Origin of the sequence: Burkholderia sp. WP42, assembly GCF_000745665.1 — a bacterium.
In the GTDB taxonomy this organism is placed as follows: Bacteria; Pseudomonadota; Gammaproteobacteria; order Burkholderiales; family Burkholderiaceae; genus Burkholderia; species Burkholderia vietnamiensis.
Map to the genome: position 1 here is coordinate 54,107 of NZ_JQJT01000027.1, position 57,671 is coordinate 111,777.

The following is a 57,671-nucleotide window of genomic DNA, read 5'->3' on the forward strand; positions in this document are numbered from 1 at the left end:
CACGTGTGCAGCGATGGCTATGCTTCCGTCGATCTGAAGCGACCGCCATTGTTCACGTCGATCGTTACGGATTGATGGCAGCTGGACGGCGCAGGACGAGAGACGGTGTGTCAGCGAGAGATCGCGGCCGGGTTGGCGCGCGCGTGCGGATCGCGATGGCGCCGGCCGCCGCCGTGTCGCAATTCGTGATGGACGAGCCGCCGCACCGGCGGCCCGGCGATGCGCGTGCCGCTGCGCGCTGGGCCGCGTCGGCGTCGGCGGCTATCGGTTCGGGTTCGCGGCGAACGTGTCGCAGGCGCTCACCTGACCCGACTCCATCCCGCGCCGCAGCCAGTACACGCGCTGCTCGCTGGTGCCGTGCGTGAAGCTCTCCGGCACGACGTAGCCCTGGCTCTGCTGCTGCAGCCGGTCGTCGCCGATCGCGGCGGCCGCCTTCAGCCCCTGCTCGAAATCGCCGGGCTCCATCAGGTGCTGGTTCGCGCGCTGCGCGTTGTTCGCCCACACGCCCGCGAAGCAGTCGGCCTGCAGTTCCATCCGCACCGACAGCGCGTTCGCGCGCGTCTGGCTCGAACGCCGGCGCGCGGCATCGACCTTGTCCGAAATGCCGAGCAGGTTCTGCACGTGATGGCCGACTTCGTGGGCGATCACGTAGGCCTGCGCAAAATCGCCGCCCGCACCGAAGCGCTTGCGCAATTCGTCATAGAAGCCGAGGTCGATGTACACCTTGCGGTCGGCCGGACAATAGAACGGGCCCATCGCGGTCTGGCCGGTGCCGCACGCGGTCGGCGTCGAATTCGTGAACATCACCAGCTTCGGCGGCTCGTATTGCGCATGCAGCTGCGTGCTGAACACACCCGTCCACGTGCGCTCGATATTTCCGAGCACCTTGCGCGTGAACAACGCGCCCGCATCGTTCGCCGGCGCGCCCTGATGCTGCGTGGGCGCCGGCTGCGTCTGCTGCTCGCGGCCCTGCAACGCCGACGCGCCTTGCAGCACGACGCGCGGATCGATCCCGAAGAAATACGATACGGCCAGCGCGACCACGATCGTGCCGATGCCGATCGTCGCGCGCCCGCCGCCGAAGCCGCCGCCGCGTCGATCCTCGACGTTCACGCTTTCTCTTTCGTCGTCCAGCCTCATTGCTGGCTCCTCCCTGTCTTGTCGAATCCGTGCCGTTCGCGCAACGGGCAGTGCGCCGCCGTTGCACGAGGCTTCGGCGCACGCGATGCAGGTGCATCGGCTGTGAGTTGGCGGCAGCGGCGCTGTCGGCGGTTGCGCGCTGTGCGGCGCGCCGCCGGGTGTTGGCGATGGCGTCTGCACTGGCCTTGGCACCGGCCTTCGCGCTATTTTGCCGGGGCTTTTACGACTTGTCGCAAAAATACGGAGGATAGAGCGATTCGGTGCAGGACATCGTCAGCCTTTGCAAAATGGCGCGTCTGGCCGCCGGTCAGGCCGGCAGCGGCAGCCCGCTTGGATCGTGCGGGCGATCGCATTCATCCTTTCCGCGGATGCCGGCGTACGACCGCGCCGCGTACGGTGACGAGGCAAGGCATCTTTGCGGAGCAACGCATGAGCTATGTGCGTCCCCGCATGATTGCGGTCACCGGCGCGGGTGCCGGCATCGGCGCTGCGCGTGTTCGCCGCTTCGCCGCGAGGGGCGACCGCGTCGTTCGTAGCCGGTGCGCCGCGCGTCGCCGATGGCGGCGCATGGATCGTGGACGTGTCGACGCTCGCGTTCGAATACGCCTACCGCACCTGGATGCGCGCCGCGCGTTCGGTCGGCGCGGGGTGGCAGCTGTTCACGGGGTGCGTGGGGTTCGTTATGTCCGTTCGCTCGATCGGTTCGCTCGGTGCCGCACGTTCGTCTGTTCTCCGTATTCGGCGCCTTCCTCGCGTGGCCTCCGACCGCCGCCTCCGTTCACGACAAGCAGCCGAGCCCCGCCAGCGTCGTCTCCACCGCTGTGTCGAGCGGCGTCAGTGGTTCGCGCCCCAGCACCGCGGTCAGCCGCGCGTTCTCCATCCGCAGCGGTTCGCGCCACAGATACCGCATCTCGAGCATCTCGCGCATCGTCGTGACGAATGGCGCCGCGGCCCATACGAGCCACCAGGGGAACTGCCGGATCGTCGGCCGCAACCCGTGCCGCTGCGCCACGCGACGGACGGCCTGCGCCAGCTGCATGCCGTCCGCGTCCCAGTGGCCGCCGAGATGGAAACGCGCGAATGGCTCCAGCGCATCGCGCCGCTCGAGCAGTTCGACCATCGTGCGCGCGACATCCGGCAGGTATGCCCATTGATGGCCGACGCCCGGCCGCCCCGGGACGCTGATCGCCGTGACCGGACGCCCCGCCTTCACCATGCCCTGCCCGAACCAGTTGTTGCCCGCGCGGGGACCGAAAAAATCGCCGGCCCGCACGACGATCGTGCGCACGCGGTTCGCCGTCGCCGCCTGCAACCGCCGCTCCATCTCGACGCGGATCGCGCCCTTGCGCGTCACCGGCCGCTGCGGCGCGTCCTCGTGCAGCAGCGCAAACGCGTCCGGACCGAAGTTGTAGACCGTACCGGGCAGCACGATCGTCGCCTGCTCGCGGGTGGCCGCCGCGATCGTGTTGTCGAGCATCGGCAGCACCTGCGTCGACCAGTTCCGGTAACCGGGCGGGTTCACCGCGTGCACCAGCACGCTGCAGCCGCGTGCCGCACGAAGCACCGCGTCGCGGTCGAGCGCGTCGCCGCGCACCCATCCGATGCCGTCGCGCTCCACGCTCGCGGCGTCGAGACTGCGGCTCAACGCGCGCACCTGCCAGCCGGCATCGCGCAATTGCCGCGCGACCTCGCCGCCGATTCCGCCGCTCGCGCCAAGCACGAGTACCTGCCGTTGTGTCCCCGCTGCGCCTGCCGTCATGACCGCCCTCCGTGATCGAACCGTTGTCGGTCGCCATTCTCGGCCGGAGCGGGCTAATAATGAATTGCTGAGCCTGAGCGATCGGCTATACATTTATGCATGACCACCGATCTGAACTGGGAACGCTACCGCACCTTCCTCGCCGTGCTGACGGAAGGGTCGCTGTCGGGCGCGGCGCGCGCGCTCGGCATCACGCAGCCGACGGCCGGGCGTCACGTCGCGGCGCTCGAGGCCGCATTCGGCCAGACCTTGTTCACGCGATCGCCGTCGGGGCTTCTCCCGACCGAGGCGGCCGTGGCGCTGCGCGGTCACGCGGAGGCGCTGCGCAGTGCGGCCGCCGCGTTCGAGCGCGCGGCCGCGAGCCACGGCGCCGGCGTGCGCGGGATCGTCCGCATTTCGGCGAGCGACGTGATCGCGGTCGAAGTGCTGCCGCCGATGCTCGCGCAATTGCACCGCGACCATCCGGGGCTCGTGATCGAACTGGTCTCGACTGACCGCATCCAGGACGTGCTGAACCGCGAAGCCGATATTGCGGTGCGCATGGCGCCGCCCGCGCAGGACGCGCTCGTCGCGCGGCGCATCGGCGCGATCGAGGTCGCGCTGCATGCGCGCGACGACTATCTCGCGCGCAACGGCGCGCCGTCGACGGTCGATGAGCTCGCGCGTCACGCGCTGATCGGTTTCGATACGGTGACGCCGTTCATTCGCGCGGCCGGCCGCGCGATGCCGCAGTGGAAGCGCGACGCGTTCGCGCTGCGCACCGACAGCAATCTCGCGCAACTGGCGATGATCCGTGCGGGGTACGGGATCGGTTTCTGTCAGAGCGCGCTCGCCAGGCGCGATGCGCGGCTCGTTCGCGTGCTGCCGGATACGCCCGCGCTCGCGTTGGAGACCTGGGTGGTCATGCACGAGGATCTGCGCACGAGCCCGCGCTGTCGCGTCGTGTTCGACGCGCTCGCGAACGGGCTGCGCGGGTATGCCGAGGGGGGCGGCGAGTAGAGTTCTTCGATGCTGCGGTACGCGTGAATGGCTGGGCGGGTGGTGCGATGCGTGCGGCGGGCGACGGAGCGGCTATTTGCGATGTGGGGCTGCGGGTGTTGATGTCGAGGGATTGGGCTGCGGGCGCCGCTTCGACTACTCCGGTTGCTCCGGTTGCTCCGGTTGCTCCGGTTGCTCCGGTTGCTCCGGTTGCTCCGGTTGCTCCGGTTGCTTCGGTTGCTTCGGTTGCTTCGGCCGCTTCGACCGCTTCGACCGCTTCGACCGCTTCGACCGCTCCGGCTGCTCCGGCTGCTCCGGCCGCTTCGACCGCTCCGGCTGCTTCGACCGCTCCGGCTGCTTCGACCGCTCCGGCTGCTTCGACCGCTCCGGCTGCTTCGACCGCTTCAGCTTGGCAAGCAGCACATCGCGATACACGTCGAGCGCGGCGACGCCCTCACCCGCCCCGACGTCACATCAGCAGTTGTCGCGACAGCACCTCACGCGCCTGCGTCACCGTCTCGCGTTCGCCGGGCATCGGCGGCGTCAGAGAAAAGACCGCGTCGGGCAGCGCCGGCAGCCGGTATTTCGCCCCGAGCCGCACGAGGCCTTCGCCGATCGAAGACGCGCACAGGCAGCCGACGCCCAGCCCGGCCGCGAGCAACGACTGCAGCCCGGCGACGCCCGACGCGCTGTGCACGAGCCCGTACGGCACCTGCTGTTCATCGAGCGAGCGCACGGCGATCTGATGCATCATGCAGTCGTCCGGCAGCAGCACGAGCGGCAGCGGCTGCGGAAGCTGTTCGGCCAGCGCCGGCGCCGCGACCCACGACAGCGGCTCGCGCCGCAACACCCAGCGCGTATCGGCCGACGCAGGCCGGAACGGCCCGCGCGACAGGTGCATCACGACGCCGAGATCGATCTGCCCGCGCGCATGGGCCGCTTCGATGTCCATGCTCTTCATTGCGCTCACGTGCAGCCTCAGCTGCGGGTAGCATTCGCGCAATCGCGCGAGCAGGCCCGCCACTTCGTGCGTGCGGTAGTAGTCGGTGATCGCGACGCGCAACTCGCCCTTGATCGCCTGACCGCGCACCTCGTCGAACGCCGCCTCGTTCAACGCGACGATGCGCCGCGCATGTTGCAGCAGACGCGCGCCGGCCGGCGTCGGCTCGACGCCGCGCTTGCTGCGTACGAACAACGACATGCCGGCGCGCGATTCGAGCTTGCGCACCTGCTCGCTGACCGTCGACTGCGACAAGTGCAGCAACGGCGCGGCCGCACTCAGACTGCCGGCGTCCGCGACCGCCGCGAACGTGCGCAACTGATCCAGATCGAAACCTCGCATCACGTACCCCATCCATCGAATAACCCGATGGATGCTACCACCAATTCACGCTTTTCCGAACCATGGACGATGGTCAGAATGTCGGTCAACCGCCGCGTCGCTCCATTTCGGCACCACCCGACATGCCGCGCGGCCCTCATTCTTTCGGACTTTCGTTCATGACCGACAACACACTCGCCCGTTGCGCCGCAGCCCCGGCCGGGACTGCGGCCGCAGCACCGGCACGCAGCCATCACGGCTGGGCTCTCGTCGTGCTGCTGATCGGCGCCATCCTGCCGCCGCTCGACTACTTCATCGTCAATCTCGCACTGCCGGCCATCCGCGACGGCATCGGCGCGCGGCCGGCCGAGCTGCAACTCGTCGTGTCGGCGTATGCATGCGCGAACGCGGTCGTGCAGATCACGGGCGGGCGCCTCGGCGACCTGTACGGCCGCAAGCGGATGTTCATGACCGGGATGGCGGGCTTCGTCGTGGCGTCCGCGCTGTGCGGGCTGGCCGACAGCGGCGCGGTGCTGGTCGGCGGTCGCGTGTTGCAGGGGCTGTTCGCGGCGATCCTCGCGCCGCAGGTACTCGCGACGATCCGCAGCGTGTTCAGCCCGCACGAGCAGGTGCGCGTGATGGGCTTCTACGGTTTCGTGTTCGGGCTTGCGGCCGTGATCGGTCAGCTCGGCGGCGGCGTGCTGATCGCGCTGCATCCGTTCGGTCTCGGCTGGCGCGCGATCTTCCTGGTCAATGTGCCGATCGGGATCCTCGCGCTGCTCGGCAGTTGGCGCTTCATTCCCGAAAGCAGGCCGCCGCGCGGCCAGCGCATCGACGTCCCCGGCACGGCGCTGCTGTCGCTGTTCCTGCTGATGCTCGTCTATCCGCTCACGCATGGGCGCGAAGCCGGCTGGCCGCTGTGGATGGTCGCGTGCGTGGCCGGCGCGGTGCCGATGCTCGGCGCGCTGCTCGCGGTCGAAACGCGCCAGCTCGCCGGTGGACGCGACCCGTTGCTCGACGTGCGGCTGCTGCGCAATCCGGTCATCGCGCTCGGCCTCACGCTCGCGTTCCTGTTCTACATGCTCAGCGCGTTTTTCCTGAGTTACGGCATTTATCTGCAGGGATGCCTGAACTGGTCGGCGCTGCAGTCTGGGCTCGCGATCCTGCCGCTCGGCGTCGGCTTCCTGGCAAGCCCGTTGCTGATGCCGCGGCTCGTCGGCAGGTTCGGCGGCCATCGCGTACTCACGCTGGGCTTCGCGATGCTCGCGGCCGGCGTCGCGACGGCCGCCGCGCTGGCCAGCGAACACGCGCCCGGGCCGGGCTTTCATGCGGGGATCGCCGCGATCGGCATCGGGCAAGGCCTCGTACTGCCTTCGGTCGTGCGGATCGTGCTCGCGGAAGTCGACGCCGCGCGCGCCGGCGTCGCGTCCGGCATGGTGACGGCGATGCTGCAGATCGGTGCGGCGGTCGGCGCGGCGGCGCTCGGTGGCCTGTTCTTCGCGCGGCTCGGCGCGCGACCGGCGCCGCCCGCCTACGTGCACGCGTTCAGCGCGACGATGTGGGCGCTGACGGCAGTGTTCCTCGCGTGCGTCGTGTTGTCGGCAGCATTGGGGCCGCTGCAGCGGCGGACGCAGGCGCGCGCGTGACGGTCAGCGGCGCAGCATCGCCGGCCGCGACATGACGAACGCGGTGCACGAGCGAGCCGTTGCGAGCGGCCCGCTCACGATTGCGGCTTGGGCGGCGCGTGACGCGCTTCCCATTCGGCGAGCTCGGCGCGATAGCGCGCAAGCGCTTCGTCGTACAGGTCGAAGACGCACGGCGAGCAGCCGCTGTTGCAGCAGTCTTCCAGTTCAGGTTGTTCGGGCGGGATGGGACGCGGATCGTCGGCGGGCGCATCCGCAGCGTCAGGCTTGGTCACGGCTTCGGTCGGTTGATGTCGAACGCGGAGTATAAGGCGATGGCCGGCTGCACGCAGGCTCACGCATGCACGCAGCGTCTCGCCGGCACATCGGCCGGCAGGCGTCGCGCGCGGTGGCGCGTGCGCTTACGCCTGCCGTGATGCCGAAGCCGAATGCGCTCGCGTGTCGCGTCGCTACGCGACCCGCCCGCTCACCGGGATCGATGCGCCGGTGAGCGCCTGCGCGTCGTCCGACAGCAGAAAGCCGATCGTCGCCGCGAGCTGTTCGGGCCGCACCCAGCGCGAGAAGTCCGCATCCGGCATGTCGGCGCGGTTCGGCGGCGTGTCGATGATGCTCGGCAGCAGCGCGTTCACCGTGACGCCGCGATCGAGCAGTTCCGCGGCCAGCGCCTCGGTGAGCCGCGCGACGCCAGCCTTCGCGGCCGCGTATGCGCCCATTCCGGCGCCGGCCTTCGACGCGGCGCCCGCGCCGATGTTGACGATGCGGCCGGCGCCGCTCGCGATCAGATACGGCAGCGCGGCCTTCGACGCGTTCAACGCCGTCTTCACGTTCAGGTCGTACATGCGGTCCCAGGTGGCTGCATCGCCGTCGGCGATCGTCTGCCACACGAACGCGCCGGCGATGTTCAGCAGCGCGTCGACCTTGCCGAATTCGCGATTGACCGTTTCCAGCGCACGCACGGCGGCCTGCGGATCGACGAGATCGATGCCGCCGATGCGCAGCGCGTCGGCCGGTATGTCGGGCAATGCCTGTGGCTCGGGCGCCAGGCCGCGGCCGATCAGCGCGACGCGGGCGCCGCGCCCGCCGAGCCATGCGGCCGTGGCGACGCCCAGATGGCCGAATCCGCCGGTGATCGCAACGGCCTTGCCTTGCAGGTCGTGTTCCATCGATATGTTCTCCTTGGTCTATGCGAGTTGAATGATGCCTGTCGAATGATGCGCGGTGCGCGATCGATGCAGGCGCTACGCGCGATCCGGCGCGTAGCTGAGGACCGCCGGGCGGCCTCGACACCTCCGCGCGATCGGGCAGCCACGTCGGCGCACGCACCGAGCCGCTCGGCATGCGGGCATAATGCGCGAAGCCGCTGCGCCGCACGGCGCACCGCGGCCGCGTCGGGCGCGAGAGCGCCGCGTCCGGCCCGCACGGCACCACTCCAACCTCACGCGCCCATTCCATGCAAGTACTCGTCGTCGGCACCGGCAAACTGGCCGCCGAACTGCTCGCGTCGCACCGACTCGATCCCGCCGCCTGTGACGTGATCGCGTGGCCGCAGCGCACGCGCCCCGATACCCGCGCGATCGTCGTGCATGCGGGCTCGGGCCGCGAGCTGCCCGCCGTGATCGCCTTCTGCGATGCAACCGGCTCGCCGCTCGTCGAGCTGTCCACCGGCTCCGCGCTCGAAACCGGATCGTACGACTTCCCCGTCGTGCTGTGCCCGAACACCAACATCCTGATGCTGAAGTTCATGAGCATGCTCGACACCAGCGGCCATCTGTTTCGCGACTGCCGCATCAGCGTGACGGAGTCGCATCAGGCGAGCAAGACGTCCGTGCCCGGCACCGCGGTCGGCATCGCCCGGTCGCTCGGCGTGCCGGCGCATGATATCCGCTCGGTGCGCGACCCCGACGCGCAACGCGATGTCCTGCAGATTCCGGACGATCAGCTCGGCCGCCATGCATTCCATCGGGTCCGAATCGACGATGGCGCGTGCAGCCTCCAGTTCGAATCGCGCGTGTACGGCGCGTCGCCCTACGCGGACGGCGTGTCGCGAATCGTCGAGGCGGTGCGGCAGCACGCGCTCGAGCGGCGCCGGTACTCGGTCGTCGAGTTCATCCACAACGGCTGGCTGTAGCTGGGGCGGCGGGCGCGTCCGTGCGCTGTCGGCCGAGGCGACGGCGACGGCGGATCGATCGCGCGCAATCGCAGCCATCGCGGCGCGTCGGCATCGATTGGAGTGTGCCGGTCACCGATGTCCACACGTCGTTCGCAACGTCGATCACGACGCTCACGGAGGTCGCGCGCTCGGTGGGATCGACGTAGTCGACGAAGTACTGGTCCTCAAGCGGCCGCGTGACGCGGCACGGCGCGCGTCCGCCTGCGTCGCTCGCCGTGTCGCGCCATTGCAGCGCGCCGGCTTCGAACGTATTGGCGCGCCACACGTCCCGCGCGTCGGCAAGGGCCATGGCTGCCCGACGAGTGAGCGCACGGGCGCGAGTACGTTCGCGTGTGGCGCGAAGACTTCCGCGAGCGCGCCGACCTGAAGGAATACCGGGTGCCGTCGTAGCAATTGCTTTCTCCCGCACAGCTTCCGGCCCGGCGGGCCGTCTACGCTGCTCATGTGTACATGGTGCACGTTGCGTGTGCCGCGCGGTATCGGCCGAACGGATGAGGGACGCGCGATACGGGAACGCGCTAAAGTGCATTTGATCCGCGTCGCGGCGGAGCGAGGAGCGAGGAGCGAGGAGCGAGCATGCACCGTGTCACGCATTACCGACGAACCGACGAAGGCATCGAGGCGATCAGCCTTGATTCCGATCGCTCGTTTCCGCGGCACGCACACGACGAATTCGGCGTCGGCGTGATCGTCAGCGGCGCACACAGGTCGTGGAGCGGCCGCGGGCAGGTCGACGCTCTGGCCGGCGACGCAATCATGGTGAATCCCGGTGAGATGCACGACGGCATGCCGATCGATGCGGGCACCGGTCGCCGCTGGCGAATGCTGTACCTCGCGCCCGCACTGGTTGCCGGCATAGCGGCGGAAGAAGGCATCGGCGGTGTGGAACTCGCGAACCCGGCCGTGCGCGACGAGCAGCTCGTAGCCGCGTTCGCTCGGCTGCATGCGCGGGTCGTCGCGGGCAACGCGCCGCCTCTCGCACGCGACGAAGCGCTCGTGATGCTGGTGGCCGCGCTGCTCGCGCGGCATTCGAATCGCACGCTGCGGGCTGCGTGCGTCGCGCCGGCGATCCGCGCCGCGCGGGAACGGCTCGACGCGGCGCCAGCCGAACCGGCATCGCTTGCGGAACTGGCCGGGCTCGGCGGCGTGAGCCGCTTCCAGTTGTTGCGCGGGTTCACGCGCGAGCTGGGCGTCACGCCGCACGCGTATCTGATGCAGTCGCGCACGCGGCTCGCGCGTGCGCTGCTTGCGAGCGGCCGGCCGATCGCGGATGCCGCGGCCGAAGCCGGCTTCGCCGACCAGAGTCATCTGACGCGCGCGTTCGCGCGCCAGTTCGGGATCACGCCGGGGCGATTCCTGCAGGCGGGATGACGCTCCGCGCGATAGCGCGGGCGGTGCTGGCGATGCGTCGGTAGCAATGATCGCCGCCGAGCGGTGATGGCGGTAGCGGCAGTACTCACGATCGCTGTCGCTGTCGTAGCCGAAATAGCAATCGCAGTCGAAGCCGAAGCCGAAGCCCCAGTCGAAGCCAAAGTCGAATTCCCAGTTGTAGCGCAGCGGCAGTCGTAGTCGCAATCGCAATCACGGTCACGGTCCCGATCGCAGTCACGCCCGGCACACGATAATCACCCTCCCCGCACGACCACACCACCCGCCGCCCCTCACCGCCCGGAACCCCCCCGCAATTTCATTCAAGACGGCCGCATCGTCACCCGCGATGATGCGCCGCATGAACACACGACTGATCGGCTATCTCTATCTCACCGCCGCGATGGCGGGCGTCGGCAGCACCGTCATCGCGAGCCGCATCGCGGCCGGCGGCCTGCCGCCGTTCACCGCCACCGCGCTGCGCTTCCTGATCGCAACGCCGTTGCTGCTCGCGCTGATGCGCATCCAGCGCGCACGATGGCCGCGCGTGTCGACACGCGACGCGATCCTGCTGGTCGTCCAGGCGGCGGCCGGCGGCGTCGGCTACACGGTGCTGCTGATCGGCGGCACGAAACTGTCGTCGCCGATCGATGCGGGCGTGATGCTCGGCACGCTGCCGGCGATGTCGACCCTGATCGCGGCCGTCGTGCTGCGCGAGCGCCAGACGCCGCGCGACTGGTGCGCGGCCGCGCTCGCCACCGCCGGCGTGCTGACCGTCACGTTCGCGCCGGGTCACGCCATGCCGTCGCTGCGCACGCTCGCCGGCAACGCGCTGGTGCTGGCCGCCGTCGCATGCGAAGCCGTGTTCATCCTGCTGAACCGGCGGCTGTCGACGCCGCTGTCGCCGCTCGCGCTGTCTGCCGCGATGTCGGGGCTCGGCTTCGTGCTCGCCCTCGTGCCGGCCGCGTTCGAATGGCATGCGCTGGCGAGCGGCTGGACGCTCGGCGCCGTCGGCGCGATCGCGTATTACGCGCTGGTGCCGACCGTGCTCGGCTACGTGTGCTGGTACGCGGGTTCGGCGCGCACGAGCGGCACCGAAGCGGCGCTGTTCACCGCCGTCGCGCCGGTCTCGGCCGTGCTGTTCGCGGTGGCGCTGTTCGGTGAGACGCTCGGCGGCACGCAGCTACTCGGCGTTGCACTCGTCGTCGCGGCGATGCTCGTAGGCGCGACGCGGCGGCGTGATGCGACGACGCATCGACCGGCGGCGCAGGCGGACGCCTCCGCATCGCAGATCGCCGAGTGATGCGGTCCGCTGCGCATCCCGCGTGACCGGCCAACGGTAACGATTGTAGGAATGTGTCGGCGCGCGGCAAAACCGTTGCACCGCGTCGCGCAAGATGCAATATTCGCGTGGCTTGGCCATTCGACCACCACCGAACGCATACGCATCGCCATGAACAAGAAGGAAGCCAAAACACGCATCGCGGCGCTGTTGTCCGCGGGCGCGAGGAAAGCCGACGTGCTCGCCGAGCTGGCGGGCCACGGCCTCAAGGAACAGTTGCTCGCGCGCCTGATCGCGTCGCGCCCCGATCCCGAGCTGTGTCGGAGAAACCGCGTGCACACGCGCATCCTGGTCGGGCTGGGCGTCGCGCAGCTATTGATCAGCGTCGCGCTCGCCTACGTGTTCGCCGCCGGTGGGCTCGGCATCGGCGCGACGCTGCTGTTCGGCGCGCTGACCGTGTCGTTGTCGCTGCTGTTCATCTGGGGCTTCGCGACTCACCGCGTCGGCGCGTATCACGCGTTCATCGTTCTGTCGCTCCTGCAACTGCCGAAAACCATCGCCGCGCTCGGTCGCGATCCGTCCGCCGCCCTGCCGAGCCTCGCCGTCACCGTGATCCTGGTCGGCTACGTGTGGTTCGTCCGGAACCGGATGTTCCCCGACTTCGGCTGGTTTTCGCCGCGCAAGATCGACGGCCGCTACGCCTTCGTCGAAAGCGCCTGACGCCGCGTTCGGCGTGACGCGGCCTCTATCGCGGGCCGCAAAAAAACACCGGCCCGCCCCGCGACGGCGGGACGGGCCGGTGTGTTCCGCGCAAGCCGGAACCGTTCGGCTTACTTCGCCTTCTCAGCCGTGTCGCTGATCGCCTGGCCGCCCTTCGAAATGTCCTGCCCCATGCCGGCAACGGTATTGCAACCGGCGAGCGCGGCGGTCACCACCAGCAGCATTGCAGCAATCGTACGCGTCATTCTCATTCTCCTTCGAGTCAACAAGCCCGACCGGGCAGATCGTGTCAGGCGGCGCGTCCCGCGGCATGCGGCATGCGGAACACGGGGCCTGAACGGATTATACGGAGACGCCCGCCGCGCGCCAGTGCACGCAGCGTCGCGGCCGCGCAGATTTTGCTTGACTTCGCCGTCGCCCGAACTAATATACGCATCGCGTATATTTTCCACCAGGGTGCCGCCGATGACCGTTCCCCAGCAAGCCTTCCTGCGCGACGCGATGCGCCGCCTCAACATGACGCGCGAAGCGTTCGCGAGCCGCATCGGCGTGAGCCGCCGTGCGCTCGATACGTGGCTGCTGCCCGACGATTCGCAGGAATCGCGCGGCATGCCCGAGATCGTCGAGCGCTTCGTCTCGGAAATCGTCGGGCGCGCAGGCCCGGATGGCGAAGACTATACGCAAAGCGTAGACAAGCAAGGCCTCGCGAAGCAGTTCCTGTTCGAAGGCAAGCCGCAGTTGATCTCGGTGGACCAATTCTCGCGCGACTCGGTGGAGGCGCTGTTCCGCGTCGCCGACGTGATGCAGCCCATCGCGCGGCGCCACAAGATTTCGCGCGTGCTCGAGGGCGCGGTGCTCGGCAACCTGTTCTTCGAAGCGAGCACCCGCACGCGCGTGTCGTTCGGGGCGGCGTTCTGCCGGCTCGGCGGCTCGGTGTGCGACACCACCGGCTTCACGTTCTCGTCGATGGCCAAGGGCGAATCGATCTACGACACGAGCCGCGTGATGGCCGGCTACGTCGACGCCCTCGTGATCCGCCACCCGGAGAAGGGCTCGGTGGCCGAATTCGCGCGCGCGACCAACCTGCCGGTGATCAACGGCGGCGACGGCCCCGGCGAGCACCCGAGCCAGGCGCTGCTCGACCTTTACACGATCCAGCGCGAATTCTCGCGCCTGGGCAAGATCGTCGACGGCGCGCATATCGCGCTCGTCGGCGACCTGAAATACGGCCGCACCGTCCATTCGCTCGTCAAGCTGCTGGCGCTGTATCGCGGGCTGAAGTTCACGCTGGTGTCGCCGCCGACGCTCGAGATGCCCGCGTACATCATCGATCAGATCACGACGAACGGTCACGTGATCGAGCAGACCAACGACCTCGCGGCCGGACTGCGCGGCGCGGACGTCGTCTACGCGACGCGGATCCAGAAGGAGCGCTTCACCGACGAATCGTTCGAAGGCTACACGCCGGAATTCCAGATCAACCAGGCGCTCGTCGACTCCGTATGCAAGCCCGACACGCTGATCATGCACCCGCTGCCGCGCGACAGCCGGCCCGGCGCGAACGACCTGTCCGTCGACCTGAACCGCGATCCGCGCCTCGCAATCTTCCGCCAGACCGACAACGGCATCCCCGTGCGAATGGCGATCTTCGCGGTGCTGCTCGGCGTCGAGAATCTGGTTCAGCACTCGATGCGCGACGCGACGTGGCGCCCGCCTGCGTATCTCGGGCCGGAGGACGCGGTGTTCCACGGGATCGATTGACGCGCAGCGGCGCCGCGCGGCCGGATTCGTTCGCATCCGGCCGCGAACGCCGATGCCGGCAGCGCGAGCACGCGCGTCGCGGCGCATGTCGCCGGTCGCCGGTCGCACTCGCCAGCCGCCAGCCGCCAGCCGCACAACTATCGTCACGATCATCGGTAACGCGAGCGGCGTCCGCGCCTACGCGGCGATGCACGGCTCAGCACGTGCAACCCGCTGCGCTCGACGCGACCATGCACGAACGCAACCGCTCGCCGACATTCTTTCCGCCACCCATCCGCCTGCGTCGGTAACATCGGCACTTGCCGATCGCCGACCGCTCCCGCACAATCGGCCCACCTGCCCTCCTCTCCCCGCGCCGATGTCCTATGCGTCACTCGCCACCGGCGTCCTGCTCGCCGGCGGTCTTGGTCAACGCTTCGATCCAACGGGGCTGCACAGCAAGCTGCTCGCACGGCTGCCCAACGGCACGCCGGTCGCGGTCGCCGCTGCGCGGCACCTTGCGGCGGCGACGGCGGACGTCGTCGCCGTCGTGCGTCCCGGCGCCGAAAAACTCGCGATGTTGCTGAACGAAGCCGGCTGCCAGGTCGTCTACGCACCCGACGCGATGCGCGGCATGGGCGCGAGCCTCGCAGCCGGCGTGCGCGCGGCGCCGGACGCGACCGGCTGGCTCGTCGCGCTCGCCGACATGCCGTGGATCGCCGCATCCACCTACGAAGCCGTCACGCGCGCGCTAGATGCCGATCGCGCATCGATCGTCGCGCCGATGCATCGTGGCGTGCGCGGTCATCCGGTCGGCTTTGCTCTGCACCATTACGATGCGCTCGCCGCGCTCGACGGCGATACGGGCGCCCGCGCGCTGTTCGCCAGCGCGCCGGTGCAGCTGCTCGACGTCGACGATCCGGGCATCGTGCGCGACGTCGATACGCCGGCCGATCTGCGCTGACGTCGACGCGCGCCGCCAGCGCAAGGTCCGAGATTCGGTGCGATATCAACCGCCGAGCGAATATCGCAGGCAATCGCACTGCAAACGCGTGCCCGATTGCCTATAACGAAGACGAGGCGCGCTCACCGCGCCGTCCGCTTCCCCTGTCACGCATTGCGCGAGCTCTCCATGGATCACACTACCCCGATGCCCGAGCCCCCGGCCGACCCGAACCGCGATCCGGAAGACGACCCGTTGTCGCCGCCGGCGCCCGGCCACCCTCACGAGAATCCGCAACAACCGGACGGGCCGCCGAGCAAGGATCCGGTTTAGCCGACGGTTGCGCACGCATCGCGCATCGTGTGACCCGCAACAGCCATTAAGCGGCCGCGCTTTCCCGCGCGACGCGCGCCTCGTAAGGCTTCAGATGGTTGTACGCGATGCGCAACAGCGACAGTGCATCCGCCGCATGCGGGTCGCGGCGCGCGAGCAGATCGCCGAGCACGTGATCGGCTTCGACGCGCGCGCGGTTCTCGACGTCGCGCAGCATCGATGCGGTCAGCGGCGACGGCGTCAGCACCATTCGCTGCATCCGCTCGATCGCGGCCGGCTCCGGGCGATAACCGTTGTGCGCGGCAATCGCGCTGCACTCGTCGAGCATGGCCTCGAGCAGGCGGCGCCCGTCCGGCGCGGCGAGAATATCGCCGACCGAACCGCGAAACAACGACGTGCTCGCGGCCAGGGTCGCGAGGAACACCCACTTGTCCCACATCCGCGCGACGATGTCGTCGCTGAGCGTCGCGTCGAAGCCCGCGCCGCCGAGCACGTCGGCCACCGCGCGCACGCGTGCCGATTCGCCGCCGCCCAGTTCGCCGAACGACAGGCCGTGCGTGTCGTTCAGATGTACGATCCGCTGCTCGCGATCGAGCGTCGCCGCGATCACGCACAGTCCGCCCAGCACCCGCTCCGCGCCGAACCGCTCGCGCAGCACGTCGAGATGACGCATCCCGTTGAGCATCGGCAGAATCAACGTCGACGGCCCGACGAACGGCGCGAACGACGCGATCGCGTCGTCGAGGCTGTACGCCTTGCAGCTGAGCAGCACCAGATCGAACGGCGCGGCCGCGTCGCCGGTGCGTAACGTCTGCACATTGGCGAGCGTCAGGTCGCCGCGCGGGCTGCGAATCATCAGACCATCGCGCGCGAGCGCCGCCGCGCGACCTTCGCGCACCAGGAACGTCACGTCGCGCGCGGCCGCCGCGAGGCGTCCGCCGAAATATCCGCCGACCGCGCCGGCCCCTACCACCAGAATCCGCATCGCTGCCTCCTTTCGCCTCGTTCAATGCCGCCACGCGGGCCGCTCGCCGGCCCGGCGCATGGCCGCAATCGTCAGACAGTATAGCCACACAACCTATGCATATGCAGGGATGACCGCAGGCCGGCATGCGACGTTCGCAAGACATCTAAGGGATTTCCCGCCTACGGGAACGGTCGCGTCGAGCCGACAAACAAGTAAACCAGAAGTAAACCGCTAGGCCGTCCCGGCGCGCCTGCTTGACCGACCGACCTGATACCCATGCGCACCCTTTCCCTGAACCAGAAACTCGCTTCGATGATCGTCATCCTGTGGCTCGGCCTGCTCATGATCGCCGGGATCGGCGCGTGGCAGACGCGCACGTCGATGACGGCAGACCGCCGCGACCAGTTGTCCACGCTGGTTGCGCAGGCAACCAACGTCGCCGATCACTTCTACAAGCTGTCGCAGCAGAACGCGCTGTCCGAAGCCGACGCGAAACAGAAGGCGCTCGAAGCGATCGCCGCGATGCGCTACGGCACCGACGGCTACATCTCGATCAACGACTCGAAGCCGGCGATCGTCATGCATCCGATCAAGACGGAGCTCAACGGCAAGGACGTGTCGAACTTCACCGACCCGGACGGCAAGCATCTGTTCATCGAGATCGTGAAGGCCGGCAACGCGGACGGCGGCAAGGGCTTCGTCGAATACATGTGGCCGAAGCCGGGCGCCGACAAGCCGCAGGCCAAGACCAGCGCGGTGCAGCGCTTCGCGCCGTGGGACTGGTATCTGGTGACGGGCATGTACATGGACGACGTCTATGCGGCGGTGCTCGCGAGCGTCGGCCGCTGGCTCGTGATGACGGCCGTGCTCGGCGCGGCCGCGACCGTCGTGATGGTGCTGGTGCTGAAGAGCGTGCGTGCGAACCTCGGCGGCGAACTCGAGACTGCGCTCGACGCCGCGCAGCGCATCGCCCAGGGCGACCTCACCACGCGCGTGACGGTGAAGCAGGACGATCGCGGCAGCCTGCTGCACGCGCTGCATTCGATGCAGAGCGGCCTGATCGACATGGTGTCGCGGGTGCGGGCCGGCACCGAGAACATCAACGTCGGCGCGAGCGAGATCGCATCGGGCAACACCGACCTGTCGCAGCGCACCGAGGAGCAGGCGGCCGCCCTCGTGCAGACCGCATCGAGCATGGACGAGATGACCGCCAACGTGAAACAGAACGCGGACAGCGCGGCGCAGGCCGCAACGCTGGCAGGCCAGGCCGCGCAGGTCGCGACGCGCGGCAGCGAGGTGGTCGACGACGTCGTGCGCACGATGAACGAGATCACGGCCCGCTCGCACAAGATCGGCGACATCATCGGCGTGATCGACGGGATCGCGTTCCAGACCAACATCCTCGCGCTGAACGCGGCCGTCGAAGCGGCGCGCGCGGGCGAACAGGGCCGCGGCTTCGCGGTGGTCGCGGCCGAGGTGCGCTCGCTCGCGCAACGCTCGGCCACGGCGGCGAAGGAAATCAAGTCGCTGATCGTGTCGTCGAACGAAACGGTCGAGCACGGCGCGACGCTCGTCACGCACGCCGGCGAAACGATGACCGAGATCGTGCAGTCGGTGCGCCGCGTCAACGAAATCCTCGACGAGATCAGCCACGCGTCGCGCGAGCAAAGCGCCGGGATCGAACAGGTCAACCGCGCCGTGGGCGAGATGGATCAGGTCACGCAGCAGAACGCGGCGCTCGTCGAGCAGGCGGCCGCTGCCGCGCATTCGCTGCGCGACCAGGCCGAGGCGCTGCGCGACGCGGTCACGCGGTTCTCGTTGCCGGCATGACGGGCTGATACCGGCCTGATACCGGCGCGCTTGCGGCGCGCTGCTGCACCCGGCGCGCTCGCGTCGGGTGGCTGGCCGGGGCTCACATTCGGTTGCGTGCGGTGTCGATGCGACGACGCACGCACGTGCGCTTCATAGGCGCGAACGCCCCCTTGCGCGGCGACGATCGCGCGGCGAACTGGCGTCTCGTGTCGCGGCCGGTTACGCAATTGCCCGGCCGTCCCCGCGGGGCGCACGTCGATCGAAGATGTATCGGCCGCGGCCGTTCAGATCCCTTCGTCCGTTTAGCCCGCTCGGCGCATTCGGCCCACTCCGCTCATTCACCCTTCCCACCGATCGGCGTTCACGGCCGATCGCATACCGCCCCACCGCGCGACCTTGCCGCCATCGACATCGCGCATACGCGTCGGCATCGTCATTCGCGCTGCATCACCGATACCGCACCCGCGCCGCGCAGCCGCCCTGCAGCCTGTCCGCCGCCGAAGCCGAGTGCGGCCGCCCGTTGAATCAGCTCGACATCGTTGTTCACGCCGAGCTTCTTCATCGCGCTGATCTTTTGCGCACTGACCGTCTGCTTGCCCTTGTTCAGCCGCTGCGCGATCGTCTTGATCGGCATGCCGTCGAGATACAGGCGGATCACCTCGATTTCGCGCGTCGACAGCTTGACGGGCGGCCCGTCCTGTTCGGCAATCGCATCGAGCGCGCTGCGCACGAGCGGCGACACATAGCGTCCGCCGCTGTAGGTCGAATGGATCGCCGTGACGATGTGGCCGACATCGTCGAACTTGCTGACGAGACTCGGACAGCCCTGCGCGACGATCGAGCGCAGGATCACCGGGCTCTCGCTGCCGACCAGCGCGACCGTCCCGACGCCCGGGCGCATGCGCCGCAACCATGCGAGCAGCGCCAGACAGTCCATCGGCGGGCCGCCGCGGATCGAATAGTCAACCAGCGCGATATCGCAGTCGACATCGGCCAGCGCCGCGACCATGTCGGACGGGCTCCGGTAGGCGCCGACGAGCTCGATCGCGCACGCGTCGCCGGCGATATGCTCGACGCCGGCCAGCGTCAGCGGCCAGTCGTACGCGAAAACGGTGCGAATGTTGAATTTCCCCATGCGTGGTTCCTGAAGGTCGCGTGGCCGCGCGACGCGACACGTCGCGACGCGGCCGGTTGGGCGGTGACTCCGCGGGCGGGATATTTTTATCCCGCCGTCATTCTATGAAACGGCGCGCGGCCGGGATATCGGACGCGGTATAGATGGGCGTCCAGGGACGTAATACGAGTTTGATATTTCGATCGTCGTACGCGATCGCGGACGCGCGCATCGTCCGGACGGCCGACGTTGCGGGCCGTGCGGGCCGCGCCGCCTGCCGGCGCGGTAAAATTGCGGCCCAGCATGCCATTCCGGACGACCGGCCGACGGCAGCGCACGCCCGGCCGTGCGCCACCGGCCGGCCCCCTGCTTCTTCCATGACCGAATCCGATCTGCACTCCGACGACACCACCATCCACGAAGACGGCCTCTGGCGCGACAACGGCTGGACGGCCCGCATCATCAAGAACGAGGACGACGACGGCTGGGCCGTCGAAATGATCAAGGACGGCGAGGCCGAGCCCGCACTCGTCGGCCCGTGGACGATGGGCCGCGACAAGAAGAACCCGAAGCCGATGGATGCGAACGCGTTCCGCACGCTAGTGAAAACCGCGACCGAAGTGCTGATGCGTCACGAGCAGCAGCGCCGCGCGATGCTGCACAAGGAAGTGACCGTGCAGCGCGACGACGGCATCGAGGTGTCGGTGACGCTCGACATCGTGCCGGACGAGTTCGAGCCGTATGCCGAACTGAAGGCGTTCGACCCGTACGGCGAACTGCTGGCCGACGCGAAGGTGTCGGCGGGATTCAAGCTCAACAAGGCCAGCGCCGCACGCTGGATCGAATCGGATTTCGAGCGCCCGGCTTAGGGCCTGTTCACGCCGATAACGGGCTTGCGCTGGCCCCACGAACGCGTTCTTCCGAACAGGCCCTAACGCGGTCCGCTGCGCGTGCACGCCGCGTCACCCATGCAAGCCGTGCGTGGTCATCAGCCGGTACAGCGTGGCGCGCGACACGCCGAGCTGCGCCGCGACGTCGGCATGCTGCTGGCGACGGTTCCGCAGCAGCATCTCCTCGATCGTACGGCGCTCCGCCTGCCGGCGCGCCTCCACGAGCGTCGGCGGGCGGCGCAACCGGTACTGGCTCAACTCGAGATCGTCGGCCGAGATCAGCGGGCCGTTCGTCATCACGACCGCGAAGCGGATCCGGTTGATCAGCTCGCGCACGTTGCCCGGCCATGCATAGTCGTGAATCGCCTCGATCGCGCACGGCATGAAGCCGCGAATCCGGTGCGGGCTGTCGCCGCGATAGCGCTGCAGCACGTGATCGGCGAGCAGCATGATGTCGCGACCGCGCGCACGCAGCGGCGGCTCGTCGATACGCAGCACGCACAGGCGGTAATACAGATCGGCGCGAAAGCGCCCGGCCCGCATCGCCGCCTCGAGATCGACGTGCGTCGCGGACACGATCCGCACGTCCACCGGCACCGACGCGTGCGCGCCGAGCCGCTCGATCGTGCCTTCCTGCAGAAAGCGCAGCAGGCTCGCCTGGCTCTCGAACGGCATGTCGCCGATTTCATCGAGAAACAGCGTGCCGCCGTGCGCGGCCTCGATCCGGCCGATCTTGCGCTGGTGCGCGCCCGTGAACGCGCCGCGCTCGTGGCCGAACAGTTCGGCCTGCAGCAGCGTCGGCGGAATGGCCGCGCAGTTCACCGCGACGAACGGCGCGTCGGCGCGCGACGAATGCCGGTGGATCGCGCGGGCGGTCAACTCCTTGCCCGTCCCGGATTCGCCAGCGATGAACACCGCAGCGTCGGTGTTCGCCACCTTGCGGATGGTCGAGAACAGGCGCCGCATCGCGTCGCATGCGCCGATCATCGTGTCGCAGGGCGGCATCGCGAGCGCGGCCGGATCGGCGTGCGCGAGCTTCAGCATCCCGTACGCATGGCCGGCGAGATAGCCGATCGTCTTGCAGCCCGCGGCGCGCGACGCGAAGCCGAAACAGCACTGGCGGATCAGGCGCGCGAGCGCGACATCGCGCAGCAGCGCGTCGTCGGCGAGCGCGACCCAGCCGACGTGCGGGTCGCGCAGCAGCGCCTCGAACGCGGCCGCGTCACGCGCCGCGTCACGCATATTGAACGCGGTGAAGTCGACGATTCCCGCATGCAGGCGGTTCGCCTTCACGAGGTTGAGTGCGTCCGCAACGGACTTGGCGCGCGAGACGTCCCAGCCGCGCGACGCGAGACAGTCGACGAGCGCGGCGTCCGGATACGGCGACACGTAGACGAGCGGGCGCGACGGCGCGGCATGATGGCGCGACGCCGCGACCGGCGGCGGCATGCACGCGATCCGCTCGGTTTCGGGATGGCTCGACAGTCTGATCCGGCAGCATTGATTCACGATGGCCTCGTCACATGGCGTTGTCGGTCGGAGCGGGGCGCGCGACATGGCGCGCGGCCTGCCGGTCCGATCGGGAAAATGACGTTATCGGCAGAACACGACACGCCGCATATAGATCTGCGGTTCGACGACGGGCCGCGCGGACCGGTCCAGCTCGTCGCGATAGCGGCGGTAGGTCTTGCCGTCCACGGTCACGTCGCCGGCGCGCGCCGTCTCGATCGCGGCCAGCGCGTGGCTTTGCCAGTCGTCGACGCGCGCCGATGCCGACAGACTCGATGCACCGGCGATCGTCTGCGTGACCGTGCTGCCGTCGGCCCAGGGCTGCGTCTGCATGTCGTCCGCGTGCTGCATCGCGCCGACCGTCTTGCCGGTCGGCGTCGGGCCGCTCTGCGCGACGAACGGCGCGGCGCGGCCGTACACCGGCGATTGCCATGAAGGCGCGTGGCCTTCCTCGGGCACCATGTAGATCGTCTGCGGATCGCCGACCATCATCATCGGCACGCATGCGGTGTTGTCGGGGCGGCCGAGCGTCGTCAGCGACTGCTGGATGCTCGCGGCGTTCGCGACGCTCTGTTCGTTCAGGATCACGAACACCGCCGGATTCTGAAACAGCGACTGCGCGGCGGCGTGTGCGCCGACCAGCAGCAGAACGATCGAAAGGAACCTCATGATCCGCGCCTCCTGTCCCCTCGACAGGCAAAAAGAGGTGTTGGCCTCGGGGTAGAACCAACACCCGTCAAAGCTGTCGCGCGCATCGCGCAACCGGTTGCGGCGCTTGCCGTGCAGGCGGCATACCAGTTGCATCGAAGCGCGCTGCCGGTCACGACGACGTGCTCGTCGAGACGACGGTCGGCGCGGGCGCGAGCGGCGCCGACGGGGCGGCGTGCTGGTCGATCGCCGGCGTGGCTGTCGCGGGCACGTCCGCGGCTGGCACGGCTGCGGATTCGACCACGGCCGTTGCGTCGGCAGCGCTCGGGGCCGTCGCCGCCACGGGCTGGGCGGCTTCGGCGGCAGGCATGGCCGAGGCGATCGGCGCTTGCGGCGCTTGCGGCGCGTGGTCGACTGCGTTGGCGTCGGCCGTCGGCATGGCCGGTGCGCCGGTGTCGGTCGCGGCCGGCGTGCGCGCTGACGCGTTGGCGGCGAGCGACGGGGCGGGGTCTGCGGGCTTGTCGGCGACCATCGGGGCCTTGTCGGCGGCGGTCGCCGCGGGTTCGGTGGTCTTTTCCGCAATCGTCGACGCAGGCTCCGGTGCCTTGTCCGCAACCGTCGGGACGGGTGCCGACGCATTTTCCGCAATCACTGGTGCAGGCGTCGAGGCCTTTTCCGCAATCACCGACGCAGGCTCCGATGCCTTTTCCGCAACCACTGGTGCAGGCGTCGATGCCTTGTCTGCACTCGTCGACGCGGGCTCCGGTGCCTTTTCCGCAACCGTCGGGACGGGTGCCGGTGCCTGTTCCGCAACCACTTGTGCGGGCTTCGACGCCTCCTGGGCAACCATCGGTGCAGGCTTCGAAACCTTCTCCGCAATCACCGACGCAGGCGCGGGCACCTTATCCCCCGCGACCGGTGCCGGTGCAGGCCGTGACACGTTGTCCGCAACCGTCGCGGCACTCGGCGACACGGCAGCGGTCGCTGCAGCGGGCACCGCGCTCATCGCAGCCGACGCCGCGGCCACGCCCGGCACGACCGCGACCGCCTGCGCACCATTCCCCGCAGCCGCCTGCGCCGCACCCGGCATCGCCGCCGCAGCCGGCGCGCCGATCGGCGCTCCCGCGACGAACGCCCCCGCCTGCCCAGCATTCCCCGCCACCGCCCGCATCTGCACAGGCGCCGGCCCAGCCGCATCGAGCGGCGGCAGCCCCATCCGGTTGCGCACGAGCGGATCGCGGTACTTCAAGTCGTCGGCGACGGTCGCATCGGCGGCAGGCGCGACGTTCGAGCGCGCGAGCGGCGCGGTCGTGCCCGGACACAGGTGGCCGGTCGCCTCGACCGCGCGGCGGTTCGCGTCGCTCTGGCACAGCAGCGCCAGCGCGACGTCGGTCAAGCCCATCGCGCGAAATTCGCGCGCATCGAGCCGTCGCACGCACGCCTGATCCACCAGCGTCGTGCCGCCGGTCGCGCCGAACCCCGGGAACGACACGCCGACGCTCACCGAGCCCATGCAGGTATCGGACAACGTGGTCGTCAGCCCGGGCGCCTGGATCGCCGGGTTCGTCTTGATCGTCTGCGTGCCCGAGTAGTTGACGTTCTCCGCCACCTGCGTGTTGTACGGGCTCGAGCCCGGCGCGCCGGCCGCGAGCGAGCTCGCGCTCTGCGGCGTCACGGTCGAGCCGCCGCTCGTCGACGAAGGCAGCGTCAAGTTGACCTGCACGCTCGAATTGCCGCTGCCGCGCACGCCGCTCGTGCTGCCGCTCGTCGCATTGCCGCCGCGCGAGCTCGTCACGTTGGTATTCATGCTCGAGCCGCCGCCCTGGCCGATGGCCGTCGACGACGTCGAGGACTGCGCGCTTGAAGTCGAGTCGGCGGTCTGCGCATGGGCGCCGATCGTGGCCAGCGCGAACATCGCCGCACTGGCCGCCCTGATCTTGCTGCTGTTCATTTTGATCTCCGGACGAGGTTGGACCGCCCACCCAGGCAACCGCATCAATCCCGTTGCGTTCCTGCCGCTTTGCCTGTTTCCCCGAACTGCTTCCAGCCGCTGCCCAACTGCGACCACGAACCGCCCGGCATGCCCTGCGATGGCGGGGCCGCGGGCGCGCCGGCGGCATTGCCCGGCGACAGCGTGTGTTGCGGTGACGGTTTGGTTGTCTGCTCAGTGTTACTTGACGTCTGTACGTTCGATTGCACGTCGTCGGTCGCGCGGTCGGCGGCATACGCCGTCAGCGACGTGAGCATCACGACGGCGGCAATCAGGTTCTGCTTCATGCCAGCTCCTTACGGTGACGACAACGGCGCAACAGAGACCAGCGTCACCGGGAAACTGGTCCCTTCCACCCGAATCAGGGCGTGCCGGCCGTCGCGCCGGAGCTGCCCTGACTGCCGCCCGACGCCGACGGCGATCCGGCCGGCCCGGTACTCCAGACGGTCGACGTGTTGTAGTGGTTCGAGCCCGCGATCGTCGACGATCCGCCGAAGCCGGCCAGCCCGCTCGCACCCGCGTTCGCGATGCCGGCGTCGTTGCCGCCGCTCGCCGTGTAGTGGTTCGCGCCGAGCACGATCGTGGCGGTCACGCCGCCCGACAACGCATTCGCGTTCTCGGTCGTATTGGCGGTGCCGCCGAACGAGCCCGCGGCGCCGATCCCGCCGCCAGCCGCGAACGCGCCGCCGTTGGTGCCCCACCCGCCGGCCGTCGACGTCGAGTCGTGGTACGCGGACGCCGTGCCGGTCGAGCCCGCAGGCGTCACCGTGCTTCCGGCGCTCGCGCCTGCGACCGAAGTCGTGTTGCTCGTATAGCTGCCGGTGCCGACCAGCACCGAACCCGAGACGCCCGACGCCACGGACTGAGTCTGGTTGAAGGTCGTCGTGCCGGCGGCCGCTGCGGCCGACGACAGCACGGCGAGCGCGGTCGCTAAAAAGACGTTGGCTTTCATAGCAATTCCTTGCGATGACGAAGGTCGGTGGCCGGATCGCCGGGCCGCCCCGTGCGGGGCGATTCCCGGCGTCCGCGCCACCATTCGATGACGAGCGCTGCGCGCGGCGGCTTAGTAGTGGCGGAACGTCCAGGCGCTGGAGCCTGCGTTCGCGCCGCTCAGCCCGCCGGACTGCGAGCCGCCGAAGCCGAAGCCGCCCACCGTCGACGTGTTGGTGTGATCGGTGTACGACACCGCCGCGCTGGTGCCGCCGCCGGCCATCGCGCCGGCCGCGCCGAGTGCCGCACCCGAATCGGTGGCGGTGAAGTGACCGAAGCCGGTCACCCCCGCCATCGTCTGGCCGCCGCTCGACGAACTGCTGCTCGACTGGGTGCCGCTCGCTGCGAACGCTGCACCCGAAACCGCCATCACTGCTGCTGCAATCAGAAGCTTCTTCATGGTCGACTCCAAAACGGCGTGGACGGAACAAGCGCAGGAAGCTGCACGCCTTCAGCCTGCCTGCGTCGAGCAATCCCTGAACACAAGGACCGCCATTCAATCGGCAACGAGCGTTTCTCCGATCGCAATTCGGCTCATTGCCTAAATCCCATTCGCTGTTTTATTGGCCCTGCGATTCATCGTTTTGAATACCGGCTTGCGCACCGGTGAAGTCACCGGAATAAACCGAGTCTCGAACCCGGAAAACGAATGCATCGTTCCGTATCGTTCGTCGTGCGTCGTTCGATATCGGGCGGCGCCGCGCGCCGGCATGCGGCTCGCCACTGCCGGCGAGCGAAAATGCACGACCCGGTTTACCGAAGGCGAACGCCCTGCCGCTGAAAATCGCCGCGTAATCGCGGCAACGCGACAACAATGCGCAACCATGCACGCGCGCCTGACCGTCACGCAGCAACGTTGTTCGTGAGTTACCGGTCGCCGATCATGCGGATAATCCGGCTCGCGGGTTTTCGGTACAGTCCGGGTCGCGCCGCTATTGCCGCGATGCGATCGAAATGTCGATGGACGTGCACGCGCGCATCGGCATCGAGCGGCCCGATACGAACTGCTGGTCCATCAGGGTGAAGTGAGTCGACGAGAGCGCCGCTGTCGATCAGTGGTGGCGCGAAACGACAGCTGCTCCAGCACGCGCAATGCGCGGATACCGGAACGCCGGCAACGACGCACTCGCGACGCCGGCACTGCGCCGCGAGTCGTACGGTTACCCCATCGTTGCGCTGAGAATGCGCGGATCAAGCCGTTGCTTGTGGTCTTCATCGCTGTTCCCCGACTGCTTATTGACGAGACTGCCGCCCCCCCAATCTTCACTGCATCAGGTCGACTGCCCGCCGGTGCGGTCAATACCGCAAGCGGCATGCCACGCACGATTGCGCCGACGATTGCGGGTGGCACGGCGCGCGGGCAGCGCGGAAACATGCGGTTTTCGTTTCAGGAATGTATCGCGGCAACAGGTGGCCGCCTGCGGCGATCATCGACTGACGAGAAGCAATCCCACCGAAGGCCGCGCGACGCGGTGCGCGGCGCCGCATGTGTGTGCTACCGAACGTCTGTTTCAGAGTTGAGAATCGCGCGCTGCCGGTTCGGAACAATGGACACGTCAACGCCCGAAAACGGCCTGCCACCGGGCTTTCGCGGGCTTGCGGCAAGTTGCGGACGGGTCGCTCGCGCGTCGTGCGCCTTCGCGCAAAGCGTGCGCGCATACGGCAAGGGACCGATTGCGCGATGCATGCAACGGCAAACCGATTACCCGAAAATGCGATTGATTCATCCGCGAAAATCCCGACTCGCTCGCGCATCGGTGGTTAATGCCGCAGAGCGACGAATCGCAAAACCGGTACGGGCCGCACCGCTTTCTACCGGCCCACATATTCGATGAAAAACGCCTGGCATTCACGCGTATCCGCCAGCACATCGGGCGTTTTATTACGTTGCACATTCATTTCATCGTCCGGTAATGATCGCCGGCGCATTGCATTTCGATGTGCGCGTCATGCGGGCGTCACGCGATTCCGCATGGCGCGCGATACACCGGAGAAACAACTCGGAAACGACGTCGACGCCGCTTTCCCGCGCGCGAAGCGGCGCGCGCAAGCGTCGTTTCGGCGCGAAAAAATCATCGTGGTATGGCGTTTCTCGCATTTTCGGCGCGTCGATACGCGGCGACGCCGCGAGCGCCGAATGCGTGCGGCGCGGCGCGGGATACACGGGTGGAACAGCGGCGCGCCGGCCGCGCCGCGGCACGACGCGATACCGCGCCGCATATGACGCGCGCGCCGCTGGCATGCCGGTTGCAACGCTGCGTGGTTGGCCGTGCGCGCAGCACCATCGCGCGCACCCGGCCCGCGTCGGACCACATCGGACCACATCGGCCGACGACGGCGCCGACTACGTACCGAGCAATTCCTTCCTGCGCAAATGACCCACGTCGCGCATCGGCGGCGCGCCGAACAGCCTGCTGTATTCGCGGCTGAACTGCGACGCGCTCTCGTAGCCGACCGTCGCGGCCACCGACCCCACGTCGCCGCCCTGGCGCAGCAGCAACCGGCGCGCCTCGTGCAGGCGCAACTGCTTCTGATACTGCAGCGGGCTGAGCGTGGTCACGTGTTTGAAGTGATGATGAAGCGACGACACGCTCATGTTGACGGCCTGCGCGAGCGTCTCGACACGCATCGGTTCCGCGTAGTGGGCGCGAATCCATTCGATCGCGCGCGCGATCCGGTGCGTGTGGCTGCCGGCGACGGCCATGTGACGCAGGCGCGCGCCCTGCCCGCTCGTCATCAACCGGTACAGCAGTTCCTTTTCGATCAGCGGCGCGATCACCGGGATGTCGGCCGGCGTATCGAGCAGCCGCAACAGGCGCAGCGCGGCGTCGAGCAGCGGCGGCGTCAGCTCGGCGACTGCGATGCCTTCGCCTTCGGGGCCGGCCTCCGGCTCGGGCAGACGCATCTCGGCAGCGAGTTCGACGATGCGCTGCAGGTCGAGCGTCAGCGACAGGCAAAGATAAGGAACGTCGGGCGACGCCTGCGTGACGCGCGACAGGATCGGCAAGTCGATCGACGTAATCAGGCAGTGCTGCGCGTCGTATTCGTAGGCCTGCCCCGCGACGACCACGCGCTTCGCGCCCTGCGCGGCGATCACGAGCGCGGCGCGCGACACGCCGCAGCCGAGATCGACCGCACGCGTATGGCGGTGCAGCATCAGCGCCGGCACGGCCGTCGCGTGCGAGCCGTCCGCCGGCGCGAAGCGGCCGATCAGCGACGCCAGCTCGCGCCGCCCGGATTCGCGCGATGCCGCGATATCGGTCATGTCCATGGCGGTTCCTCGTGTCGTTTTGCGGATCGCGCGAGCATAGCGAAACGCGCGCCGCCGTGCCCGGGATTTGCAGGATTGTTCAATAAATTTGCAGGATCGGATAGCCGTAACGACGGGCCGTTCGCGCACACTCCCACCTGATCCGGCGCATGCCGGGTTTTCCCCACGGAGACAAAAAAATGCCCACCACGTTTGTCCTCAACGGCAAGAGCGTCACGCTCGACGCCGATCCGTCGATGCCCGTCCTCTGGGCGATCCGCGAGCATGCGGGGCTGACCGGCACGAAGTTCGGCTGCGGCATGGCGCAGTGCGGCGCATGCACGATCCATCTCGAAGGCCAGGCCGTGCGCTCGTGCGTGCTGCCGCTGGCCGGCATCGCGGGCAAACAGGTGACGACAATCGAAGGCCTGCAGAGCAAGCCCGCGCAGGCCGTACAGGCCGCCTGGGTGAAACTGCAGGTGCCGCAGTGCGGCTATTGCCAGTCCGGCCAGATCATGTCCGCGACCGCACTGCTCGAACAGAACCCGAAGCCGACCGACGCGGACATCGACGCCGCGATGAACGGCAACCTGTGCCGCTGTGCGACCTACGCCCGCATCCGGGCCGCGATCCACGACGCGGCCGCGACGCTGGGAGCGTGACCATGACGATCGAACTCGACAACGCCGGTTCGGTGCGCGCGTCGCGCCGCACCTTCCTGAAAACCGCGGGCGCCGCAGCCGCCGTCAGCCTGACGATCGGCTTCGAATGGGCCGGCCTCGGCCGCCGCGCGCTCGCCGCGACGCCGCCCGCCGCCGACTTCGCGCCCAACGCGTTCCTGCGCATCACGCCCGACGGCGCGGTCACGGTAATTGCCAAGCACGTCGAAATGGGCCAGGGCGCGTACACGGGCATCGCGACGATCGTCGCGGAGGAGCTCGACGCCGACTGGTCGAGCGTGCGCGTCGAAAGCGCGCCGGCCGACGCGAAGCGCTACGCGAACCTCGCGTTCGGCACGATACAGGGCACGGGCGGCAGCTCGGCGATGGCGAACTCGTGGCAGCAGCTGCGCGAAGCCGGCGGCAAGGCGCGCGCGATGCTCGTGTCGGCCGCGGCCGCGCGCTGGCAGGTGCCGGCCGGCGAGCTGAGCACCGCGGGCGGCGTGGTCACGCACGCGAAGAGCGGCAGGACGGCCGCTTACGGCACGCTCGTCGCCGATGCGGCGAAACTGCCGGTGCCCGACCACGTCACGCTGAAGCAGCCGGCCGATTTCAAGCTGATCGGCCATCGCATCCCGCGCGTCGACGCGTCGGCGAAGTCGAACGGCACCGCGCAATTCACGCTCGACACGACCTTCCCCGGCATGCGCGTCGCGCTGCTGCAGCGGCCGCCGCGCTTCGGCGCGACCGTCAAGTCGTTCGATGCGACGGCCGCGAAGGCGGTGCCGGGCGTCCTGGCCGTCGTGCAGGTGCCGAATGGCGTCGCCGTCGTCGCGACCGGCTTCTGGGCCGCGAAACAGGGCCGCGACGCACTGAAAATCGACTGGGACGAAACGCACGCCGAAAAGCGCGGCTCCGACGAGATCATGCGCGAATACCGCCAGCTCGCCGCGAAACCGGGCGTGTCGGCGCGCAAGGACGGCGACGCCGACGCGGCGATCGCCGGCGCCGCGCGCAAGCTCAGCGCGACCTACGAATTCCCGTATCTCGCGCACGCGCCGATGGAGCCGCTCGACGCGGTCGTCAAGCTGACGGCCGACGGCTGCGAGATCTGGGCCGGCGACCAGTTCCAGACGATCGACCAGGGCAACGCCGCAAAGGTCGCGGGGCTCGAGCCCGAGCAGGTGCGCATCCACACGCTGTATGCGGGCGGCAGCTTCGGCCGGCGCGCGAACGCGTGGTCCGACTACGTGGTCGAGGCCGTGTCGATCGCGAAGGCGCTCGGCGCGGACGGCACGCCGGTCAAGCTGCAGTGGACGCGCGAGGACGACATCCAGGGCGGCTTCTACCGCCCGATGTACTTCCACAAGCTCGATGCGGGGCTCACCGCCGATGGCCGGCTGGTCGGCTGGCGGCACCGCATCGTCGGCCAGTCGATCCTCGCCGGCACGCCGTTCGCCGCGTTCATGGTGAAGAACGGCATCGACGCGACGTCGGTCGAGGGCGCGGCGAACCTGCCGTACGCGGTGCCGAACGTGTCGGTCGAACTCACCACGACCAAGGTCGGCCTGCCGGTGCTGTGGTGGCGCGTGGTCGGCAGCTCGCACACCGCGTATGCGGTCGAGGCGTTCATCGACGAAGCCGCGCACGCGGCCGGCAAGGACCCGTACCTGTTCCGCCGCGACCTGCTCGCGAAGGAGCCGCGCATGCGCGCCGTGCTCGAACTGGCCGCGCAGAAGGCCGGCTGGGATCCGGCGCAGCCGCTGCCGAAGGGCCGCGGGCGCGGGATCGCGGTGGCCGAGGCGTTCAAGAGCTATGTCGCGCAGGTGGCCGAGGTGTTGGTGGACGCGGACGGCAACGTGAAGGTCGAGCGCATCGTGTGCGCGGTCGACTGCGGGATCGCGATCAACCCCGACATCGTCGCCGCGCAGATGGAAGGCGGCATCGGCTTCGGGCTCGGCGCGGCGCTGCACAGCGCGATCACGCTGAAGGACGGCCGCGTCGAGCAGCGCAACTTCGACGGCTACCACGTGCTACGGATGGCCGAGATGCCGAAGGTCGAGGTGCACATCGTGCCGTCCGCGCAGGCGCCGACCGGCGTCGGCGAGCCCGGTGTCGCGCCGGTCGGGCCGGCCGTGGCCAACGCGATCTTCGCGGCGACCGGCAAGCGGCACTACGTGCTGCCGTTCGATTCGGCCGGCGGCGCGAAGGCTTGACCGACGTGTGACGCATCGGGCGGTGCGGTGTGGCGTTGTTGCCCGGTGCGTCGGTGCGGCGCGGCGCCCCGCCGCGCCCGCATCGTGCTGCGCGTGACTGCGCCGTAACGCCGCCCGTAACGCACGTTACGCACGTAACGCCCGTAACGTTCCCGCGCGATGCTACGTAACAATTCTTCAATATCGGTCGGGCCGGCGCCGCGGCACGCGGCTGCGGCACCGTTAAAAATTCTTTTAGATTCAACACCGGCGCGCGATTGCGGGCGCCGGGACCCGCCGCACGGCTGGGGCGGCTCCATCACTGGCCCGGAAGTTGCAGTACATGACTCGCAACACTCCTTTACGGACATGCGAGGGCCACCATGGATTGCAAATACCTGTACATCGACAACATAAAAATCAACTTCGTGCGCCGGACGATCGAAATCGACGACAAGGTCGTCGACGTCACGCCGCGAGAATTCGACGTCGTCGAGTTCCTGCTCGACAACATGAACAAGATCGTTCCGCGGCAAGCGATCCAGGAAGCGGTCTGGGGCCGGGAGCTCGGCGTGTCGTCGCGCACGCTCGACACGCACATCTCGCGGATCCGTTCGAAGCTGCAGCTCGATCACGACAAGAACCTGCGGATCATCCCGATCTATGCGGTCGGCTATCGGCTCGTGCTGTTCGGCGCGGCGATGACGCACGTCGAGCGCCACGATGCCGCGCCGATCCTGCGCGCCGCGCCGCAGCCGATGGTGACCGCCGACTACGCGTGACCCGCGGCCGCGCCGGCGCCCCGAGGCGCGCCGGCCGGTTTTCTGGTTGGGTGGGGCGCGGTACATCGGGCGCGTTGAGCAGAGGCGTGCCGAGCCATGCCATGCCGAGCCGCATCGAGCCGAGCTGTGCCAAGTCGTGCCGGACTGAGCCGAGCCCGGTCGAGTCGAGCCAAGCCCTGCCACGGCAACCCAAGCGCCAACCCGAGCCCCACACCGCGCCGCGTCCTCGCGACACCGCCCTGCGCCACCCCAACCCCACGCCCCAAGCCCCACCCACCTTCCCCCTCACCCGCCCCCACACCCCCGACACGCTTCGTAGCTCGCCACCACGAGCCGCGCCGCGCGCCGTCCGCGACTACGGATTCCGGCGCCGCACGCGGCCGGCACCGTCCCTACAATCGACGCAGCAGCCGCGCGCCCCCCGCGCCGCCGGCCACCACAACCCGTCGACCATCGCCGAATCCGCCCCGATCCCGCCGTGCCTGCGCTGCCTTTGACGAATGCCGACACCGGCGACGCCGCGAACCAAGCGCCCGCCGCCGCTCCGGCCGCCGCGCAGACCGCCGCCGCCGTGCCGCCCGCGCCGGTCGCGGTGCCGCTCGACGCGTCGCCGTATCTGCCGCGTCTGTCCGCGGCCGCCGCGCGCGGGCTGTCGCATGCATACGGCGCGCCGGCCGCCGTGCCGGTCACGCTCGGCGAGCACGCGTACGAGGTGCGCTGGCGCGTCGCCGCCGAGCCGGTTGCCGATGCCCATGCATACCGGTTCGTCGTCGGCCCGGCCACGGGCACGCTGTGGCTCGACCCGCTCGCCGAAACCGAATGGCTCGGCGATGCCGCCGACCCGGCCGTGCCGGCCGTGATCCGAGCGGCGTTGCTGGCCGATCTCGCGGCGCCGCTCGCGGCCGTGATACAGGCCGCGACGCGGCAGCGCGTCGAATTGCTGCCGCCGCCCGCGAGCGTGCCCGCATGGCACACCGCACCGGCCGCGCTGCGCTTCGAGCTGCGCCGCGCCGACGGCGCATGGCGCTGCCACGGCGCGCTGCTGTTCGACGCGCCCGACGCGCTCGCGGTGTTCTTCGCGCAACCGGCGCCCGCGCGGCCGGCCCCGCACGCGGCCTATGCGAGCCTGCCGGTGCCGCTCGTGTTCGAGATCGGCCGCACCGAACTGACGACGGCCGAGCTGGCCGACGTCGTCGGCGGCGACATCATCGCGATCGAACGCTGGCGCGCGCACGAGCAGAACCTGCTGTGCGTCGCGCGCGTGCCGGCCACGCCGGCGTGGGAGATCACCGGACGGCCGTCCGGCACCCGGCTGACCGTCGAACGAATCAGGGAGATGCCTTTGGAACCGACCCGCACCGACACCCCGCCCGCGACCGCACACGATGCGCCGCCGGACGACGCACCGCGCTCGCTCGACGGCCTCGCGGTCGACCTGCGCTTCGAGCTGCCGCCGACGTCGATCCCGCTCGGCGAACTGGGCGCGCTGCAGCCGGGCGCGGTGATCGAGCTGCAGCAAGGGATCAACCAGAGCGTGATCCATCTGGTCGCGAACGGCATGCTGATCGGCACCGGGCATCTGATCGCGGTCGGCCAGAAACTCGGCGTGCGCGTCGTCACGCTGACGCAGCCGGCCCCGCGCGAGCGTTGAGCGATGGGCAATCTGCCGAATCCGGTCGCGCTGATCGCGGTGATCGCCGCGCTCGGCATCGCACCGTTCGCCGCGCTGATGGTGACGAGCTACACGAAGCTCGTGGTCGTGCTCGGCCTGCTGCGCTCCGCGCTCGGCATCCAGCAGGTGCCGCCGAACCTCGTGCTGAACGGCATCGCGCTGATCCTGTCGCTGTTCATCATGGCGCCGGTCGGGATGTCGATCCGCGACGCGCTGCAGGCGCGCCACTTCGACGCGGCGGGGCAGTTGTCGACCGCGGACATCGGCGTGCTCGCCGACGCCGCGCTGCCGCCGATCAAGGATTTCCTGGTCTCGCACACGCGCCAGCGCGACCGTGAATTCTTCGTGCGCACCGCGACGTCGGTGTGGCCGAAAAACCGCGCCGACGGCATCAAGGACGACGACCTGCTCGTGCTGGTGCCGAGCTTCACGCTCGCCGAGCTGACCAAGGCGTTCCAGATCGGCTTCGTGATCTATATCGTGTTCATCGTCGTCGACCTGCTGGTCGCGAACATCCTGCTCGCGCTCGGGATGCAGATGATCTCGCCGACGACGATCTCGGTGCCGTTCAAGCTGCTGCTGTTCGTCGCGCTCGACGGCTGGTCGCTGCTCGTGCACGGGCTCGTGCTGTCGTACCGCGTGGCGGGGGCGGGATGAACGCGCGCGCGCTGCGCTGCGTCGCCGCGGGCCTGTACGCGCTGGCCGCGCTGATGCTCGCGTGCTCGGGCCTGAACGTGCGCGACGCGCGCGCGGCAGGCAGCGCCGCGGCCTTCACGCAACTTGCGCGCGCGTGCGCGCCGAACGTCGATCCCGATACGCTCGCCGCGCTGGTGCGGACCGAATCCGGCTTCAATCCGTATGCGATCGGCGTGGTCGGCGGCCATCTGACGCGCCAGCCGGCGTCGCTCGACGAGGCGCGCGCGACCGCGAGCGAGCTGGCCGCGCGCGGCTTCAGCTACAGCGTCGGGCTCGCGCAGGTGAACGAGCGCAACTTCGCGAAGTACGGGCTCGACGACGCGACGATGTTCGAACCGTGCCGCAACCTGCGCGCGGGCGGCGCGATCCTGACCGAGTGCTTCGCGCGCTCGTCGAACACCGGCCGCTCGCCGCAGGCCGCGTTGCGCGCGGCGCTGTCCTGCTACTACAGCGGCAACTTCACGACCGGCTTCTCGAGCGGCTACGTGAGCCGCGTCGTCGCCAGCGCACAGCGCAATGCGCGCGAGGGCGGCGTCGAGCCGATCCCGGTCGTGCGCGACGTGCCGCCGCCGGCGCGGCAGCGGCGCATGGACGCGGTCGCGACCACGCCGCCCGAGCGCGCGCGACGGCTGCCGTCGGCGGCCGCCGCCGCGGACGCGCCGTCGTGCCATGCGCGCCCGGTCGTGATGATGTGTCGCGGCTTGCCGGCCAGCCAGGCGAAGCGACTGTGCGTGCGATGCCTCGACCAGTGACGGGCTGAGCGCGCGTCGGCGCATCGCCGGATGCGGGTCGTTTTCAGGGGTCGAACGACGCTGCCGCGCCGCACCACCGCAGCCCGCGCCGCTCTCGTAGCGCGTGCGGCGCCGTCGCGCCGCGCGCCTCGCCGCGCTACGAAACAGCCGTGCGCCCGCCGCGATGCGCGTCCGTACACTCGAACGATCGCGGCGCGGCGTGTGGCGCGCCGTGCGCGCCGCGCATCGCGCGGCTCAACGGAGACGAGCATGCTGTCGATCGACGGGCTGGGACTGGGTGTCAACTGGCAGCGCTTCCTGTCGGAAACGCTGAATCCGGTCGTCGCGCCGCCGCCCCCGCCGCCGAAGCAGGACGATCCGGCAGCCGGCCCCGCGAATCCGACCGTGACGCCGCCGATCCCCGTCACCGCGTCGCTGGGCACCGACCCGGCCAAGCCGACCAACGCGGAAATCCAGTCGGCCACGTCGCTGATCCAGAGCATGGCCGCGCAGTACACGGCGCCGCCGCCCGACATCACGGTGGAGAATGACAAGACGACCGCCGTGCAGAAGGCGATCCAGGGCGCGCAGACCAAGTACGACAACGCGTCGCAGGCGCTGCAAGGCGCGCAGAACGTGCTGCACCTGGCGAACCGCGACCCGGAGTCGACGCCCGCCGAGCGCAAGAGCGCGCAGGCCGACTATGCGAAGGCGCGCGCGGCCGCCGACGACGCGCAGCGCGAGCTGAACGTGACGACCGACGCCGGCTACATGATCCTGTACGGCGAGCAGGCGAACGCCGACATGCCGGCCGGGATGAAGCTCGACGATTCCGGCAAGGTGACGGACCCCGGCGACGCGCAGCACGCGGCCGACCAGCAGCTCAAGACGCTGATCGCGGCATTCCCCGATCACCCGGACGATCCGAACTGGGCGCCGCAGGCGAGCGACTGCAAGAACCCGCTGCAGATCCGGCTTTATGACGACTGGCAGAAGGCGCAGGCGCATGCGTCGGCCGGCTCGGCGAAGTTTTTCGCGGACGTCGCGAACTCCAATCTCGCGTACGCGCAATTCCAGTCGTACCTCGCCGATCCCGACTACAAGGCGGCGCTCGATGCGGGCGTCGGCCGGCTCAACGATGCGTTGCAGCCGCTCGACCTGCAGGTGTCGATGCCCGACGCGCCGGATTCCGCGGATGCGGCGCAGACGACCGTCACGGCCGCGGCCAAGGACGCGAACTACGCGAATGCCGCACTCGCGGCGGCAAACGACAACGTGACGCTCGCCCAGGCGCAGCAGCAGTCCGATGCCGACAACGGCAAGGAAGGGCCGACGGTGATCGTGCCCGACGCGATCGCCAAGGACAAGACGGCGCTCGCTCATGCGCAGGTCACGGCGGGCACCAGCAGCAGCTATCTGCAGATGCTGGCCGCGCAGCAGCAGGCCGACACGTTGCAGGCGAACTACCACGGCAAGCTCGCTCGCCTGTCCGACGATCCGAGCGAGCCGTACCAGCAGCTGCAGCTCGCGAAGCAGCAGGCCGGCATCGCGCACGACGCGTTCGTGGTCGCGTACGGCGCCTCACTCGCGCAGCAGTACGACGACCAGGCCGCGCAGATCGAGGCGAGCGTCAAGCCGCCCGCGCGTCCCTCGCCGTTCAACACGGCGAACCCGTCGCAGCTGTTCGCGCCGCCGCCGTGGAACACGACGGGCACCTCAGCGAACGGCACCCCCGCGAACGCGGCGCCGCTGTTTTCGTCGCCGTTGCCGAAGACGAACGCCGCAGGCGCGCCGAACGCCAACGGCGCGCCGAACGGCAGCCAGCCGTTGTGGAACACGTCGCCGTTGCTGAACGGCCCGCTGTCGTTCGCGCCGGCGGATGCGGCGGCGAACCCGGCCACGCCGTCCGGCCCGACGCTGCTCGACGCGAAACGCCTGCGCGTCACCGCGGGCGCCATCCGCGCCGCCGGCAACCGGCTGTCGAATCTGGTCAACGAGCGTGCGACCGGCGCGGCGCTCACCGAAGCGCGCAACCAGCAAGCGCAGAAGCACGCGACGCTCGCGACGATCCAGCAGCAATACGACGACTGGCAGGCCTCGCATCCGGCGCCGACGCGCTTCCGGCAGCTCGCCGACGGCGACATCCTGCCCGCGTATACGCCGCCGCTGCCGAACCCGAACCAGACCCAGCTCGATCAGGCGAAGAAGGATGCGCAGAACGCCGACAACACCGTGCAGCGGCTGCAGTTGCTGAGCGAGTCGGCCCACCAGCAGGTGCTGCTGGACCAGTTCGACGCGGGACTCGAAGAGCGGCTGCGCTATGCCGATCCGAATTCCGACGCGTACAAGGACTACCAGAGCGCGCAGCACGATTTCTACGAGGCACACCGCAGCGAGTTGTCGAACACGCTGCTCGACGCGGCGAGCGCGAGCACCGGCAAAGGCGCGACCATCGACTTCGGCAAGCTGAGCGACACGCAGCAGCGCAATCTGATCGGCGTCGCGCTCGGCATGGCGCCGGACGTCGGCGGCGACGCGTCGTCGAACACGTCCATCGCGACCGACACGCAGACGCATTTCACCAACAAGGACAAGCTGTCGACGATCAACAGCGTGCGCGACCAGCTGCTGAAAGTCGGCGGCGGCGCGACGACGCAGGTCAGCGTGCTGCCGATGGTGTATGCGGCGAAGGATGCCGGCATGACCACCAGCGCGCTGTTCAAGGTCAGCGGCAAGGACGGCACGCAGTACGTCGACGAGACGGCGAGCACCTACGACGACATCAACGACTACATCGACAACAACGAGCTGTCGAAGGACGGCACCGTCGACATCGCGACCGGCCACAACGCGGACGGCACGCTGCAGCTCGTCTCGAAGGCCGCGCACCACGAGAGCGGCTTCGACAGCTTCATGAACACGCTGACCAGCACCGGCCTGAACATCGGCATGATGGTCGGCGGGATGGCGCTCGAAGGCCTCGGCACGCTGCTCGACGGCACCGTCGTCGGCGCGGTCGTCGGCGTGCCCCTGAACCTGCTCGGCGCGGGGATGATGTACACCGCGATCGGCGCGACGGTGACGAGCGCCGGGCTCGATCTGGCCAACCGCGCCGACCACGGCCGCAGCACCAATCCGTTCACCGACGCGGGTGCGCGGATGGACTTCATCAATCTCGTGCCGATGGGCGCCGCGGGCGCCGCGAAGCTGGCCGGCGCCAAGCTGTTCACGCGCACCGTGACGGCGCTCACGCGCACGCCGAAAGTCGCGTCGGTGCTCGCCGGCGGCACGAAGGCCACCGCGGTCGTGACCGGTCTGGGCGCCGGCTTCGAGGCGTTCGGCGAAGCCGGCTACGACTACTTCGTCACCGGCGACAAGAAGGCCGCCGGCGAGGAGCTCAAGTCGGGGCTGACGAACGTCGCGCTGATGGCCGCGGGCGGCCTCAAGGAGCGCGTGGTCACGTCGGTGCGCACGGGCACCGGCAGGCCGATACCGATCCGCGGTGCGGACGGCAAGACCGTCAGCGTGGACAGTCAGACGATCGGCCGGATCCTCAACAAGGGCGACGACGCGTCGCTCGCGGCCGGCCGCACGCGCGTGACGCTCGACGGCGAGGCCGTCACCGTGTCGCCGGACGGCACGCTGCGCGTCGGCGACAAGATCCTGACCTACGAAGACCAGCCGATTCGCGTGCTCGACCGCACGTCGCGCAACGCGTTGCCCGCGGGCAAATTCGTCGTGCTCGGCGAAGACGGCAAGCTGTCGGTCGTCTCCGCCTCCGACAAGAGCTGGACCAACGGCACGCGGATCGACTCGGTGACCGACACCGGCGAGCGGCTGTCGTTCGGCGACGGCGGCGGCATGAGCACGACGCCGAAGGTCGTCGCGAGAACGCCGCTCGAACTGCTCGACCGCACGCTGCAGCAGGCGCGCGACGAATACGCGGCCGCCCGCGACGAACAGGCGCCGCGCAGCCTCGCGCAAGCGGCCGAGCAAGGCGAGACGGCCAGCGCCGCGAACGACGCGCGCAGCACGCGGCGCACGAGCCAGGAACGCGCGCGCGTCGACGCGCAGCGCGACGAGGCCGCGGCCGAGCGCGCGACCGACGCGAACCTCGACCGGCGCAGCGCCGACGCCCAGGCGCTGCGCTACCGGCCGCTCGACGCCGACGCGTCGCCCGGCGCGGGCGCGCGCACGACGCCTGCCGCGGCACGCCCGCGTGTCGACGTCCGGGTCGTCGACCTGACCGGCGCGAAGCCTGCCGCCCGCGCGGCGACGGCCGATCCGGCCGGCATCTCGGTGCCGCGCGGGCCGAGCGCGGAACCGCTCGAGGTCGGCGGCCGCACGCTCTACATCGTGCGCGACGGCGACGCGCCGCATAGCGCGTCGCCCGCCGCCGCGCGCACGCCGAAGCTCGACGAACCGATCGTCGTGATCGCCGGCGAGCACGACGCGCAACTCGCACCCGAGCTCGCGAACCGCTGGGACAAGCCCGTCTATGCGGCGACGCCCGAGGCGCTCGACGCCGACGGTCAGCTGCGCGCCGACGCGCGCACGCTGCGTTTCGATCCGGCGCCCGACGGCGTCGCGCTCGCCGGCGACGCCGAAGCGGCACCGCACACGTCGCCGGCCCGCGCGCCAGGCGACGCGCCGGTGATCGTGCTCGCCGGCAAGCGCGGGCCGAACGAGCCGGCGCTGCCGCGCCCCGCCGCGACGCCGCGGCCGCTGAAGGCGCTCGACGGCCGCTTCAGCGCGCCGAACCGCGTGCTGGTGCTGGTCAAGTCCGAGCGCAGCGCCGCGCCCGAGCGTGCGCCGGCACACGGCGAGACCGCGCCGCCGCGCGAGCGCGCAGGCGGCGCCGCGCGGCCCGTGTCGCACCACGACGTCGCCCTCGCCTACGATGCCGACCTGGTGGCCGCGCATCCGGAGATCACCGAAGCCGCGCCGCCCGAAGCGGCCGCGTCCGGCCCCGGCTGGTTCACGCGGATGCAGATGCGTTTCGGCGGTGCGCCGGTGCCGGACACCGTGCTGGCGCTCGCCTCGCAGTCGGCGACGCTCGTCACGCAGCTGCGCATGCTGAGCGACGGCGGCTGGCGCGTGAAGGTCGGCAAGCGCGGCAGCGGCAGCCACATCGATGTGCGCAAGCGCGTGATGACGATCGACGGCGCGCTTCAGGAGCCGGGCAGCATCACCTACACGCTCGCGAGCGAGGCGCGCCAGGCGGTCGAGGCGATGGCCGGCGCGCTGGACCTCGACTACGGCAGCCGCAGCCGCTTCACGCGCAAGGCGCTCGAAGCGGAGGCGCGCGCGCAGATCAACGCGTTCGAGGCGCGCTACGAGATCGCGCTGTCGACCGGCGTCGACATCGCCGAACACGCGCAGCTGCCCGATGCGATCGCGCGCGAAGGCGTCGACTGGCACGGGCCGACGAGCGATTACACGGGCACGGTCGCGCGGCTCGCCGAAAACTTCGCCGATGCGCCGGTGGCCGCTCGCGACGCGCAGACCTATAGCGAGTTCTACGACGACGTGTGGGCGCGCCAGAAGCGCCGCGGCGGCGTCCCGCGCCGGATGCCCGCGCCGCGGATGCAGCCCGCCGACGGCCAGGACGGCAGCGCGCCGGCCGGCCGGCAGCAGCTCGACGCGCGCACCGCGTGGAGCTACGCGCACGCCGTGCTCGAGTCGCCGTTCGGCGAGCGCCCGGCGCCTGATGCCGCCACGTTGCAGGCGCGCCGCGACGGCCACATGTCGACGTTCGCCGACGGCGACGTGCTGGTGCTGCATGCGGACACGCTGCCCGACGGCACGCTGCTCGTCGACGGCAAGCCGGTGAGCGCGCACGAATACGCGCTCGCGATGGCGCCGTGGCCCACGCTCAGGCGGGCGGACACGATCGTGCTGTCCGCCGGGCAAGGCGGCTACGAAGCGGCCGCGCGGCTCGCGAACGTGTGGCAGCGCGCCGTCTACGCGCCGCCCGAGCATGCGGTGGGCGCCGACGCGACGGTGCACGACACGCGCATGTTCCACCGCTTCGATCCCGCGCCCGCCGCGCCGCACGCGCTCGGCGAACTCGCCGCCGACGCCGACGGCGTGCATCTGGCCGGCGATCCGGCCAGCCGGATCGACATCGACGGCAACGTCGGCGAACTGCTCGGCGCCGGCGCGCGCAAGACGGCGTTCGCACTCGGCGACGACGCCGCGCTCGCCACCGTCGACCGCAGCCCGAAGCCGCCCGGCGCACCGCAGGAACCGCTGACGCCCGAAGCGCAGCGCGCCGCCGACGAGCAGCTCGTGCGCGACGAGCAACGCGCGCTCGCACAGCTGGAACAGTGGGGCATCCGCACCGTTCGGCTGGACGGCCCGTTCCGCGCGCTCGGCGACCGCGTCTCCGCGCTGTCGCTCCCGCTCGGCGTGTTCCACAGCGACGAATTCGCGAGCGGCCGCCTGCCGCCCGCGGTGGCGCGCGCGGCCATCCAGAACGTGTTGAAGACGCGCGAGGTGCTCGAGCAACACGAGGTCGGCTTCGACCTGCAAGGCATCTTCACGCGCTCGGGCGATTTTCTGGTCTGCGATCCCGGCCCGATCCTGAACACCTACGCGGCGCACACGCTGTCGCTGTCGCGCCTGTTCGAGATCGAGAAAGGCATCCACCGCTGGATCGAGCAGCATGGCGTCGACGCGCTCGATTCGGCGCTCGATCCGACCCGCGACCCGACGCCGCTGGCCGACGATGCGTTCGTGCAGAAGCCGTCGGTGATCACGCGCGTGCGCATGCGGGTGGGCGGCGCGCCGCTGCCGGCCGAGGTCAGCGCGCTCGCGCAGCGCTCCGGCACGCTCGCGGCGCAACTGCGCATGCTCGACGCGAACGGCTGGCGCGTGCGCGTCGGCAAGCGCGGCGGCGGCAGCCGGATCGACACGAAGCACCGGCGCGTGACGATCGACGGCGCAGCGGCCGGCCCCGGCTGGATGACCTACGTGCTCGCGCACGAAACGCAGCATGCGGTCGACGCGATCGAGGGCACGCTCGGCCTCGACTACAGCGGCCGCGGCCGCTTCACGCGCACGGCGCTCGAAGCCGAGGCGCGCGCGCAGCTCAACGCATTCGAGGCCCGCTACGAGATCCGGATGGCGAGCGGCATCGACATCGCCGCGAACGTGCGGCTGCCCGACGCGCTGCAGGCGGAAGCCGACGCATGGCCGGCCGCGCGCGGCGACGCCGGCGCGCTCGCACGGCTCGCCGACGCGTTCGCCGAGGCACCGGTGTCGGGCGCGCGCGGCAAGACCTACACGGAGTTTTACGGCGACGCGTACGATCGCGGCCCCGGCCGGCGCGCGCGCGCGATGCCGGCGCCCGAGACGCGCGCCGCGCACGACGGCGATGGCGAGCGCGACGCGCCGACGACGATGCGCGAGATCCAGGCGCAGCGCGCGGCATGGTCGCAGGCGCATGCGGAACGCGACGCGTCGCCGTTCGGCGCGAGCGGAGCGCCGCCGGTCGACACGCTCGCGCTGCTGCGCGACGGCCGCGTGCTGCTCGACATGGGCCAGCGCATCGCGATCGTGCCGGCCGACACGCTACGCGACGGCATGCTGCTCGGCCCCGACGGGCAGCCGGTCGGTCCGCACGAGTTCACGCTGCTCAACGCGCCGCCGTCCGATTACGGCTACACGACGATCCTGGCGGCGCGGCATGCGAACGAAGGCGGCGCCGCGCAGCTCGCGAACCTGTGGCAGCGCGCGATCTACACCGTCCATCCCGACGCGATCGGCGCGGACAGCATGCCGACCGACCTGTCGGCAATGAACCGCTACGTGCCGGCGAGCTATCGCCAGCCGTCGCTCGGCGAGCTGTCTGTCGACGGCGCGCACGGCACGCTCCATCTCGACGGCGCGCCCGGTCGGCCGGTCGATCCGGCCGATTACCTCGGGCCGGTGCTCGGCTCGGGCGCGTACAAGACGGTGTTCGACGGCGGCGCCGGCCAGGCGCTCGGCGTCTACCGCGACGGCTCGATCGATGGCCTCGCCGATGCGTACGAAGCGGTCGAGCTCGAGCAAGGCGGGCTCAAGACGCTGAGCGAGGTCTACGAGCTGCCGACCAGCACCACCGACGGGCCGTTCTCGGTCGTGAACCGCGTGGGCGTCGTGCTGAAGCCGTCCGCGCAGTTGAGCAGCGTCGACGTCGAGTTCGACATCGGCCTGCCGACCGTGGTGTCGAGCCGCGGCCTGACGGATCTCGCCCGCATCCGTCGCGTCACGCAGGACCACCATCTGCTGTACGACTTCCAGGTGCTGTTCGGCCGCAACGGCGACGTGATGCTGCACGATCCCGGCGAAGTGCTGCCGCACGGCGATCCGCACGGCACCGTGCTCGCGCGGATCGACGAAGTCGCCGCGAAGATCCACTCCGGGCTCAGGCACGGCCGCATCAAGCTCGCGCATCCCGCGTTCGACGAGGCCGGCGCGTATGCGCCGCGCCGCGGCGCGATCGCGCACGTCGTCATGACCTTCCGCGGCATCGTGCTGAGGATGCAGGCCCACGCGCTGGCGCGCCGCTCGCCGACGCTGCGCGCGCAGCTGCGGCTCGCGCGCGCCGACGGCTGGAAGGTGAAGCTCGGCGCGCCCGGCGGCGGTCAGTATGTCGATGCGGCGCGACGCAGGATCGTGCTCGACGGCAACACGCGCCGCGCCGGCACGCTGGTGTTCGCGCTCGCGCATGAAGCGCAGCACAGCGTCGACCTCGCCACCGACACGCTCGGCCTCGACCGCAGCGGCCCCGACGCGTACGTGAAAAGCCTGCTGCTCGCCGAAGCGCGTGCGCAGCTCAACGCGTATCGCGTGCGCGCCGAAATCCTCGCGGCGGGCGGCCCCGACGTCGCCGCGCACGTGCAGCTGCCGGCGACGCTCGCGCGCGCGGCGGAACACGCGTTTGCCAGCGGCGAGCCGGCCGCGCTCGATGCGCTCGCCGACGCGTTCGGCGAGATCCGCACGTCGCTGCCCGGCAAGCCGACCTATCGCGCGCTGTACGGCGAGCAGGCGCGCACCGAGCTCGCGGGCGAGCCGGCGCCGCTGACGCTGGCGGCCCCGGCCACGGGACGCGGCGGCGGGCGGCGCGGCGGCGCCCGGTCGGGCCGCAACGCGCTCGACAGCGCCGAGATGACGCGTGCGCGCGCGTGGCTCGACGCGCGCGGGATGCGCACGCTCAAGCGCGTCGACGGCGCCGATGCGGCGTCGCTGCGCGCGCTCGTGCGCCAGACCGGCACCGATACCGTGCTGCTGATCACGCGCGCCGGCAAGATCACGCCCGCGGCGGTGCCCGAGGTGGTCGCGACCGCACGGATCGATGCGAACGGCGCCATCGCGCAACCGAAGTTCGTCGGCGGCAAGCTCACGCCCGACGAGCAGCAATCGCTCACGGCCGCGCTCGATCCCGCCCACGACGCGGCCGACCCCGCACCGGCCGCGGCCGAGCGCGCGGGCTTCGCGTTCCATGCGTCGCCGGTGTCGCTCAAGCAGCTGCAGGCGCTCGGCGGGATGGCGAAGATCGAGTACGCGGGCGACGGCAAGGTCGTCGAATTCACGCGGCGCGGCCGCGTGAGCAGCCGCTACGTCGATGCGATCGGCGCGCTCGCCGATGCGAAGCACTATCGCAGCGCGCACAAGGCGATCGGCGCGGCCGGGCGGACCGACACCATCTACGCGATCGACCGCACGACGGGCGAGCTGCGCGGCCATGCGACCTACGATGCCGCGAGCGGTTCGTGGAACTACCACGAGAAGGCGCCGCTGGCGCAGACGCGCATCGGCGAGCGGCCGCTGCGCGACGCCTATCCGCGCCGCGCGCAGGTGCGCGTGCGGCCGCACGGCAAACCGCACGGCGTGCCGCTCACGCGGGCGCGCCGGCATGGCGTGTCGTTCGTGGTCAGCAGCATCGATCCGGCCATGCTCGAACAGGTCGGCAATCGCTTCGATGCGCCGAAGCCGCCGAAGGCCGACAAGCCGGACAGGCTGCCGCGGCCCGGGCTGCGCTACCTCGGCCAGCTCGGCATCACCAAGACGCTGAACGCGCCGCGCCGCGTCGCGCTGTTGACGCGCAACCGCACCGCGGCGCTGCTCGGCCGCGCCCGCACGGGCGCCGCGCTGCCTGCTGCCGGGGCGGCGGCGGCGAGCGTGCCGCTGTTCGACCGGAACCTGCTGCCGTCGGGCAAGCACGCGGCGCTGGATTTCAGCGGCCACAATGCGGTGCATCTGCTGAGTGCGGCCGAGTTCGGCGCGCTCGATGCGGGCAAGCATCACATCTACGTGTACGACACGAGCGACCCGCTCACCCACCGGCTCGACACGCCGCAGGGCGTGCTGGTGCCGGACGCGAAGGGCAAGCTGACGTGGCACGACTGGCAGAATCCGGGCGCGCCCGGCGTGCCGCTCGAATCGTCGCCGATCGGCGCGGGGCCCTACGGCGCCGACACCCATCTGCTGCTCACCGAGCTGACGCCGGCCGAACTCGCGGACCACGCGCGCGGCACGCGCCTTGCCGCGCTGAACCGGCGCGTCGAGTATCTGGACGGGATCGCGAAGGACACGTCGCCGAGCACCTTCGCGTCGCTGCGCAACTGGGCAAGCGACGCGGCCCGCGAAACGCGCAGCGCACGCAAGGCGCTGAAGAAGGAAATCAAGGCCGCGACCAAGGCCGCGAAGCGCCAGGGGCTGCCCGAGCCGGCCTATCCGGAGCTCAAGCTGCGCCCGTACCAGCCGTCGCTCGTCAGCACGACGCTGGTCGAATGGAAGCGCCTGTATGGCGACGGCAACGTGCCCGACCTGTTCGCGCACCTCGAGCGGATCGACGCGCTCGCGAAGCACGAGCGCGATTCGCGCCTGCCGCCGCTCGAGCTGACCGACGCGACGGCCACGACGCCGCCGCCCGCGACGATGGCCGATGCCGCCGCATGGCGCGGCACCGGCCTGCCGTTGTACGTGGCGCGCGACTGGTCGGGCGGCGGCGCGCGCTACGCGCCGGTGCCGTTCTCCAGGCGTGCGCAGCGCGGCCTCAGCACGGCCGCCGCCACCGACCGCGCGCTGCGGCGCGCCGTGCTCGGCGCCGGCGACGCGGTGCGCAACCGCCTCGTGCCGATGAGCCGTGCGTACCGGCTGTCCGACGATCCGGCCGAATTCGTCGCGCAGACGCGTCGCCACGGCGGCGTCATGCCGGTCGTGACGATCCCGATCGATCCGCACACGCTGAACGCGACGCGCGGCGCGAAGCACGACCCGGAATTCGTCGGCGACGTGAAATCGATCGGCGACCAGCGCAAGGCGAAGATCGACTACTGGGAAGGCACCATCACCGGCGAGAACGGCAAGGTCATGCACCTCGACGACCTGACCCGCGAGAACCTGCACCGCTGGCTCGACGCGGCGTCGGAGGCCGGCTTCCTGCTGCGCCTCGAGATGGCGCCCGCGCGCGCGCTCGTGTCGGCCGCCGACTACCGGCACCTCGCGGGCACCAACGACGGCTATCACCATCACGCACGCCTCGGCGCGCTGCTCGAATCGTGGGCCGCCGAGCACGAGGGCGAACCCGCGCCGCACGTGATGGTCACGTTCCACGGCTGGGACGCGGTACCGGAGCCGGTGCCCGGCGCCGGGCACCTCGAGCTGCTCGACTCGCTGCTCGATCGCCCCACGCTCGAATGGGTGCACGTCGGCCTGTCGTATGCGACGCACGGCGCCGACTTCATCGCGAACCAGGAGCTGACGACCGCGCTGGCGAAGCGGCTCGTCGAGCGCGCCGTGGACGAATACGCGCAGCCCGACAGCCTCGACGCACCGCGCAGCAAGCTCGCGCGGCTGCACGGCACGGACGCGCTGACGCGCGTGTTCGAGCGCGTCGACCGCGACACGCTGGCCGACCAGCACCAGATGCTGCTGGCCGAGATCGAGCGGATCGGCCGCGAAAAGGGCCTCACGCCCGCGCAGATCGCCGAATTGCGCCAGCGCCTGTACGAAGGCAACACGACGCGCCTGCTGCATCGCGCGCGCTATGCGACGGCGAAGTTCGCGACCGACGCGTGGCACGCCGACCCGAGCCATGCGCCGTCCGAGAAGTCGCGCGAGCGCAAGTTCAACGAGGCCTGGCTGAAGGACGTCGGCGCCCGGCTGCGCGCGCCGCAGCAGGATACGACGCTGGTCGACGGCAGCACCGTCGCGGCGGGGCTCGAACCGTGGCGCGAAGTGGTCCGACGGCCGGCGCTGATGGTCGACGCGTCGCTGCCGGTCAGCGAGAGCCGCCTGATCAGCGCGCAGGCGGCCGACTACGTGAAGCCGGGCGATCCGCTCGCCGCCTTCGCGGAACTCAATGCGCTGCGCCTGCAGCAGATGGAACGCTCGTGGTCGGTGCTCAGCTGGAAGAACGTGCTGTCGGGGCTGGTCGGGATCGGCGCCGGCATCGCCGTCCACCATATCGGCCTGACGCCGACCGACTACAAGCAGGCGGCCAACGCGACCTTCGTCGGCGTGCGGACCGGCCGGCTCGTGCAGGCGCTGCATCAGGACACGCTGCGCGCGCTGCAAAGCGGCGATCCGCGGCTGTTCAACCACGTGATCGATCGCTTCATCAACGGGCTCAACAACCAGTTGTCGGCGCACCGGATGGACGAGGCGCAACGTCGCGCGTCGCTGGTGCGGCTGGCGGGCGAAGGCCGCGCGAAGATCAACCTGCAGCTCGAACTGCACGGCCGCAACGCGCTGTCCGCCGACAAGACGGTCGAGTACACGAAGCTGCTCGCGAACGACATGATCCAGCAGATGCAGGGCGTGCTGGCCGGCACGTCGATCCAGCAGTTGCACCACGGCAATCCGCGCCGCTTCCTCGGCAAGGTGGGCCGCACGGCCGCGATCGCGGGTTATGCGAGCCTCGGCGAGATGTCGCTGCATACGCTGCTGCAGGATCCGTCGCTGGTGCCGCTGCTGGGCACCACCGGCGCGGTGCTGGGCCTCACCTACACCGGCCTCGTGCAGGCCAGCGCGTTCACCCACCTGAGCATCGAACGGCGCAGCCGCTTCGTGCGCTTCATCGACACCGCGTCCGACCTCGCGAGCATCGCCGGCGGCTATATCGCGCCGTTCGTGGGCGCGGCCGCGACGATCCACACCAACCTGCCGACGGCGATCGCGTCGCTCAGCTCGGCCACGCTGCTCGCGCTCGCCCGCGCCGACACGCATTTCCCGAACCTGACCAAGCGCGTCACCGGCAAGATGCCGACGATCCTGCTGCTCGCGCCGATCGGGATCTACGTCGGCAACTGGGTTTATACGGCGGTCAGCGGCGGCAGCAGCAGCGGCAACGGCGGTAACAACGGCAACAACAACACGCCGCCGTCGAACGGCACCACGCACCACGGCAGCGCGCCTTCCGCGCCGGCCGTGCCGCCCCTGCCGCCATCGGGCACGCACGCGCACGTCGCGCCCGCGGCGCCGCCCACGACACCGACGACGCCGCAGACGCCGCAGACGCCGGCCGCCGCGCAGCCGTACATCGTCGTCGCCGGCGATTCGCTGTGGGTGATCGCCGACCGGCATCGGCAGTCGCTGCTCGATGCCGCGCACGTGTCGCGCGCCGATCAGCAAGGGTTGACGCGCGACCAGCAGGACGCGCGCGCGCTGACCGAAATCCTGCAGCTCAATCCGTCGGTCGCCGGCGATCCGAACCAGTTGTCGGTCGGTACGCCGCTGAACATCGGTTGAGCGGCGTGGGAGTGTGAGCCTCGAACGGCCTGAACCGGCAAGGACGGGGGCCGTTCGCGGGCCTCCGCGTGTTGCGCATCGCGTTTCACCCGGCCGTCACGCCGCGCGCTGTCCCTCGAGCCACGCCTGGAACATCAGCACCGTCCACAGCTGATGCTGCCAGTTCATCCGCCCCGTCAGATGCTGGCGCCACAGCCGCTCGACCGCCGCCGCGTCGAAGAAGCCTTCGGCGCGCAACCGCGACGGCTCCAGCAAGGCTTCGGCCCAGTCGCGCAACGCGCCGCGCAGCCAATGATCGACCGGCGCGCAGAAGCCCTGCTTCGGCCGGTCGATCAGCGCGCGCGGCACGTACTGATCGAGCAGCCGGCGCAGCAGCGCCTTCGGCTGCCCCTGCGGCAGCCGCACCGCGGCCGGCAGCCGCCACGCGAATTCGACGACGTGATGATCGAGGAACGGCATGCGCGTCTCGAGGCCGACGGCCATCGCCGCGCGGTCGACCTTCGCGAGAATGTCGGTCGGCAGGTACGTGAGCGTGTCGATCGCCATCGCCTGCTCGGCGAAGCTCAGATGCGCGGGCCACGCGGACACCGTGTCGAGCGGCGTCGGCGGCTCCTGGCCGGCGAGCGCGAGGCGCTCGGGATGATGGACCGACGACATCAGCAGCCGGTACAGCCCGATGCGGCTCTCGGCCGTCATCACGTGGCCGAGCTTGTGCAGCCGGTCGCCGATGCGCGACGCGCCGTCGCGCGCGTCCACGCCGCCCCAGGCGCCCTGCGCGACGGCCGCGAGCTGGTCCGCGTGATCGGGCCGCAGCGCGTGCAGCGCGGCCGCGATCCGCGCGCGCACCGCGGCCGGCACGCGATGCAGCTTGCGCCACAGGCGCGGCGTGAGGAAGTAGCGCGTATAGCCGCCGAACAGCTCGTCGCCGCCGTCGCCGGACAGGCTCACCTTGACGTGCCGGCGCGTCAGCTCCGACACGAGAAAGGTCGGGATCTGCGAGGCATCGGAGAACGGCTCGTCGTAGATCGACGGCAGCTTCGGCACGACGGCGAGCGCATGGTCGGCCGTCACGTAGAGCTCGGTGTGGCGCGTGCCGAGGTGGCGCGCGACCGCCTTCGCATAGCCGGCCTCGTCGTAGCCGGCCTCGTGAAAGCCGATCGTGAACGTGTCGACCGGCTTGGCCGACTGCGCCTGCATCAGCGCGACGATCGCCGACGAATCGATGCCGCCCGACAGGAATGCGCCGAGCGGCACGTCGGCCTCCATCTGGCGCGCGACGGCCTGGCGCAGCACGGCGTCGAGCTGGCCGACGGCGTCGTCGGCGTTGCCGTCGAACGGCCGCTCGCGGCCGGCTTCGATCGCCTGCTCGAGCGTCCAGTACGCGCGCACGCGCGGCGTGTCGCGCGCATGCTCGAACTGGATGAAGGTGCCGGGCGGCAGCTTGCTGATGCCGCGATAGATCGTATGCGGCGCGGGCACGCTCGACTGGCGCAGGTACAGGCACAGCGCGTCTCGATCGACCGCGCCGTCGAAGCCCGGATAGCCACGCAGCGCCTTGAGCTCGGACGCGAACACCAGCGCGTCGCCGATCCGGCCGTAGTACAGCGGCTTCTCGCCGATCCGGTCGCGCGCGAGGGTCAGCACCCGCGACGCGCGGTTCCACAGCGCGAATGCGAACATGCCGGTCGCGCGCCGCAGCGTCGCGTCGACGCCCCACGCGGCGATCGCCGCGACCAGCACTTCGCTGTCCGAGCGGCCGCGCCACGCGGGGGCGCGCCCCGTGCGTTCGAGTTCCGCGCGCAGTTCGCGATGGTTGTAGATTTCGCCGTTGAAGACGAGGACGTAACGGCCGCACGCGGAGGCCATCGGCTGCCGGCCCTGCACCGACAGATCGACGATCGCGAGCCGCCGGTGGCCGAGCGCGATGCCGGCCTCCGGATCGACCCACATGCCCTGCCCGTCAGGCCCGCGATGCGCGAGGCTCGCCGTCATGCGCGCAAGCGTGCCGCGCGCTGTCTCCTCATCGAAGGCGACGCTATTCAGAAAGCCGTCGATTCCGCACATTGGTTTGTCTGCCCCTGTTGACCCGATCCGGCAACGGCGGCGCGACTTCGCGGCCCGCCGCCCGGTTGACGGTCGAGCCATCTTACGAAGAAATAAATCAGCAATAATTCCCGCGCGAAACGGTGCTGCTACCGAAAAAAAACGGCGTCAAGCGGCTGCCGCACCGTGCGCGAAAATGGGCGCGGAGATTCGCACAGCATGCGCTGCGCGCGCGGGATGCGACCCTGCATTCGATGATGGATTCGTTCGCATGAGCCGCGCATCCACTACGCGCCGGTCGCCCATTTGAGCAACTGCGCGACCTCGCGGAAATGCTGCTGCTGGATCGTGCCGTTCTCCGGCGTGGTTTCGTACAGCGCATGCGCGAGCCCGACGTTCGCGAGCGTCGGGCGCAGCGCGTCGCGCGCGAGCCGCACGATCCGTTCGGCCGCCTCGCCTTCGCCGCGCGCGAGCACCCAAGGCAACGAGCCGATCCCGCCGTAATAGAGCGCGACCGCGACGCGCGGCGAATAGACGACCACCGACGCGTAACCGATGCGGTCCGGCAGCGCCGCGAACTGCGCTTCGCGTGCGAGCTGCCGGCGCTTCGCCGCGATATGCGGATCGCCTTCGTCCTCCTTGTGCTCGCGCCGCACCTCGTCGATCGACATCTTCATCTTCTGGTTGAACTCGTGCCGCTGATGCACGATGTCGATCAGCGCCATCACGACGTAGATCAGCGCGGCCCAGCCGAACAGCAGCATCAGGAGCTTCACGATCAGCGCGAGGATCGACACCGGCCGCGTGAAGCCCGCCTGCACCGACGGATCGAGCGACTCGACGATCAGCCAGCCGAGCGTGGCGACCAGCAGCACGGTCTTCAGCAGCATCTTCGCGAGGTTCACGAGGTTGCGCATCGACCACATGTTCTTCAGCCCCTCGGCCGGATTGAGCCGCGACAGCTGCGGCACGAGGCGGCTCCATGCCATCACGCCGCCGACCTGCACGAAGCCCGCGAGCAGGCCGGCGAGCAGCCCCGCCGCGACGATCTGCGCCGACAGCAGCGCCCAGTCGCGCGCGGCGCCGTCCACCAGCACCGCGAGCCGCGCGGCCGGGTCGGCCGCGCCGGCCGCGTCGAACACCAGCCGGAACAGCGCCTGCAGCCGCGCGAACAGCGTGCCGAGGCCGACCGCGAGCGCGACGCACACGCCGACGAAGAACGCCGACGACACCGTCTCCGCGCTCTTCGGCACGTCGCCTTTTTCGCGCGCCTCGCGCAGGCGCTTCGCGGTCGGCTGCTGGTTCTTTTCGGCCATCGTCGCTCCGTCGCCGCGCCGGCCGTCACGCGCCGCCGTGCGCGGCGAACAGCGCGCGCAGCAGCGCCATCAAGCCGCTGTCGGGGCTCAGCAGCGCATGCAGCGACGCGTACACGACGGGCAGGAACAGCACCATCATCAGCACCGCGAGCGCGCTCTTGAGCGGCTGCGAGAACACGAAGACATTCAGCTGCGGCACCGCGCGCCCGACCAGCCCGATGCCGAGCTCGACCAGTACCAGCACGATGATCACCGGCGCGGCGAGCTTCACCATCCATTCGAAGATCGTGTCGGTCTGCCGCACGACGAAGGTCTGCAGCATCGACGGGAGATCGGGGCCGAGCGAGCCGATCGGCCACCACGCATACGACTGCGCGAACAGCTGCACGAGCACCTGCAGGCCGCCCGCCGTGACGAACAGCGCGAGCGCGACGAAGTTGAGGAAGCCGGAGGTCGGGCCGCCTTCGTGGCCGCCCATCGGATCGAAGAACGCGGCGCTGCCGCTGCCCGTCTGGAAGTCGATCAGGAAGCCGACGCCCTGGATCGCGAACAGCACCGCGCTGAACGCGCCCGCGAGCAGCAGGCCGACCACCGCCTCCTTCGCGACGAGCAGGCACCACATGAGAAACGGCAGCGACGCGACCTGTGCCGGATCGATCGCCGGCGCGACGAACGCCGCGATCACGACGGCGATCCCGTTGCGCACGAGGCCCGTGACGATCTGCTCGTTGAACACCGGCACGATCAGCATGATCGGCAACAGGCGCGGCATCACGTAAAGCAGCGGACGCAGCGTGCCGGCGATGTCGTTGAAGTTCGCCGCTTGATCTAGCATCGGCGCTCCGTGGGCACGGGCGCGGGTGCGGGTGCCGTGTCGTCGAAGTGCGGAGATGGGTGGGCGGAGGTAGCTGCCGTATCTGCGGCATCGCTCGTATTGTCTGCATTGTCTGCGTTGTCTGTGCTGGCTGCATCGGCTGCGCTGGCTGCATTGGCTACATCGCCCAGATCCCCCCCCGCCTCCGCCGCGCCCCCGACCATCTCCGCATCGAACGCCGCCGTCATCTCCGGCTGGCTGCGCGCAGCATGGCGATCCGCGCCGCCCGCGGCCCACACGCCGGCCGTCGCGAAGCGACGCACCGCGTGCGCATCGGCGACTTCGTCGGCCTCGCGCTCGACGCGCGCCGCGCGCGCATGCAGCGCCTTCTCGCCGGCCTTGTCGAGCTTGTCCTCGGCCGCCTTCGCCTTGCGCGCGGCGCGCTGCAGGTCGGCGAGCGTCGCCTCGTGGTCGCGATGCACGTGCGCGGCCTCGCTGACCGACGCGTTCGCGACGCCGATATGGCGGTCGAACGTGCGCGTGTCGGCCGCCGCGTTCTGCAGCGCGCGCGCCTCGCGCACGTCGTCGGCGAGGCGCGCCTGGATCGCCGCCTTCGCGGCGACCTGCTGCGCGAGCTGCGCCTGCGCGGCGTCGAGCGCGCGCCGGCTCTGCGCGGCGACGCCCTGCTGGCGCGCGGCCGCGACGCGCGCGATCTGGCTGCGCATCTCGCGCACGCGCCTGAGCCGCGCGAGCGTCGCGAGCACGATGCGGTCGTCGGCTTCAGACATGATCGTTCGCGAGCCGCGTCAGCTTCGCGAGCAGCGCGTCGAAGCGCACGTCCTCGTGCGACGCCTGCGCGCAGAACGCACCGATCGCGTCGCGCGCGCGCAGCGCGAGATCGCCGAGCCGGTCGCTGCCTTCGCGATACTCGCCGATCTGCACGAGCAGCTCGATCTCCTGATACTTCGCGATCAGCTCGCGCACGCGCGCGGCCGCATGCTGATGCGTGCGGCTCGCGACGAGCGGCATCACGCGCGACAGGCTCGCGAGCACGTCGATCGCCGGATAGCGGTTCGCGAGCGCGATCTTGCGCGACAGCACGATGTGGCCGTCGAGGATCGAGCGCACCTCCTCGGCGATCGGGTCGGACTCCTCGTCGCCCTCGACCAGCACCGTGTACAGCGCGGTGATCGAGCCGCGCGCGCCCTGCCCCGCGCGCTCCAGCAGTCGCGGCAGCACCGCGAACGTCGACGGCGGGAAGCTGCGCCGGGTCGGCGGCTCGCCGCTCGCGAGGCCGACCTCGCGCTGCGCGCGCGCGAAGCGCGTCAGCGAATCGACCAGCAGCAGCACGCGCTTGCCCGCATCGCGGAAGTGCTCGGCGATCGCGGTCGCGACGAGCGCGGATTTCACGCGCTCCATCGCCGGGCGATCGGACGTCGACACGACGACGATCGAGCGCGCGCGCACCTCCGGCGACAGGCTGTGCTCGATGAACTCGCGCACTTCGCGGCCGCGCTCGCCGACCAGCGCGATCACGTTCACGTCGGCCTGCGCGCCGCGCGCGATCATCCCGAGCAGCGTGCTCTTGCCGACGCCGGACGGCGCGAAGATGCCGACCCGCTGGCCGACGCCGAGCGTCATCAGCCCGTCGATCACGCGCACGCCGGTCGGAAACGGCGTGTCGATCAGCTTGCGCGCGAGCGGGTTCGGCGGATCCTGCTGGGTCGACACCCAGGTGGCGCCCGTCACCGGCCCGAGATCGTCGAGCGGCCGCCCGAGCCCGTCGAGCACGCGGCCGAACAGCGCGTCGCCGACCGCGAACACGTGCTCGCGGCCGGACGGCACGACCGTCGTTTCCGGCGACAGGCCGGCCACGTCGCCGAGCGGCGTGAGCAGCGTGGTCTGCCGCGAGAAGCCGACCACTTCGGCGAGCAGCGTCGGCTGGTTCGGCGTGCGCAGCTCGCAGATCTCGCCGAGCCGCGCGCGGATGCCGGTCGCATTGAGGATCTGCCCGACCGCGTGATTCACGCGGCCCTGCACCGACACCGGCGAGAAGAACGCGAGCCCGGCGTCGAGGTCGCCGACCAGACGGCCGCCATCGAACGGCGCGCCGTCGCCGTCATCGCTGCTGCTGCCGCTGCCGCCGAACGGGCGCGGTTCGTCGAGCGGCGCGTTCATCGCGGCACGTCCCGGCGAATCGCCTGGCGCAGCGCGTCGATCTGCAGGTCCAGGCTCGCGTCGATGCGCCCGGACGGCGTCTCGACCGTGCACGCATGGCGCTCCAGCTGCGCATCCTCGACGATGCGGATGCGCTGCCGGTTCGACTGGCCGGCGAACGCACGGTCGAGCGCGTCGCGCATCTCGTCCTGACGGCCCGGCGCGACGCGCACGATCAGGAACGCCTCGTCGCGCACGAGCGGCGCGATGCGCGCGAGCGCGGCCTCGTAGAGCGTCTGCGTGCTCATCTCGCCGACGATCGCGCGCACGGCCTTCACGACGATGTCGGCCATCGCGTCCTTCATCGACTCCATCGTGCGCGCGGCGGCCAGCGCCTGCGTGTAGGCCTGCGCCGCATGCTCGCGCTGCGCGCGGCGCATCCCTTCGTCGTAGCCGGCCGCCTGACGCCTGTCGAACTCGCGCTGCGCGTCGGCGACGATGCGCGCCGCCTCGTCACGCGCGGTCGCGATCACCGCGGATGCGTCGAGCAGCGCCGCGTATTCGCGCTCCTTGAGCACCTTGCGCTCCGACAGCAGCTGCAGGTTGTCGCTCGTGATCAGAAAAGCCAGTCCCATGACGCAAGCCTCTCGGGAATCAGAAACAGGAACAGCAACTCGCCGAACTGGTCGCGCTGCGCGCGATTGAGCCAGTACGGCGCTTCGTCGTCGCACGTGCGGTTGAATTTCAGCCGCGCGCGCACGCCGACCGCGTCGCCGGCCACGCCGATGAAATCGGCCAGCAGCCGCGCGCCGCGAGCGCGGATCACCGCCGGCAGCGCGGCCGGATCGGCGCGCCACGGCTCGAGCGTGTCGGCGAGCGCGCCGAACTCCGGCGCGCGCTCGAGCGCCAGCTCCAGCGCGTCGCCGCCGAGCTTCGCCGCGACTTCCGCGCGAATGCGCCGCACGTTCAGCGCGTCGCGCAGCCAGCCGCGATGCAGCAGCAGCCCCGCGTACGCCGCGAGCTGCCCGAGCGCCGCGCCCGGCAGCAGCGCGAGCCGCGCACACGGATCGGCGACGTCGAAGTCGTAACGGCCGGCCACGCCGTGCGCGTCGAGCAGATGTCGCGCGAGCAGCCTGCGGCCGGCCGGACCGAACGCGTCGAGCGAACGGTAGCGCGCAGGCCATGCGGCCGGCACGCGCGTCACGTGCAGATAGCGGTCCGGGCGCAGATTGAATTCGCACACGAGCGCGTGAAACGCCGCGCGCCGCGCGGCAGGCGGCGCGCCGAGCGGCTGCAGCCACGGCAGCGGCACGGCGTCGGGCGCGGCGCCCGGCGACGCGGCGTGCACCTCGCTCATGCGCCGTCGCGCGCGCCGTCGGGCGTGCGCAAGCCGCCGCCCGTCTGCGCAGCGCCCGCGCCTGCCGCATTGCCGCCCGCGACGCCGCGCGGCGTGCCGACCAGCGCGGCGACCCGCGCGCCGAACATGCCGCGCCGCGCGGCCGACAGCGCGATCACCGCGCCGGTCAGCAGGATCAGCGCGAACACCAGCCAGCCGAGCGGCGAGCGCAGCCGCAGGAGGTCCGACACCGCGCTGCCGATCCCGTCGACGCGCGTCGCGCGCGCGGCGGCCGGCTGCAGGAACAGCGACACGTTGTCGTACTGCAGCCCCTCGATGCTGTGCGCGACCAGATCCTTCACCATCGGCGCCATCGCGCGCAGGTCGACGCCGGGCCGGTAGCGGATGTACACGGCGGCCGACGACGGCTTGATCTTGTCGGCGAGCGGATCGTTCTCCGGAATCACGACCTGCACGCGCGCGACCACCACGCCCTCGATGTCCTGCAGCGTGCGCGACAGGTCCTGCGACACGCCGTACAGATATCGCACGCGCTCCTCGGCGGGCGTCGACACCAGCCCCTGCTTCTGGAACAGCTCGCCGAGGCTCGCGTAGCTCGGCTTCGGCAGCCCGTTCGCCTGCAGCACGGTCAGCGCCGACTGCATGTCGCCATCGGCGACGCTCACCTGCCACGCGTTGCGATCGGACGTGTCGCGCGCGTCGTTGTCCTTCGACGCGCCGATGCCCGCATCGCCGAGCACGGCGACCATCTGGTTCGCGTCGCGCTCGGACAGGCCCGAGTACAGCTCCTTCTGGCAGCCCGCGAGCAGCGCGAGCAGCCCCGCGAGCAGCGCGCGCGCCGCCCGGCTGCGCCACGCGTGCGTGCGCGGCGTCGAATCGATCGTCGTCATCGTTTGTCCGCTTCAGGGCCCGCGGCCGCGTCGGGCCGCGAGCCGGCCGTCG

At 70.3% G+C, this 57,671-nt stretch carries 44 protein-coding genes; 19 read left to right on the forward strand and 25 right to left on the reverse strand.

Translation table 11 applies throughout. From position 1 onward, the window contains the following. Positions 1 to 261: 261 nt before the first annotated feature. Complete coding sequence (locus tag EX20_RS18345; protein WP_034194287.1) at positions 262 to 1,140, reverse strand: KPN_02809 family neutral zinc metallopeptidase; 879 nt, start codon at positions 1,138 to 1,140, stop codon at positions 262 to 264. A gap of 778 nt (positions 1,141 to 1,918) precedes the next feature. Then, positions 1,919 to 2,899: an NAD-dependent epimerase/dehydratase family protein gene (locus EX20_RS18350; RefSeq protein ID WP_034194288.1), complete on the reverse strand. Its 981-nt coding sequence runs from the start codon at positions 2,897 to 2,899 to the stop codon at positions 1,919 to 1,921. 99 nt (positions 2,900 to 2,998) lie between these two features. On the opposite strand from EX20_RS18350, the gene EX20_RS18355 reads away from it, so the two are divergent. Further along, positions 2,999 to 3,898, forward strand: coding sequence for a LysR family transcriptional regulator (locus EX20_RS18355; RefSeq protein ID WP_034194289.1), 900 nt, complete (start codon positions 2,999 to 3,001; stop codon positions 3,896 to 3,898). Between the two features lie 448 nt (positions 3,899 to 4,346). Here EX20_RS18355 and EX20_RS18365 read toward each other — a convergent pair whose 3' ends face one another. Further along, positions 4,347 to 5,219 carry a LysR family transcriptional regulator gene (locus tag EX20_RS18365; RefSeq protein ID WP_011882568.1) on the reverse strand — a complete coding sequence of 291 codons (873 nt, stop codon included), beginning with the start codon at positions 5,217 to 5,219 and terminating at the stop codon, positions 4,347 to 4,349. Positions 5,220 to 5,377: 158 nt separating this feature from the next. Between EX20_RS18365 and EX20_RS18370 the strand changes: the two genes are divergently transcribed. Further along, positions 5,378 to 6,844 (forward strand): MFS transporter, encoded by a 1,467-nt coding sequence (locus EX20_RS18370; protein ID WP_034194291.1) that lies wholly within the window; start codon positions 5,378 to 5,380, stop codon positions 6,842 to 6,844. Positions 6,845 to 6,918: 74 nt separating this feature from the next. Here EX20_RS18370 and EX20_RS18375 read toward each other — a convergent pair whose 3' ends face one another. Both EX20_RS18375 and EX20_RS18380 read right to left on the reverse strand, forming a co-directional pair. Next, the gene (locus EX20_RS18375; protein WP_034194292.1) at positions 6,919 to 7,116 is read right to left on the reverse strand and encodes an oxidoreductase-like domain-containing protein; all 198 of its coding nucleotides are present in this window, start codon (positions 7,114 to 7,116) and stop codon (positions 6,919 to 6,921) included. A 174-nt stretch (positions 7,117 to 7,290) separates the two neighbouring features. Next, positions 7,291 to 8,004 carry an SDR family NAD(P)-dependent oxidoreductase gene (locus EX20_RS18380; RefSeq protein WP_034194293.1) on the reverse strand — a complete coding sequence of 238 codons (714 nt, stop codon included), beginning with the start codon at positions 8,002 to 8,004 and terminating at the stop codon, positions 7,291 to 7,293. Positions 8,005 to 8,291: 287 nt separating this feature from the next. On the opposite strand from EX20_RS18380, the gene EX20_RS18385 reads away from it, so the two are divergent. After that, entirely contained in the window at positions 8,292 to 8,969 is a 678-nt protein-coding gene (locus tag EX20_RS18385) for a dihydrodipicolinate reductase C-terminal domain-containing protein (protein WP_011882572.1), read from the forward strand. On the opposite strand, the gene EX20_RS18390 is transcribed toward EX20_RS18385, so the two are convergent. After that, positions 8,947 to 9,300, reverse strand: coding sequence for a MoaF N-terminal domain-containing protein (locus tag EX20_RS18390; protein ID WP_051974447.1), 354 nt, complete (start codon positions 9,298 to 9,300; stop codon positions 8,947 to 8,949). The genes EX20_RS18385 and EX20_RS18390 overlap by 23 nt on opposite strands. A 287-nt stretch (positions 9,301 to 9,587) precedes the next feature. On the opposite strand from EX20_RS18390, the gene EX20_RS18395 reads away from it, so the two are divergent. From EX20_RS18395 to EX20_RS18405, 3 genes are all read left to right on the forward strand, one after another. Next, a complete protein-coding gene (locus EX20_RS18395; RefSeq protein WP_034194294.1) occupies positions 9,588 to 10,382 on the forward strand; it encodes an AraC family transcriptional regulator in 795 nt (264 codons plus the stop codon). A gap of 358 nt (positions 10,383 to 10,740) precedes the next feature. Further along, on the forward strand, positions 10,741 to 11,682 hold the full coding sequence (locus tag EX20_RS18400; RefSeq protein ID WP_034194325.1) for a DMT family transporter: 942 nt from the start codon (positions 10,741 to 10,743) through the stop codon (positions 11,680 to 11,682). A gap of 150 nt (positions 11,683 to 11,832) precedes the next feature. Further along, positions 11,833 to 12,381: a hypothetical protein gene (locus tag EX20_RS18405; protein WP_034194326.1), complete on the forward strand. Its 549-nt coding sequence runs from the start codon at positions 11,833 to 11,835 to the stop codon at positions 12,379 to 12,381. A gap of 110 nt (positions 12,382 to 12,491) precedes the next feature. Here the strand turns inward: EX20_RS18405 and EX20_RS18410 are convergent, their stop codons facing one another. Beyond that, positions 12,492 to 12,626 carry an entericidin A/B family lipoprotein gene (locus EX20_RS18410; protein WP_009688930.1) on the reverse strand — a complete coding sequence of 45 codons (135 nt, stop codon included), beginning with the start codon at positions 12,624 to 12,626 and terminating at the stop codon, positions 12,492 to 12,494. A 220-nt stretch (positions 12,627 to 12,846) separates the two neighbouring features. On the opposite strand from EX20_RS18410, the gene EX20_RS18415 reads away from it, so the two are divergent. From EX20_RS18415 to EX20_RS32560, 3 genes are all read left to right on the forward strand, one after another. Continuing rightward, a complete protein-coding gene (locus EX20_RS18415; RefSeq protein ID WP_034194295.1) occupies positions 12,847 to 14,142 on the forward strand; it encodes an aspartate carbamoyltransferase in 1,296 nt (431 codons plus the stop codon). Positions 14,143 to 14,500: 358 nt separating this feature from the next. Then, positions 14,501 to 15,085 carry a nucleotidyltransferase family protein gene (locus EX20_RS18420; protein ID WP_014725380.1) on the forward strand — a complete coding sequence of 195 codons (585 nt, stop codon included), beginning with the start codon at positions 14,501 to 14,503 and terminating at the stop codon, positions 15,083 to 15,085. Between the two features lie 168 nt (positions 15,086 to 15,253). Then, on the forward strand, positions 15,254 to 15,397 hold the full coding sequence (locus EX20_RS32560; protein ID WP_165487640.1) for a hypothetical protein: 144 nt from the start codon (positions 15,254 to 15,256) through the stop codon (positions 15,395 to 15,397). A gap of 46 nt (positions 15,398 to 15,443) precedes the next feature. Here EX20_RS32560 and panE read toward each other — a convergent pair whose 3' ends face one another. Beyond that, positions 15,444 to 16,382: a 2-dehydropantoate 2-reductase gene (gene panE, locus EX20_RS18425; RefSeq protein WP_034194296.1), complete on the reverse strand. Its 939-nt coding sequence runs from the start codon at positions 16,380 to 16,382 to the stop codon at positions 15,444 to 15,446. A 258-nt stretch (positions 16,383 to 16,640) separates the two neighbouring features. Between panE and EX20_RS18430 the strand changes: the two genes are divergently transcribed. Continuing rightward, positions 16,641 to 18,194 (forward strand): methyl-accepting chemotaxis protein, encoded by a 1,554-nt coding sequence (locus tag EX20_RS18430; RefSeq protein ID WP_011882580.1) that lies wholly within the window; start codon positions 16,641 to 16,643, stop codon positions 18,192 to 18,194. 415 nt (positions 18,195 to 18,609) lie between these two features. Here EX20_RS18430 and EX20_RS18435 read toward each other — a convergent pair whose 3' ends face one another. Continuing rightward, positions 18,610 to 19,311, reverse strand: coding sequence for a LuxR C-terminal-related transcriptional regulator (locus EX20_RS18435; RefSeq protein ID WP_034194297.1), 702 nt, complete (start codon positions 19,309 to 19,311; stop codon positions 18,610 to 18,612). A 356-nt stretch (positions 19,312 to 19,667) separates the two neighbouring features. On the opposite strand from EX20_RS18435, the gene EX20_RS18440 reads away from it, so the two are divergent. Next, a complete protein-coding gene (locus tag EX20_RS18440; RefSeq protein WP_011882582.1) occupies positions 19,668 to 20,159 on the forward strand; it encodes a hypothetical protein in 492 nt (163 codons plus the stop codon). A gap of 93 nt (positions 20,160 to 20,252) precedes the next feature. On the opposite strand, the gene EX20_RS18445 is transcribed toward EX20_RS18440, so the two are convergent. From EX20_RS18445 to EX20_RS30930, 7 genes are all read right to left on the reverse strand, one after another. Then, the gene (locus EX20_RS18445; RefSeq protein WP_224383361.1) at positions 20,253 to 21,629 is read right to left on the reverse strand and encodes a sigma-54 dependent transcriptional regulator; all 1,377 of its coding nucleotides are present in this window, start codon (positions 21,627 to 21,629) and stop codon (positions 20,253 to 20,255) included. 144 nt (positions 21,630 to 21,773) lie between these two features. Beyond that, positions 21,774 to 22,358, reverse strand: a complete 585-nt coding sequence (locus EX20_RS18450; protein WP_011882584.1) for a hypothetical protein — start codon at positions 22,356 to 22,358, stop codon at positions 21,774 to 21,776. 151 nt (positions 22,359 to 22,509) lie between these two features. After that, positions 22,510 to 24,288 carry a hypothetical protein gene (locus EX20_RS18455; protein WP_034194299.1) on the reverse strand — a complete coding sequence of 593 codons (1,779 nt, stop codon included), beginning with the start codon at positions 24,286 to 24,288 and terminating at the stop codon, positions 22,510 to 22,512. 44 nt (positions 24,289 to 24,332) lie between these two features. After that, positions 24,333 to 24,614 carry a hypothetical protein gene (locus EX20_RS18460; protein ID WP_011882586.1) on the reverse strand — a complete coding sequence of 94 codons (282 nt, stop codon included), beginning with the start codon at positions 24,612 to 24,614 and terminating at the stop codon, positions 24,333 to 24,335. Between the two features lie 74 nt (positions 24,615 to 24,688). Next, complete coding sequence (locus EX20_RS18465) at positions 24,689 to 25,279, reverse strand: hypothetical protein (protein WP_011882587.1); 591 nt, start codon at positions 25,277 to 25,279, stop codon at positions 24,689 to 24,691. Positions 25,280 to 25,390: 111 nt separating this feature from the next. After that, a complete protein-coding gene (locus tag EX20_RS18470; protein WP_011882588.1) occupies positions 25,391 to 25,717 on the reverse strand; it encodes a hypothetical protein in 327 nt (108 codons plus the stop codon). A gap of 160 nt (positions 25,718 to 25,877) precedes the next feature. Continuing rightward, the gene (locus EX20_RS30930) at positions 25,878 to 26,171 is read right to left on the reverse strand and encodes a hypothetical protein (protein ID WP_072465514.1); all 294 of its coding nucleotides are present in this window, start codon (positions 26,169 to 26,171) and stop codon (positions 25,878 to 25,880) included. A 1,059-nt stretch (positions 26,172 to 27,230) separates the two neighbouring features. Between EX20_RS30930 and EX20_RS32005 the strand changes: the two genes are divergently transcribed. Next, a complete protein-coding gene (locus EX20_RS32005) occupies positions 27,231 to 27,695 on the forward strand; it encodes a hypothetical protein (RefSeq protein WP_131929104.1) in 465 nt (154 codons plus the stop codon). Here the strand turns inward: EX20_RS32005 and EX20_RS18480 are convergent. Then, positions 27,662 to 28,588, reverse strand: a complete 927-nt coding sequence (locus EX20_RS18480; protein WP_034194301.1) for an AraC family transcriptional regulator — start codon at positions 28,586 to 28,588, stop codon at positions 27,662 to 27,664. The genes EX20_RS32005 and EX20_RS18480 overlap by 34 nt on opposite strands. A 179-nt stretch (positions 28,589 to 28,767) precedes the next feature. On the opposite strand from EX20_RS18480, the gene EX20_RS18485 reads away from it, so the two are divergent. From EX20_RS18485 to EX20_RS18515, 7 genes are all read left to right on the forward strand, one after another. Continuing rightward, the gene (locus EX20_RS18485) at positions 28,768 to 29,229 is read left to right on the forward strand and encodes a (2Fe-2S)-binding protein (RefSeq protein WP_011882593.1); all 462 of its coding nucleotides are present in this window, start codon (positions 28,768 to 28,770) and stop codon (positions 29,227 to 29,229) included. Positions 29,230 to 29,231: 2 nt separating this feature from the next. Further along, positions 29,232 to 31,442 carry a xanthine dehydrogenase family protein molybdopterin-binding subunit gene (locus tag EX20_RS18490; protein WP_034194302.1) on the forward strand — a complete coding sequence of 737 codons (2,211 nt, stop codon included), beginning with the start codon at positions 29,232 to 29,234 and terminating at the stop codon, positions 31,440 to 31,442. A 362-nt stretch (positions 31,443 to 31,804) separates the two neighbouring features. Continuing rightward, positions 31,805 to 32,203, forward strand: coding sequence for a winged helix-turn-helix domain-containing protein (locus EX20_RS18495; protein ID WP_011882595.1), 399 nt, complete (start codon positions 31,805 to 31,807; stop codon positions 32,201 to 32,203). A gap of 478 nt (positions 32,204 to 32,681) precedes the next feature. Next, positions 32,682 to 33,854, forward strand: a complete 1,173-nt coding sequence (gene sctQ, locus EX20_RS18500) for a type III secretion system cytoplasmic ring protein SctQ (protein WP_034194303.1) — start codon at positions 32,682 to 32,684, stop codon at positions 33,852 to 33,854. Positions 33,855 to 33,857: 3 nt separating this feature from the next. Further along, positions 33,858 to 34,532 carry a type III secretion system export apparatus subunit SctR gene (gene sctR / locus EX20_RS18505; protein WP_011882597.1) on the forward strand — a complete coding sequence of 225 codons (675 nt, stop codon included), beginning with the start codon at positions 33,858 to 33,860 and terminating at the stop codon, positions 34,530 to 34,532. Next, entirely contained in the window at positions 34,529 to 35,323 is a 795-nt protein-coding gene (locus EX20_RS18510) for a lytic transglycosylase domain-containing protein (RefSeq protein ID WP_014725395.1), read from the forward strand. The genes sctR and EX20_RS18510 overlap by 4 nt, the downstream gene beginning before the upstream one ends. Before the next feature lie 249 nt (positions 35,324 to 35,572). Beyond that, entirely contained in the window at positions 35,573 to 49,042 is a 13,470-nt protein-coding gene (locus EX20_RS18515) for an LWXIA domain-containing protein (RefSeq protein ID WP_034194327.1), read from the forward strand. Between the two features lie 96 nt (positions 49,043 to 49,138). Here EX20_RS18515 and asnB read toward each other — a convergent pair whose 3' ends face one another. From asnB to sctJ, 8 genes are all read right to left on the reverse strand, one after another. Beyond that, positions 49,139 to 51,106 carry an asparagine synthase (glutamine-hydrolyzing) gene (gene asnB, locus EX20_RS18520; protein WP_034194304.1) on the reverse strand — a complete coding sequence of 656 codons (1,968 nt, stop codon included), beginning with the start codon at positions 51,104 to 51,106 and terminating at the stop codon, positions 49,139 to 49,141. 266 nt (positions 51,107 to 51,372) lie between these two features. Next, a complete protein-coding gene (locus tag EX20_RS18525; protein WP_011882601.1) occupies positions 51,373 to 52,401 on the reverse strand; it encodes an EscU/YscU/HrcU family type III secretion system export apparatus switch protein in 1,029 nt (342 codons plus the stop codon). A 25-nt stretch (positions 52,402 to 52,426) separates the two neighbouring features. After that, positions 52,427 to 53,236 (reverse strand): type III secretion system export apparatus subunit SctT, encoded by an 810-nt coding sequence (gene sctT / locus EX20_RS18530; RefSeq protein ID WP_034194305.1) that lies wholly within the window; start codon positions 53,234 to 53,236, stop codon positions 52,427 to 52,429. Beyond that, positions 53,230 to 54,003: a hypothetical protein gene (locus EX20_RS18535; RefSeq protein ID WP_034194306.1), complete on the reverse strand. Its 774-nt coding sequence runs from the start codon at positions 54,001 to 54,003 to the stop codon at positions 53,230 to 53,232. The genes sctT and EX20_RS18535 overlap by 7 nt, the downstream gene beginning before the upstream one ends. Further along, positions 53,996 to 55,393 carry a FliI/YscN family ATPase gene (locus EX20_RS18540; RefSeq protein ID WP_034194307.1) on the reverse strand — a complete coding sequence of 466 codons (1,398 nt, stop codon included), beginning with the start codon at positions 55,391 to 55,393 and terminating at the stop codon, positions 53,996 to 53,998. Before EX20_RS18540 ends, EX20_RS18535 begins: the two co-directional genes overlap by 8 nt. Beyond that, positions 55,390 to 56,007, reverse strand: a complete 618-nt coding sequence (gene sctL / locus EX20_RS18545; RefSeq protein WP_034194308.1) for a type III secretion system stator protein SctL — start codon at positions 56,005 to 56,007, stop codon at positions 55,390 to 55,392. Before sctL ends, EX20_RS18540 begins: the two co-directional genes overlap by 4 nt. Next, on the reverse strand, positions 55,989 to 56,729 hold the full coding sequence (locus EX20_RS18550) for a SctK family type III secretion system sorting platform protein (RefSeq protein ID WP_034194309.1): 741 nt from the start codon (positions 56,727 to 56,729) through the stop codon (positions 55,989 to 55,991). Before EX20_RS18550 ends, sctL begins: the two co-directional genes overlap by 19 nt. Next, a complete protein-coding gene (gene sctJ, locus EX20_RS18555; protein WP_014725404.1) occupies positions 56,726 to 57,619 on the reverse strand; it encodes a type III secretion system inner membrane ring lipoprotein SctJ in 894 nt (297 codons plus the stop codon). Before sctJ ends, EX20_RS18550 begins: the two co-directional genes overlap by 4 nt. Positions 57,620 to 57,671 lie beyond the last annotated feature (52 nt).

Coding starts and splice junctions, on each gene's coding strand:
- EX20_RS18345 (WP_034194287.1), bottom strand. CDS start 1,140: ATGAGGCTGGACGACGAAAGAGAAAGCGTGAACGTCGAGGATCGACGC.
- EX20_RS18350 (WP_034194288.1), bottom strand. CDS start 2,899: ATGACGGCAGGCGCAGCGGGGACACAACGGCAGGTACTCGTGCTTGGC.
- EX20_RS18355 (WP_034194289.1), top strand. CDS start 2,999: ATGACCACCGATCTGAACTGGGAACGCTACCGCACCTTCCTCGCCGTG.
- EX20_RS18365 (WP_011882568.1), bottom strand. CDS start 5,219: ATGCGAGGTTTCGATCTGGATCAGTTGCGCACGTTCGCGGCGGTCGCG.
- EX20_RS18370 (WP_034194291.1), top strand. CDS start 5,378: ATGACCGACAACACACTCGCCCGTTGCGCCGCAGCCCCGGCCGGGACT.
- EX20_RS18380 (WP_034194293.1), bottom strand. CDS start 8,004: ATGGAACACGACCTGCAAGGCAAGGCCGTTGCGATCACCGGCGGATTC.
- EX20_RS18385 (WP_011882572.1), top strand. CDS start 8,292: ATGCAAGTACTCGTCGTCGGCACCGGCAAACTGGCCGCCGAACTGCTC.
- EX20_RS18390 (WP_051974447.1), bottom strand. CDS start 9,300: ATGGCCCTTGCCGACGCGCGGGACGTGTGGCGCGCCAATACGTTCGAA.
- EX20_RS18395 (WP_034194294.1), top strand. CDS start 9,588: ATGCACCGTGTCACGCATTACCGACGAACCGACGAAGGCATCGAGGCG.
- EX20_RS18400 (WP_034194325.1), top strand. CDS start 10,741: ATGAACACACGACTGATCGGCTATCTCTATCTCACCGCCGCGATGGCG.
- EX20_RS18405 (WP_034194326.1), top strand. CDS start 11,833: ATGAACAAGAAGGAAGCCAAAACACGCATCGCGGCGCTGTTGTCCGCG.
- EX20_RS18410 (WP_009688930.1), bottom strand. CDS start 12,626: ATGACGCGTACGATTGCTGCAATGCTGCTGGTGGTGACCGCCGCGCTC.
- EX20_RS18415 (WP_034194295.1), top strand. CDS start 12,847: ATGACCGTTCCCCAGCAAGCCTTCCTGCGCGACGCGATGCGCCGCCTC.
- EX20_RS18420 (WP_014725380.1), top strand. CDS start 14,501: ATGTCCTATGCGTCACTCGCCACCGGCGTCCTGCTCGCCGGCGGTCTT.
- EX20_RS32560 (WP_165487640.1), top strand. CDS start 15,254: ATGGATCACACTACCCCGATGCCCGAGCCCCCGGCCGACCCGAACCGC.
- panE (WP_034194296.1), bottom strand. CDS start 16,382: ATGCGGATTCTGGTGGTAGGGGCCGGCGCGGTCGGCGGATATTTCGGC.
- EX20_RS18430 (WP_011882580.1), top strand. CDS start 16,641: ATGCGCACCCTTTCCCTGAACCAGAAACTCGCTTCGATGATCGTCATC.
- EX20_RS18435 (WP_034194297.1), bottom strand. CDS start 19,311: ATGGGGAAATTCAACATTCGCACCGTTTTCGCGTACGACTGGCCGCTG.
- EX20_RS18440 (WP_011882582.1), top strand. CDS start 19,668: ATGACCGAATCCGATCTGCACTCCGACGACACCACCATCCACGAAGAC.
- EX20_RS18445 (WP_224383361.1), bottom strand. CDS start 21,629: ATGCCGCCGCCGGTCGCGGCGTCGCGCCATCATGCCGCGCCGTCGCGC.
- EX20_RS18450 (WP_011882584.1), bottom strand. CDS start 22,358: ATGAGGTTCCTTTCGATCGTTCTGCTGCTGGTCGGCGCACACGCCGCC.
- EX20_RS18455 (WP_034194299.1), bottom strand. CDS start 24,288: ATGAACAGCAGCAAGATCAGGGCGGCCAGTGCGGCGATGTTCGCGCTG.
- EX20_RS18460 (WP_011882586.1), bottom strand. CDS start 24,614: ATGAAGCAGAACCTGATTGCCGCCGTCGTGATGCTCACGTCGCTGACG.
- EX20_RS18465 (WP_011882587.1), bottom strand. CDS start 25,279: ATGAAAGCCAACGTCTTTTTAGCGACCGCGCTCGCCGTGCTGTCGTCG.
- EX20_RS18470 (WP_011882588.1), bottom strand. CDS start 25,717: ATGAAGAAGCTTCTGATTGCAGCAGCAGTGATGGCGGTTTCGGGTGCA.
- EX20_RS32005 (WP_131929104.1), top strand. CDS start 27,231: ATGATCGCCGGCGCATTGCATTTCGATGTGCGCGTCATGCGGGCGTCA.
- EX20_RS18480 (WP_034194301.1), bottom strand. CDS start 28,588: ATGGACATGACCGATATCGCGGCATCGCGCGAATCCGGGCGGCGCGAG.
- EX20_RS18485 (WP_011882593.1), top strand. CDS start 28,768: ATGCCCACCACGTTTGTCCTCAACGGCAAGAGCGTCACGCTCGACGCC.
- EX20_RS18490 (WP_034194302.1), top strand. CDS start 29,232: ATGACGATCGAACTCGACAACGCCGGTTCGGTGCGCGCGTCGCGCCGC.
- EX20_RS18495 (WP_011882595.1), top strand. CDS start 31,805: ATGGATTGCAAATACCTGTACATCGACAACATAAAAATCAACTTCGTG.
- sctR (WP_011882597.1), top strand. CDS start 33,858: ATGGGCAATCTGCCGAATCCGGTCGCGCTGATCGCGGTGATCGCCGCG.
- EX20_RS18510 (WP_014725395.1), top strand. CDS start 34,529: ATGAACGCGCGCGCGCTGCGCTGCGTCGCCGCGGGCCTGTACGCGCTG.
- EX20_RS18515 (WP_034194327.1), top strand. CDS start 35,573: ATGCTGTCGATCGACGGGCTGGGACTGGGTGTCAACTGGCAGCGCTTC.
- asnB (WP_034194304.1), bottom strand. CDS start 51,106: ATGTGCGGAATCGACGGCTTTCTGAATAGCGTCGCCTTCGATGAGGAG.
- EX20_RS18525 (WP_011882601.1), bottom strand. CDS start 52,401: ATGGCCGAAAAGAACCAGCAGCCGACCGCGAAGCGCCTGCGCGAGGCG.
- sctT (WP_034194305.1), bottom strand. CDS start 53,236: ATGCTAGATCAAGCGGCGAACTTCAACGACATCGCCGGCACGCTGCGT.
- EX20_RS18535 (WP_034194306.1), bottom strand. CDS start 54,003: ATGTCTGAAGCCGACGACCGCATCGTGCTCGCGACGCTCGCGCGGCTC.
- EX20_RS18540 (WP_034194307.1), bottom strand. CDS start 55,393: ATGAACGCGCCGCTCGACGAACCGCGCCCGTTCGGCGGCAGCGGCAGC.
- sctL (WP_034194308.1), bottom strand. CDS start 56,007: ATGGGACTGGCTTTTCTGATCACGAGCGACAACCTGCAGCTGCTGTCG.
- EX20_RS18550 (WP_034194309.1), bottom strand. CDS start 56,729: ATGAGCGAGGTGCACGCCGCGTCGCCGGGCGCCGCGCCCGACGCCGTG.
- sctJ (WP_014725404.1), bottom strand. CDS start 57,619: ATGACGACGATCGATTCGACGCCGCGCACGCACGCGTGGCGCAGCCGG.